Source organism: Pseudomonas sp. 43(2021) (assembly GCF_017490805.1).
Lineage (GTDB): Bacteria > Pseudomonadota > Gammaproteobacteria > Pseudomonadales > Pseudomonadaceae > Aquipseudomonas.
Genome location: NZ_JAFGYJ010000002.1, coordinates 103,165 through 158,657, shown reverse-complemented (window position 1 = coordinate 158,657; position 55,493 = coordinate 103,165). Strand labels below are relative to the sequence as shown.

The 55,493-nt window shown below is 64.2% G+C and carries 53 protein-coding genes, 1 tRNA gene and 1 riboswitch (1 of these 55 running past the window's edge); of the genes, 34 read left to right on the top strand and 20 right to left on the bottom strand.

The window, feature by feature from the left end; all coding sequences use genetic code 11:
- Nucleotides 1-316, top strand: the 3' portion of a protein-coding gene (locus J5M71_RS02275) for a TlpA disulfide reductase family protein (RefSeq protein WP_063911535.1). It extends 149 nt beyond the left edge of the window; only the last 316 of its 465 coding nucleotides appear in the window; its start codon lies beyond the left edge, outside the window; it ends in the stop codon at nt 314-316.
- A gap of 35 nt (nt 317-351) precedes the next feature.
- Here the strand turns inward: J5M71_RS02275 and J5M71_RS02270 are convergent, their stop codons facing one another.
- The 4 genes from J5M71_RS02270 to J5M71_RS02255 form a co-directional block, all read right to left on the bottom strand.
- Nucleotides 352-756: an META domain-containing protein gene (locus J5M71_RS02270; RefSeq protein ID WP_207829367.1), complete on the bottom strand. Its 405-nt coding sequence runs from the start codon at nt 754-756 to the stop codon at nt 352-354.
- On the bottom strand, nt 753-1,190 hold the full coding sequence (locus J5M71_RS02265; protein ID WP_004375491.1) for a hypothetical protein: 438 nt from the start codon (nt 1,188-1,190) through the stop codon (nt 753-755). The genes J5M71_RS02270 and J5M71_RS02265 overlap by 4 nt, the downstream gene beginning before the upstream one ends.
- Before the next feature lie 31 nt (nt 1,191-1,221).
- Nucleotides 1,222-2,211: a 2-hydroxyacid dehydrogenase gene (locus tag J5M71_RS02260; protein ID WP_207829364.1), complete on the bottom strand. Its 990-nt coding sequence runs from the start codon at nt 2,209-2,211 to the stop codon at nt 1,222-1,224.
- A 154-nt stretch (nt 2,212-2,365) separates the two neighbouring features.
- Complete coding sequence (locus tag J5M71_RS02255; protein WP_207829362.1) at nt 2,366-5,122, bottom strand: response regulator; 2,757 nt, start codon at nt 5,120-5,122, stop codon at nt 2,366-2,368.
- Nucleotides 5,123-5,315: 193 nt separating this feature from the next.
- Here J5M71_RS02255 and J5M71_RS02250 point away from each other — a divergent pair, with 193 nt between their 5' ends.
- From J5M71_RS02250 to J5M71_RS02220, 7 genes are all read left to right on the top strand, one after another.
- A complete protein-coding gene (locus J5M71_RS02250) occupies nt 5,316-6,035 on the top strand; it encodes a response regulator transcription factor (RefSeq protein ID WP_137163180.1) in 720 nt (239 codons plus the stop codon).
- A gap of 3 nt (nt 6,036-6,038) precedes the next feature.
- Nucleotides 6,039-7,430, top strand: coding sequence for a sensor histidine kinase (locus J5M71_RS02245; protein ID WP_207829360.1), 1,392 nt, complete (start codon nt 6,039-6,041; stop codon nt 7,428-7,430).
- Nucleotides 7,431-7,589: 159 nt separating this feature from the next.
- On the top strand, nt 7,590-8,489 hold the full coding sequence (gene cysM, locus J5M71_RS02240) for a cysteine synthase CysM (RefSeq protein ID WP_043936067.1): 900 nt from the start codon (nt 7,590-7,592) through the stop codon (nt 8,487-8,489).
- Nucleotides 8,490-9,848 (top strand): 23S rRNA (uracil(1939)-C(5))-methyltransferase RlmD, encoded by a 1,359-nt coding sequence (rlmD, locus tag J5M71_RS02235; protein WP_207829358.1) that lies wholly within the window; start codon nt 8,490-8,492, stop codon nt 9,846-9,848.
- A gap of 96 nt (nt 9,849-9,944) precedes the next feature.
- Nucleotides 9,945-12,185, top strand: a complete 2,241-nt coding sequence (relA, locus tag J5M71_RS02230) for a GTP diphosphokinase (protein WP_207829349.1) — start codon at nt 9,945-9,947, stop codon at nt 12,183-12,185.
- A gap of 124 nt (nt 12,186-12,309) precedes the next feature.
- Nucleotides 12,310-13,143: a nucleoside triphosphate pyrophosphohydrolase gene (gene mazG, locus J5M71_RS02225; RefSeq protein WP_207829339.1), complete on the top strand. Its 834-nt coding sequence runs from the start codon at nt 12,310-12,312 to the stop codon at nt 13,141-13,143.
- A 26-nt stretch (nt 13,144-13,169) separates the two neighbouring features.
- Nucleotides 13,170-13,709, top strand: a complete 540-nt coding sequence (locus J5M71_RS02220; protein WP_063911543.1) for a DUF2058 domain-containing protein — start codon at nt 13,170-13,172, stop codon at nt 13,707-13,709.
- Between the two features lie 46 nt (nt 13,710-13,755).
- Here J5M71_RS02220 and J5M71_RS02215 read toward each other — a convergent pair whose 3' ends face one another.
- The 4 genes from J5M71_RS02215 to purM all read right to left on the bottom strand — a co-directional run bounded on the left by J5M71_RS02215 (nt 13,756) and on the right by purM (nt 16,573).
- Nucleotides 13,756-13,938: a hypothetical protein gene (locus J5M71_RS02215; RefSeq protein ID WP_063911544.1), complete on the bottom strand. Its 183-nt coding sequence runs from the start codon at nt 13,936-13,938 to the stop codon at nt 13,756-13,758.
- A gap of 204 nt (nt 13,939-14,142) precedes the next feature.
- On the bottom strand, nt 14,143-14,853 hold the full coding sequence (locus J5M71_RS02210) for a DUF3108 domain-containing protein (protein ID WP_063911545.1): 711 nt from the start codon (nt 14,851-14,853) through the stop codon (nt 14,143-14,145).
- An 8-nt stretch (nt 14,854-14,861) separates the two neighbouring features.
- Entirely contained in the window at nt 14,862-15,515 is a 654-nt protein-coding gene (purN, locus tag J5M71_RS02205; protein ID WP_063911546.1) for a phosphoribosylglycinamide formyltransferase, read from the bottom strand.
- Nucleotides 15,515-16,573, bottom strand: a complete 1,059-nt coding sequence (gene purM, locus J5M71_RS02200; protein ID WP_013971366.1) for a phosphoribosylformylglycinamidine cyclo-ligase — start codon at nt 16,571-16,573, stop codon at nt 15,515-15,517. Before purM ends, purN begins: the two co-directional genes overlap by 1 nt.
- Before the next feature lie 340 nt (nt 16,574-16,913).
- Between purM and J5M71_RS02195 the strand changes: the two genes are divergently transcribed.
- From J5M71_RS02195 to J5M71_RS02175, 5 genes are all read left to right on the top strand, one after another.
- Complete coding sequence (locus J5M71_RS02195) at nt 16,914-17,981, top strand: DUF2066 domain-containing protein (protein WP_207829329.1); 1,068 nt, start codon at nt 16,914-16,916, stop codon at nt 17,979-17,981.
- Between the two features lie 12 nt (nt 17,982-17,993).
- On the top strand, nt 17,994-19,067 hold the full coding sequence (locus J5M71_RS02190; RefSeq protein ID WP_207829327.1) for an AI-2E family transporter: 1,074 nt from the start codon (nt 17,994-17,996) through the stop codon (nt 19,065-19,067).
- 162 nt (nt 19,068-19,229) lie between these two features.
- Nucleotides 19,230-19,937: a DnaA regulatory inactivator Hda gene (gene hda / locus J5M71_RS02185; protein ID WP_003252443.1), complete on the top strand. Its 708-nt coding sequence runs from the start codon at nt 19,230-19,232 to the stop codon at nt 19,935-19,937.
- A 125-nt stretch (nt 19,938-20,062) separates the two neighbouring features.
- Entirely contained in the window at nt 20,063-20,716 is a 654-nt protein-coding gene (locus J5M71_RS02180) for a C40 family peptidase (protein WP_063911548.1), read from the top strand.
- Between the two features lie 139 nt (nt 20,717-20,855).
- On the top strand, nt 20,856-21,389 hold the full coding sequence (locus J5M71_RS02175) for a C40 family peptidase (RefSeq protein ID WP_207829325.1): 534 nt from the start codon (nt 20,856-20,858) through the stop codon (nt 21,387-21,389).
- 114 nt (nt 21,390-21,503) lie between these two features.
- Here the strand turns inward: J5M71_RS02175 and J5M71_RS02170 are convergent, their stop codons facing one another.
- Both J5M71_RS02170 and J5M71_RS02165 read right to left on the bottom strand, forming a co-directional pair.
- On the bottom strand, nt 21,504-22,811 hold the full coding sequence (locus J5M71_RS02170) for a sorbosone dehydrogenase family protein (protein ID WP_207829316.1): 1,308 nt from the start codon (nt 22,809-22,811) through the stop codon (nt 21,504-21,506).
- A 1,023-nt stretch (nt 22,812-23,834) separates the two neighbouring features.
- Nucleotides 23,835-24,413 carry a hypothetical protein gene (locus J5M71_RS02165; RefSeq protein ID WP_063911550.1) on the bottom strand — a complete coding sequence of 193 codons (579 nt, stop codon included), beginning with the start codon at nt 24,411-24,413 and terminating at the stop codon, nt 23,835-23,837.
- Between the two features lie 167 nt (nt 24,414-24,580).
- A riboswitch (cobalamin riboswitch) is annotated at nt 24,581-24,801 on the top strand.
- 119 nt (nt 24,802-24,920) lie between these two features.
- Between J5M71_RS02165 and cobO the strand changes: the two genes are divergently transcribed.
- From cobO to cobU, 7 genes are read left to right on the top strand one after another with little or no spacing between them, the layout of a single operon-like run.
- On the top strand, nt 24,921-25,532 hold the full coding sequence (gene cobO, locus J5M71_RS02160; protein WP_013971375.1) for a cob(I)yrinic acid a,c-diamide adenosyltransferase: 612 nt from the start codon (nt 24,921-24,923) through the stop codon (nt 25,530-25,532).
- Nucleotides 25,529-26,824 carry a cobyrinate a,c-diamide synthase gene (locus J5M71_RS02155; protein WP_063911552.1) on the top strand — a complete coding sequence of 432 codons (1,296 nt, stop codon included), beginning with the start codon at nt 25,529-25,531 and terminating at the stop codon, nt 26,822-26,824. The genes cobO and J5M71_RS02155 overlap by 4 nt, the downstream gene beginning before the upstream one ends.
- Nucleotides 26,821-27,471 (top strand): 5,6-dimethylbenzimidazole synthase, encoded by a 651-nt coding sequence (gene bluB / locus J5M71_RS02150; protein WP_085593449.1) that lies wholly within the window; start codon nt 26,821-26,823, stop codon nt 27,469-27,471. Before J5M71_RS02155 ends, bluB begins: the two co-directional genes overlap by 4 nt.
- Nucleotides 27,468-28,376, top strand: coding sequence for an adenosylcobinamide-phosphate synthase CbiB (cbiB, locus tag J5M71_RS02145; protein WP_207829314.1), 909 nt, complete (start codon nt 27,468-27,470; stop codon nt 28,374-28,376). Before bluB ends, cbiB begins: the two co-directional genes overlap by 4 nt.
- A complete protein-coding gene (cobD, locus tag J5M71_RS02140; protein WP_207829312.1) occupies nt 28,369-29,361 on the top strand; it encodes a threonine-phosphate decarboxylase CobD in 993 nt (330 codons plus the stop codon). The genes cbiB and cobD overlap by 8 nt, the downstream gene beginning before the upstream one ends.
- A complete protein-coding gene (locus tag J5M71_RS02135; protein WP_207829303.1) occupies nt 29,358-30,812 on the top strand; it encodes a cobyric acid synthase in 1,455 nt (484 codons plus the stop codon). Before cobD ends, J5M71_RS02135 begins: the two co-directional genes overlap by 4 nt.
- Before the next feature lies 1 nt (nt 30,813).
- Nucleotides 30,814-31,335, top strand: a complete 522-nt coding sequence (gene cobU / locus J5M71_RS02130; protein ID WP_207829301.1) for a bifunctional adenosylcobinamide kinase/adenosylcobinamide-phosphate guanylyltransferase — start codon at nt 30,814-30,816, stop codon at nt 31,333-31,335.
- Nucleotides 31,336-31,482: 147 nt separating this feature from the next.
- On the opposite strand, the gene J5M71_RS02125 is transcribed toward cobU, so the two are convergent.
- Nucleotides 31,483-31,749 carry a hypothetical protein gene (locus J5M71_RS02125; RefSeq protein ID WP_207829293.1) on the bottom strand — a complete coding sequence of 89 codons (267 nt, stop codon included), beginning with the start codon at nt 31,747-31,749 and terminating at the stop codon, nt 31,483-31,485.
- Here J5M71_RS02125 and cobT point away from each other — a divergent pair.
- From cobT to J5M71_RS29525, 9 genes are all read left to right on the top strand, one after another.
- Nucleotides 31,748-32,803: a nicotinate-nucleotide--dimethylbenzimidazole phosphoribosyltransferase gene (gene cobT / locus J5M71_RS02120; protein WP_207829292.1), complete on the top strand. Its 1,056-nt coding sequence runs from the start codon at nt 31,748-31,750 to the stop codon at nt 32,801-32,803. The two genes, J5M71_RS02125 and cobT, sit on opposite strands and share 2 nt — an antisense overlap.
- The gene (cobC, locus tag J5M71_RS02115) at nt 32,800-33,366 is read left to right on the top strand and encodes an alpha-ribazole phosphatase family protein (protein WP_207829281.1); all 567 of its coding nucleotides are present in this window, start codon (nt 32,800-32,802) and stop codon (nt 33,364-33,366) included. The genes cobT and cobC overlap by 4 nt, the downstream gene beginning before the upstream one ends.
- A 1-nt stretch (nt 33,367) precedes the next feature.
- Nucleotides 33,368-34,090 (top strand): adenosylcobinamide-GDP ribazoletransferase, encoded by a 723-nt coding sequence (locus tag J5M71_RS02110; RefSeq protein WP_207829279.1) that lies wholly within the window; start codon nt 33,368-33,370, stop codon nt 34,088-34,090.
- A gap of 166 nt (nt 34,091-34,256) precedes the next feature.
- On the top strand, nt 34,257-35,444 hold the full coding sequence (locus tag J5M71_RS02105) for a cellulase family glycosylhydrolase (RefSeq protein ID WP_243434037.1): 1,188 nt from the start codon (nt 34,257-34,259) through the stop codon (nt 35,442-35,444).
- A gap of 162 nt (nt 35,445-35,606) precedes the next feature.
- Nucleotides 35,607-36,011 carry a MarR family winged helix-turn-helix transcriptional regulator gene (locus J5M71_RS02100; RefSeq protein WP_207829276.1) on the top strand — a complete coding sequence of 135 codons (405 nt, stop codon included), beginning with the start codon at nt 35,607-35,609 and terminating at the stop codon, nt 36,009-36,011.
- Between the two features lie 70 nt (nt 36,012-36,081).
- Nucleotides 36,082-37,275 (top strand): MFS transporter, encoded by a 1,194-nt coding sequence (locus tag J5M71_RS02095; protein WP_207829545.1) that lies wholly within the window; start codon nt 36,082-36,084, stop codon nt 37,273-37,275.
- Complete coding sequence (locus J5M71_RS29530; protein ID WP_267933606.1) at nt 37,272-37,394, top strand: hypothetical protein; 123 nt, start codon at nt 37,272-37,274, stop codon at nt 37,392-37,394. Before J5M71_RS02095 ends, J5M71_RS29530 begins: the two co-directional genes overlap by 4 nt.
- Nucleotides 37,395-37,440: 46 nt before the next feature.
- Nucleotides 37,441-37,992, top strand: coding sequence for a glutathione peroxidase (locus tag J5M71_RS02090; RefSeq protein ID WP_207829274.1), 552 nt, complete (start codon nt 37,441-37,443; stop codon nt 37,990-37,992).
- 645 nt (nt 37,993-38,637) lie between these two features.
- On the top strand, nt 38,638-38,772 hold the full coding sequence (locus J5M71_RS29525; protein WP_279382363.1) for a hypothetical protein: 135 nt from the start codon (nt 38,638-38,640) through the stop codon (nt 38,770-38,772).
- A gap of 22 nt (nt 38,773-38,794) precedes the next feature.
- On the opposite strand, the gene J5M71_RS02085 is transcribed toward J5M71_RS29525, so the two are convergent.
- Nucleotides 38,795-39,055 (bottom strand): DUF2798 domain-containing protein, encoded by a 261-nt coding sequence (locus tag J5M71_RS02085; protein WP_207829272.1) that lies wholly within the window; start codon nt 39,053-39,055, stop codon nt 38,795-38,797.
- Nucleotides 39,056-39,169: 114 nt separating this feature from the next.
- Between J5M71_RS02085 and J5M71_RS02080 the strand changes: the two genes are divergently transcribed.
- Entirely contained in the window at nt 39,170-40,099 is a 930-nt protein-coding gene (locus J5M71_RS02080; RefSeq protein WP_207829269.1) for a LysR family transcriptional regulator, read from the top strand.
- Nucleotides 40,100-40,141: 42 nt separating this feature from the next.
- On the opposite strand, the gene J5M71_RS02075 is transcribed toward J5M71_RS02080, so the two are convergent.
- The 3 genes from J5M71_RS02075 to J5M71_RS02065 form a co-directional block, all read right to left on the bottom strand.
- Nucleotides 40,142-41,422, bottom strand: a complete 1,281-nt coding sequence (locus J5M71_RS02075; protein ID WP_207829260.1) for an outer membrane protein transport protein — start codon at nt 41,420-41,422, stop codon at nt 40,142-40,144.
- A gap of 145 nt (nt 41,423-41,567) precedes the next feature.
- Nucleotides 41,568-42,050 (bottom strand): hypothetical protein, encoded by a 483-nt coding sequence (locus J5M71_RS02070; protein WP_025338041.1) that lies wholly within the window; start codon nt 42,048-42,050, stop codon nt 41,568-41,570.
- Between the two features lie 249 nt (nt 42,051-42,299).
- Nucleotides 42,300-42,524 carry a hypothetical protein gene (locus J5M71_RS02065; protein ID WP_003257337.1) on the bottom strand — a complete coding sequence of 75 codons (225 nt, stop codon included), beginning with the start codon at nt 42,522-42,524 and terminating at the stop codon, nt 42,300-42,302.
- Nucleotides 42,525-43,474: 950 nt separating this feature from the next.
- On the opposite strand from J5M71_RS02065, the gene J5M71_RS02060 reads away from it, so the two are divergent.
- Nucleotides 43,475-43,894 (top strand): sel1 repeat family protein, encoded by a 420-nt coding sequence (locus J5M71_RS02060; RefSeq protein ID WP_063911568.1) that lies wholly within the window; start codon nt 43,475-43,477, stop codon nt 43,892-43,894.
- Nucleotides 43,895-44,186: 292 nt separating this feature from the next.
- Nucleotides 44,187-45,560 carry a DNA recombination protein RmuC gene (gene rmuC / locus J5M71_RS02055; RefSeq protein WP_207829543.1) on the top strand — a complete coding sequence of 458 codons (1,374 nt, stop codon included), beginning with the start codon at nt 44,187-44,189 and terminating at the stop codon, nt 45,558-45,560.
- Here the strand turns inward: rmuC and J5M71_RS02050 are convergent.
- Complete coding sequence (locus tag J5M71_RS02050) at nt 45,532-49,008, bottom strand: hybrid sensor histidine kinase/response regulator (protein WP_207829251.1); 3,477 nt, start codon at nt 49,006-49,008, stop codon at nt 45,532-45,534. The genes rmuC and J5M71_RS02050 overlap by 29 nt on opposite strands.
- Before the next feature lie 231 nt (nt 49,009-49,239).
- Nucleotides 49,240-50,418: an MFS transporter gene (locus tag J5M71_RS02045; RefSeq protein WP_207829244.1), complete on the bottom strand. Its 1,179-nt coding sequence runs from the start codon at nt 50,416-50,418 to the stop codon at nt 49,240-49,242.
- A 272-nt stretch (nt 50,419-50,690) separates the two neighbouring features.
- On the opposite strand from J5M71_RS02045, the gene J5M71_RS02040 reads away from it, so the two are divergent.
- A complete protein-coding gene (locus tag J5M71_RS02040; RefSeq protein WP_207829242.1) occupies nt 50,691-52,568 on the top strand; it encodes a 1-acyl-sn-glycerol-3-phosphate acyltransferase in 1,878 nt (625 codons plus the stop codon).
- A 7-nt stretch (nt 52,569-52,575) separates the two neighbouring features.
- On the opposite strand, the gene sugE is transcribed toward J5M71_RS02040, so the two are convergent.
- The 3 genes from sugE to rdgC all read right to left on the bottom strand — a co-directional run bounded on the left by sugE (nt 52,576) and on the right by rdgC (nt 55,196).
- The gene (gene sugE, locus J5M71_RS02035; protein ID WP_023379200.1) at nt 52,576-52,893 is read right to left on the bottom strand and encodes a quaternary ammonium compound efflux SMR transporter SugE; all 318 of its coding nucleotides are present in this window, start codon (nt 52,891-52,893) and stop codon (nt 52,576-52,578) included.
- Nucleotides 52,894-53,123: 230 nt separating this feature from the next.
- A complete protein-coding gene (locus tag J5M71_RS02030) occupies nt 53,124-54,089 on the bottom strand; it encodes a bile acid:sodium symporter family protein (protein WP_207829239.1) in 966 nt (321 codons plus the stop codon).
- A 186-nt stretch (nt 54,090-54,275) separates the two neighbouring features.
- Nucleotides 54,276-55,196, bottom strand: coding sequence for a recombination-associated protein RdgC (rdgC, locus tag J5M71_RS02025; protein ID WP_207829237.1), 921 nt, complete (start codon nt 55,194-55,196; stop codon nt 54,276-54,278).
- Between the two features lie 217 nt (nt 55,197-55,413).
- Here rdgC and J5M71_RS02020 point away from each other — a divergent pair.
- Nucleotides 55,414-55,489 (top strand) — tRNA-Val (locus J5M71_RS02020).
- Nucleotides 55,490-55,493: the final 4 nt, after the last annotated feature.

Here is a 55,493-nt window from a genome sequence, read left to right as displayed (position 1 = left end):
ATGGTGCGGGCCGTGCCGTACCGAAATCCCTGAACTGAACGCGGCAGCCAAGCAGTGGGCGGCCGACGGTATCAAGGTGGTGGGGGTGAACTTCGATGGCTTGCAGGGGCAGGAGCTGAAACAGGCTGCCGAAACCCTGGGTATCGCTTTCACCGTATTGGCGCAGGACCCGGCCGAGCGCTATGACCTGCCGCGCAGCGAGGCGCTACCGGTGACCTACATCATCGATGACAAGGGCAAGGTGCGGGAACAGCTGATGGGCGAGCAGACCCGGGAAGGGCTGCAGGCGAGGATCAAGGCCCTGAAGGGCGCCTGATGCATTTTGGGGCCGCAAAGCGGCCCCGGCAATATTCAGCCTTCCTCAGGCCAGAAGCGCAGCGGCTTGCCTTCGGCCGGCCAGAAACGCATCTGCTCGATAGGCGACACATCCCAGCGCTGTACCGTTTCCAGCGTCTGCAGGAAGCGCTTCTCCTGCTCCATCAGCGCCGGTGCGCACAGCTTGCGGGTCTTGCCGACCTTGCCGAAGCTCAGGTGCTCGCCGTCCAGTGTGTACGGCGCAAACCAGTGGTTGCAGCCGCCATTGCCATAGGCACGGCCATCGCTGGCAAGGGTAAGGGTCAGGTGGCTGTAGTCGATCAGCGGCCGTTCGCCGATCCACTCCAGCACGTAGCTGCGCTCCTGCTGCAGTTTGGGAGGTTCCGCGGCGCAGCCGAGCAGGCCGGTGGCAATCAGCACGCCGGTCAGCAGATTCTTCACTCGGCGCTCTCCTGGCAACGCGGGCACAGGTGCTTCTCGCCACGGCTGGCCCAGCCCAGCTCGGCAACGCGCGCGCTGGCGGCCGGCTGGCGGGCTTTCTTGCCCAGCTTGGCGTCTACCGCGAACTCGAAGTCCAGCACGGCGTCGCAGCTGTCGCAGGCGACCTGCCAGGTGAGGATTTCCAGTTCGTTGAACACCGGGCCGCTGGCCACGGCAACCCACTGGCCGCGCGGGTTGATCAGGTGACGCACGCTCTCCACCGTCAGGCGCATGGACAAGTCCTTGCTGCCCTTGAGGGTGACCAGCAGGGTGTCGCCTTTGTGCATCGAACCGCCATTGCCGGTGACCTGGTAACGGCCCGGCACCAGTGCACGGCACTCGATCAGGGTGTGTTGCGGGTTGAAAAGGGTGTAGCGGAAATCGTGCTCGACCATGGGTCCTCCAGAAATGCCGCGTATCCTAGCACTAACCCGTCACCAGATTCTGTGGATTGCCTGCCGCCCAGCAGTTGATGTTGTCCAGCGTGGTCGCGGCGATGGCATCCAGTGCCTCGCGGGTAAGGAAAGCCTGGTGGGCGGTGATGATCACGTTGGGGAAGGTCAGCAGGCGGGCCAGTACGTCGTCCTGCAGCGGCAGGTCGGAGCGGTCCTCGAAGAACAGCTGGGCTTCTTCTTCGTAGACGTCCAGGCCCAGGTAGCCGAGCTGGCCGCTCTTCAGCGCGTCGATCAGCGCCGGGGTGTCGACCAGCGCGCCGCGGCCAGTGTTGATCAGCATGGCGCCGGGCTGCAGCTGGGCCAGGCTTTGCGCATTGATCAGGTGCCGGGTGTGCTCGGTCAGCGGGCAGTGCAGGCTGATGACGCGGGCTTCGCGCAGCAACTCGGGCAATGGCAGGTAGCGCGCGCCCAGGGCCAGCAGCTCGGGGTTGGGGTAGGGGTCATAGGCCAGCAACTGGCAGCCGAAACCGGCCATGATGCGGGCGAAGGCGGTACCGATCTGGCCGGTACCGACCACGCCGACGGTCTTGCCGTGCAGGTCGAAGCCGGTCAGCCCGTGCAGGGTGAAGTCACCCTCGCGGGTGCGGTTGTAGGCCCGGTGCAGGCGCCGGTTGAGGGCCAGGATCAGCGCCACGGCGTGCTCGGCCACGGCGTGTGGCGAGTAGGCCGGCACCCGCACTACGGTCAGGCCCAGGCGCCGGGCGGCGGCCAGGTCGACATGGTTGTAGCCTGCCGAGCGCAGGGCGACCAGGCGCGTACCGCCTGCGGCCAGGCGTTGCAGCACCTGGGCGTCGAGTTCGTCATTGATGAAGGCGCAGACCACCTCGTAGCCATCGGCCAGGGCAGCGGTATCGAGGGTCAGGCGGGCGGGCTGGAAGTGCAGGTCCAGGCTGGTGCCGCTGGCGGCTCGGGTGAAGCTTTCCTGGTCGTAGTGCTGGCTGCTGAACAACAGGGCGCGCATGGTGGGTTCCTTTTTCCACTGCAGGAGGTACAGCATACCTTGAATATGGCGCGGGCCACTGTGGGAGCGGGCGTGCCCGCGAAGAAGACTTCGCGGTGGATGGCACGGGCTTCGCCCGTGTTCGCGGGCACGCCCGCTCCCACAGGAACCTGTGTCAGGCGCTCAATCTGGCCTGCGCCGCCAAGCGATTGATTGCCGCATCCAGTTCATCCAGCGCCTGCTGTGCCTGCGGGTTCTCCTGCTTGAGCAAGGTTTCGCTGCGTTGGCAGGCGGCCCGCAACTGCGGTACGCCGCAATAACGCGAGGCGCCGTTCAGGCGGTGCACCTGCTCGATCAGGCTGCTGCGGTCGTCAGCCTCGCGGGCGGCGCGTATGGCTTGGCGGTCGGCCTCCAGCGAGGTCAGCAGCATGCTCAGCATGTCGGCCGCCAGGTCCGCCTTGCCAGCGGCCAGGCGCAGCCCTTCCTCAGGGTCAAGCACCTTCAGTTCTTCGCCGTTGGCCAGTTGTTCGCCCAGCCGCTCCTGCTGCGGTGCTCCCAGGCTCAGGCCGGTCCATTTCATCACCACCTGGGCCAACTGCCGCTCGCTGATCGGCTTGGTCAGGTAGTCGTCCATGCCACCGTGCAGCAATGCGCGTTTCTCGTTGGCCATGGCGTGGGCGGTGAGGGCGACGATCGGCAGCGGGTTGCCGCTTTGGGTGTTTTCCCACAGGCGGATCTGCTCGGTGCAGGCGCGGCCGTCCATGCCGGGCATCTGCACATCCATCAGCACCAGGTCGAACGGCTCGCTCTGCACCGCCTGCACCGCCGCATAGCCGTTATCGACCGCCAGCACCTCGGCGCCCAGGTCTTCGAGCAGGGTCTGCACCAGCAGCAGGTTGGCGGCGTTGTCGTCGACGCAGAGGATTTTCGGCTGGCGCTGGCCGTTGACGCTGTTCGCCTCGCCATGCGGGCGGCGCGGTTGCACCAGTTCCAGCAACAGGCGGCGCAGTTTGCGTGTGCAGGTCGGCTTGGACAGCAATTGGCCATGGCCGTTGGGCAGGTAAGGGTGGTACAGCGCCTGCTCGGTGGTCGGGCACAGCACCACACACTGGCAATGGTAGCGTTCGAGCTGCTGGTGGTAATGGCCCAGTTGCTCGGGTGACAGGTTGCCCAGGTTGGCCCCGAGCACGGCGAACTCGAACGGCTGGCCGGCCTGGCTGGCGGCCTGCACGCCCTGCAGCAACTGGTCGTAGGAGGCGAACAGGCTGACGCTGAGGCCGCAGTCTTCCAGTTGGTGTTCCAGTGCCTGGCGCGCCAGTTCGTGGCCATCGACGATGGCCGCGCGTCGGCCCAGCAGCGGTTGCAGCGGCATCTCCTCGACACCGTCGTGGGCTTTGGGCAGGTTGAGGCTGATCCAGAACTGCGAACCCTCGCCCGGGGTGCTGTCGACGCCGATTTCGCCGCCCATCTGCTCGATCAGGCGCTTGGAAATCACCAGCCCCAGGCCAGTGCCGCCAGGTTGGCGGGCCAGCGAGTTGTCGGCCTGGCTGAAGGCCTGGAACAGCGTACGCACATCTTGCGGCGACAGGCCGATGCCGGTGTCCTGCACGCTGATGCGCAGCTGCGCGCTGTCTTCGTGCTCGTCGTCGAGCATGGCGCGCACGACGATGGTGCCTTCGCGGGTGAACTTGATGGCGTTGCTGACCAGGTTGGTAAGGATCTGCTTGAGCCGCAACGGGTCGCCGATCAGCGACGACGGGGTATCGCGGTAGATCAGGCTGAGCAGCTCCAGCTGCTTGGCGTGGGCGGCCGGGGCGAGGATGGTCAGGGTGTCCTGGATCAGGTCGCGCAGGTTGAACGGGATGCTGTCGAGCACCAGCTTGCCGGCCTCGATCTTGGAGAAGTCGAGGATCTCGTTGATGATCCCCAGCAGGTTGTCGGCGGACTTCTCGATGGTGCTCAGGTAGTCCAGCTGGCGCGGGGTCAGCTCGCTTTTCTGCAGCAGGTGGGTAAAACCGAGGATGCCGTTGAGCGGGGTGCGGATTTCGTGGCTCATGTTGGCCAGGAATTCCGACTTGATGCGGCTGGCCTCCAGGGCCTCCTTGCGCGCCATATCCAGCTCGATGTTCTGGATCTCGATGGTTTCCAGGTTCTGGCGCACATCCTCGGTGGCCTGGTCGATGCTGTGCTGCAGCTCTTCGTGGGCGTTGTGCAGGGTTTCGGCCATGCGGTTGATACCGCGCGCCAGTTCGTCCAGCTCATGGCTGCCCATGGCCGGTAAGCGTTCTTCGAGGTGGCCGTCCTTCAGCTGGTTGACCGCGTGCTTGATGCGCTTGATAGGGTCGTTGATGGTGCGGCTCATGCGCAGTGCCAGCAGGCCGCTGAGCACCAGGCAGGCAAGGATCAGCAGCAGGCTGGTGAACAGGTTGCGGTAGCCGCGCAGCAGTGTGCCGTCGTGGGACAGCTCGATCTCGACCCAGCCCAGCAGGCGTTCGGCTTCGGCCGGCACGGCATCGGTGGCCAGGTCGCGGTGGTGGCCGAATACCGGCATCAGGTAGCGGGTGGCGTCATTGCCGCTGCGTTGCAACAGCTGGGTGCCGGTGCCGCCGCTGGGCGGCTCGTTGAGCATGCTCGGGCCAGCGTGGGCCAGGCGCGTGCGGTCCGGGCCCAGGAAGGCGACGGCGCGCACATCGGCCTGCTCCAGGGTTTGCGCGGCAATGCGCTCCAGCTGCGCCGGTGCCAGTTTGGCCATGGCGGGCGCGGCCAGCGGCGCCAGTTGCTCGGCGATCATCTTGCCGCGTTGTAGCAGCTGGGTGCGCAGGTCGTTCTGTTGCAGCCAGGTGAAGTAACTACCCAGCACCACGGCCATCAGGCCGGCCGGCAGCAGGGCCAGCAGCAGGACCCGGCTGCGAATTCCCAAGCGATCGAGCACACTCGCCTCCTGTCATGTGCCTGGACGCCGTCAAGCGATGACGGCCAAGCCGGGAAGTTACTCCGCCTGCCGTGCTATTGCACCTTTTAAGTACGTGTTTTGCGCCCTTGCAGGGGCATTGGTCGCAGGGCGGTTGCCTGGCAGGCGCTGCATGCTCAATAATTGCGTAATTGAGAATGTATGGCAGTTGCCAATGAATCCTGTATCTATTCACAGCTCCAATATTCTTGCCATCGAGGATGACCCGGTCCTGGGTGCCTACCTGCACGAAGAGTTGCAGCGCGGCGGTTTCCGGGTGACCTGGTGCCGCAATGGCCTGGAGGGCCTGGAAACGGCAGGGCGCCAGGCTTTCGATGTAGTGCTCCTGGACATCCTGCTGCCCGGGCTCAACGGTCTGGATGCCTTGGCACAGTTGCGCAAGCGCAGCGCCACGCCGGTGATCCTGATGTCGGCGCTGGGCGCCGAGGCCGACCGCATCAGCGGTTTCCAGCGCGGTGCCGACGACTACCTGCCCAAGCCGTTCAGCATGGCCGAGCTGCAGGTGCGCATCGAGGCTATCCTGCGCCGCGTGGCCCTCGAGCGGCGCCATCAAGCCCCGCAGGTGCAGGCCGCCAATGGTGAGTTGCAATATGACGAGGCGCTGTGCGACGTGCGCCTGGATGGCCGCCTGGCCGGCCTGACCCCCAGCGAATACCGCCTGCTCGATATCCTCAACCGCAACCTCGACGAAGTGCTGAGCAAGCCGTTCCTTTACCAGCAAGTGCTGCAGCGAGGCTATTCGCGGCATGACCGCAGCCTGGACATGCACGTCAGCCAGATACGCCGCAAGCTCAAGGGTATCGGCTATCACGAGCGGCAGATTCGTACCGTGTGGGGCAAGGGTTACGTGCTCAGCGCCAGCGAGGCGGAGTAACCCATGCTCGACCGCCACTCGCTGTTCTGGAAGCTGGCGATCCTGCTGGTGGGCTTTTGCCTGCTGATGATCGGCCTCAGTTACACCTGGGGCCGGCACATGGAGACCCAGAATGCCTTCCTCTCGGAGCCTGCGCGGCAGGCCTTGCGTGGCTATGCCGCCGAGGCCGAGCAGGCCTGGCGCAGTGGTGGGCGGGCAGGGCTGGACCGCTGGGTGGCGGCGATGCACCAGCGCGAACGCGGCTGGATTGGTGTGTTCGACCTCAACCTGCGGCCGCTCGACAGCGCCAGCGTCGGCCCACAGACCATGCAGCGGCTGACCCGCCTGCGCGGTGTCGACTGGCCGATGAGCCGGCGCAGCGTCGAGCAGCCGTGGCTGCGCATACCGTTCCCGGGGGCACCGGAGCAGGGCATGCTGGTGATCGAGCTGCCGCAGCGCTTCAACCCCGGCCAGTACCGGGTGCTGTGGCGTATCGTCACCAACGGCATCATCCCCGGTCTGTTCACCCTGCTGTTGTGCGTGGGGCTGTACCGCATGCTGATCGTGCCGTTGAACCAGTTGCGCGAGCAGGCCAATGCCTGGCGCGCCGACCAGTTGTCCGCTCGCCTCGACCCACGCACCATCGCCCGGCATGACGAGCTGGGCGAACTGGCCCGTGCCTTCGACCAGATGGCCGAGCGGCTGCAGGGCACGGTAGCCATGCAGCAGCAGTTGCTGCGTGACCTGTCTCACGAAATGCGGACGCCACTCAGTCGGCTGCGGGTGGCCTGCGATGGCGAAACCGACCTGCAGCGCCTGCGCGAACGCCTGACACGGGAGGTGGACTGCATGCAGCAACTGGTCGAGGATACCCTGCAACTGGCCTGGCAGGATGCCGAACGTGCGCCGATGAACCTGGAGCCGATCGAGGTGCAGGCGCTGTGGGAGCTGCTGGCCGAGAATGCCAGCTACGAAAGCGGCTGGGCACCGGCGCGGCTGCGCTGCGAAGTGCCGGCCGACTGCTGGGTGCAGGGCAACCTCAACCACCTGGCCCAGGCGCTGGAGAACATGTTGCGCAATGCCATTCGTCACTCGCCGGCCGAGGGTGTGGTGCGCCTTGGTGGGCAGCGTGAGGGCAGTTATTGGTGGCTGTGGCTGGAGGATGAGGGCGGAGGTGTGGCCGAAGAAGACCTGGAGCGGATTTTTGCACCGTTCTCGCGGCTGGACGGTTCGCGCCCAGGGGATGGCGGTTTCGGTCTGGGGCTGAGCATCGCCCGCAGTGCCATCCAGCGCCAGGGTGGCACCTTGTGGGCGCAGAATGGCAAGCGCGGGCTGCGACTGTGGATGCGCTTGCCATTACATGTGCCGGCCCCTTCGCGGGTGAACCCGCTCCCACAGGTTCATCACTACTCTTGAGGCCAGTGGAGTCCCTGTGGGAGCGGGTTCACCCGCGAAAGGGCCGGTACAAGCTATCGATATAGCTTGTAGCTATATCCACCACAGATTGCGTGATATGGCGACGAAGGGTTTGCCGGTATGATAGGCACCCCTGCCGTCCGGATTGTGAAATACGCCATGACCTTGCAGTACCCAACCATCGCCGATTGCGTCGGCAATACGCCCCTGGTTCGCCTGCAGCGTATCGCTGGCGAAACCAGCAACACCCTTCTGCTCAAGCTCGAAGGTAACAATCCCGCCGGCTCGGTGAAGGATCGCCCGGCATTGTCGATGATCACCCGCGCCGAACTGCGCGGCCAGATCAAGCCCGGCGACACCTTGATCGAAGCCACTTCCGGCAACACCGGCATCGCCCTGGCGATGGCGGCGGCGATCAAGGGCTACAAGATGATCCTGATCATGCCCGACAACTCCACCGCCGAGCGCAAGGCCGCCATGACCGCCTACGGCGCCGAGCTGATCCTGGTGACCAAGGAAGAGGGCATGGAAGGCGCCCGTGACCTGGCCGAGAAGCTGCAAGCCGAAGGCCGTGGCCTGGTACTGGACCAGTTCGCCAACGGCGATAATCCGATCGCCCACTACAACAGCACCGGCCCCGAGATCTGGCAGCAGACCCAGGGCACCATCACCCATTTCATCAGTTCCATGGGTACCACCGGTACCATCATGGGCTGCTCGCAGTACCTCAAGGAACAGAACCCGGCGGTGCAGATCATTGGCCTGCAACCAATGGAAGGTTCTGCCATTCCAGGCATCCGCCGCTGGCCCGAGGAATACCTGCCGAAAATCTTCGACGCCAGCCGCGTCGACCGCGTGGTCGACATGTCGCAGCAGGAAGCCGAGGAAACCACCCGCCGCCTTGCCCGTGAAGAGGGCATTTTCTGCGGCGTGTCTTCCGGTGGTGCAGTCGCGGCCATGCTGCGCCTGTCTCGCGAGGTGGAAAATGCCACGATGGTCGCGATCATCTGCGACCGCGGCGACCGTTACCTGTCCACCGGCCTGTTCGACCCGAGCTAAATGTCCAAGAAGAAAAGCAACAGCGGCCTGCGCTTTCAGCCGGCCGGCGGCAACCGCAGCCCCCAGGTCCCCGTGGGCAAGAAGCAGCGCCTGGAAATCGAGCGCCTGGCCGGTGATGGCCGGGGTATAGCCTTCCACGAGGGGCGCACCTGGTTCGTCAGTGGCGCCCTGGCCGGCGAGGCCGTGGAGGCGCGGGTGCTCAATGCCCGTGGCAAAGTGGTCGAGGCCCGCCTGGAGCGCCTGTTGCAGGCCAGCCCCGAGCGCCGTCAGGCACCGTGCCGTTATTACGAGCGCTGCGGTGGCTGCAACCTGCAGCACCTGCCGCACCAGGCGCAGCTGGCGCTCAAGCAGCGCACCCTGGCCGAACAGCTGCAGCGGGTGGCCGGTGTGCAGCCCGACGAGTGGGCTGCACCGCTGAGCGGGCCGGAATTCGGTTACCGGCGCCGCGCCCGCGTGGCCGTGCGCTGGGACGTCAAGGCGCGCCAGCTGGAGGTCGGCTTCCGCGCCGAAGCCAGTCAGGACATCATTGCCATCGACGATTGCGCGGTGCTGGTACAGCCCTTGCAGTCGATTCTGCGCCACCTGCCGACTGTGCTGCGCTCGCTGAGCAAGCCGCAGGCGCTGGGCCATGTAGAACTGTTCAGCGGCACCGCCGAGGCGCTGTTGGTGCGCCATGTCGCACCGCTGCCGGCCGAAGACCTGGCCAGGCTGCAGGCGTTCTGCGAGCAGGCCAATGCCCAGTTGTGGCTGCAGGGCGAAGGTGAGCCGGCGCCAGTGGACCCGGCTGCGCAACTGGGCTTTGCCCTGGCACCGTGGCAGCTGGAACTGGCCTGGCGCCCAGGTGATTTCGTGCAGGTGAATGCCCAGGTCAACACGGCGATGATCGAGCAGGCCCTGGCCTGGCTCGCACCGCAGGCCGACGAGCGCGTGCTGGACCTGTTCTGCGGCCTGGGCAACTTTGCCCTGCCACTGGCTCGCCAGGCGCGTGAAGTGGTTGCAGTGGAAGGTGTGCAGGCCATGGTCGATCGGGCTGCGGCCAATGCCCGGAACAACAATGTGCATAACGCACGGTTTTTTCAGGCCGATTTATCGCAGCCTTTGGCAGGCGCCGGATGGGCCGCCGAGGGCTTTTCTGCGGTACTCTTGGATCCACCGCGCGACGGTGCTTTCGAGGTGGTGCAAGGCATCGCCCGCCTCAAGGCCAGAAGGCTGGTCTATGTATCGTGCAACCCGGCCACGCTGGCGCGAGACGCCCAAGTGCTGGTCGGCCAGGGGTACCGGTTAAAAAGGGCCGGGATTCTCGACATGTTTCCTCAGACGGCGCATGTCGAGGCCATGGCGTTATTCGAAGCGGGCTAGCTGACTGGCCCCTTGGTGCGGCTTGCACGGAATGGTGGCCGCACGGTGATTGCCAGCGCACCCGCGTGGTGTGCTGTATGGAAAGGTAAAACAAAGATGGTACAGGTGAGAGTGCACCAGCCGGTCAACACCGACGGCAGTATCAATCTCGAAGCATGGTTGGACCATGTGGTAAGCGTCGATTCGGCACTGGATCGCGCAGCGCTGAAAGAGGCCTGCGAGTTTGCCCATGAGGTCGAGAAAAAGGGCAACCCGGCCAAGCATTCCTGGGCGGACGGTACATCCAGTTTCCAGGCGGGCCTGGAGATCGCCGAAATCCTCGCCGACCTCAAGCTCGACCAGGACTCCCTGGTGGCGGCGGTCATCTACCGCTCGGTGCGCGAGGGCAAGGTCACCCTGGCCGAGGTCAGCCAGCACTTTGGTCCGGTGGTGTCCAAGCTGATCGACGGCGTGCTGCGCATGGCCGCCATCAGTGCCAGCCTCAGTCCACGGCAGTCGCTGGTGCTGGGCTCGCAGGCGCAGGTCGAGAACCTGCGCAAGATGCTCGTGGCCATGGTCGACGACGTGCGCGTGGCGCTGATCAAGCTGGCCGAACGCACCTGTGCGATCCGTGCGGTCAAGGCCGCCGACGACGAAAAACGCCTGCGTGTTGCGCGCGAGGTGTTCGACATCTATGCGCCGCTGGCGCACCGCCTGGGTATCGGCCACATCAAGTGGGAGCTGGAGGACCTGTCCTTCCGCTACCTGGAGCCTGACCAGTACAAACAGATCGCCAAGCTGCTGCACGAGCGCCGGCTGGACCGCGAGCGCTTCATCAGCGAGGTGATGAACCAGCTGCAGAATGAGCTGCTGGCCACTGGCGTCAAGGCCGACATCAGCGGCCGGGCGAAACACATCTATTCGATCTGGCGCAAGATGCAGCGCAAAGGCCTGGAATTCAGCCAGATCTACGACGTGCGTGCGGTACGCGTGCTGGTGCCGGAAATCCGCGACTGCTACACCGCACTGGGCATCGTGCACACCCTTTGGCGGCACATCCCCAAGGAGTTCGACGACTACATCGCCAACCCCAAGGAGAACGGCTATCGCTCGCTGCACACCGCGGTGATCGGCCCCGAGGGCAAGGTGCTGGAGGTGCAGATCCGTACCCACGGCATGCACGAGGAAGCCGAGCTTGGGGTTTGCGCCCACTGGCGCTACAAGGGCACCGACGTCAAGTCCAGCTCCAACCATTACGAAGAGAAGATCTCCTGGCTGCGCCAGGTGCTGGAATGGCACGAAGAGCTGGGCGACATTGGTGGCCTGGCCGAGCAGCTGCGGGTCGACATCGAGCCGGATCGGGTCTACGTATTCACCCCGGACGGCCACGCCATCGACTTGCCCAAGGGGGCCACGCCGCTGGACTTCGCCTACCGCGTGCATACCGAAATCGGCCACAACTGCCGCGGCGCCAAGATCAACGGGCGCATCGTGCCGCTCAACTACAGCCTGCAGACCGGCGAGCAGGTCGAGATCATCACCAGCAAGCACGGTAACCCCAGCCGTGACTGGTTGAACTCCAACCTGGGCTACGTCACCACCTCGCGGGCGCGGGCCAAGATCGTGCACTGGTTCAAGCTGCAGGCACGCGACCAGAACGTCGCCGCCGGCAAGACCTTGCTCGAACGCGAGCTCAGCCGCCTGGGCTTGCCGCAGGTGGATTTCGAGCGCCTGGCCGAGAAGACCAATGTCAAGACCGCCGAGGACATGTTCGCCTCGCTCGGTGCCGGCGACCTGCGCCTGGCGCATCTGGTCAACGCCGCCCAGCAGTTGCTGGAGCCCGAGCGCATCGAGCAGATCGAACTGGTACCGCGCAAACCTACCGGGCCGCGTACCGGCAAGCGTGGTGACATCCAGATCCAGGGGGTCGGTAACCTGCTGACGCAGATGGCCGGCTGCTGCCAGCCGCTGCCGGGCGACGCCATCGTCGGCTACATCACCCAGGGCCGCGGCGTGAGCATCCACCGCCAGGACTGCGCCTCGGTGCTGCAGTTGGCGGGCAAGGAGCCGGAGCGCATGATCCAGGTGAGCTGGGGGCCGATCCCGGTGCAGACCTACCCGGTCGACATCGTCATCCGTGCCTACGACCGCCCGGGGCTGCTGCGCGACGTGTCGCAGGTATTGCTGAACGAGAAGATCAACGTGCTGGCGGTGAACACCCGCTCGAACAAGGAAGACAACACCGCGCTGATGTCGCTGACCATCGAGATTCCGGGCCTGGACGCGCTGGGGCGCCTACTGGGGCGGATCTCGCAGTTGCCGAACATCATCGAGACGCGGCGTAATCGTACCCCTTGAGATCGCGGTGCCTGCTTCGCGGGTAAACCCGCTCCCACAGGGATGGTGCAAATCTTCATATGTGCACTTTATCTGTGGGAGCGGGTTCACCCGCGAAGAAGCAACCGCCGAAGGACCTGCTTACATGATCTACACCCTCGAAGACCTGCTGCACCTCATGGCCCGCCTGCGCGACCCGCAGTATGGATGCCCGTGGGACCTGAAGCAGAACTACGCGAGCATCGTCCCGCACACCATCGAAGAGGCCTACGAGGTTGCCGACACCATCGAGCGCGGCGATTTCGAGCACTTGCAAGGTGAACTGGGCGACCTGCTGTTCCAGGTGGTCTACTACAGCCAGCTGGCCCGCGAGGAGGGGCGTTTCGAGTTCGATGGCGTGGTCGACAGCATCACCCGCAAGCTCATTCGCCGTCACCCGCACGTGTTCCCCACCGGCGAGCTGTACGCGCCGGTAGACACCCCCAGCCTGAGCGAGGCCCAGGTCAAGTCACGCTGGGAAGAGATCAAGGCCGAAGAGCGCGCGGAAAAGAGCCAGCCCGAACAGCTGTCGCTGCTCGACGACGTGCCGGCAGCATTGCCGGCGTTGTCGCGGGCAGCCAAACTGCAAAAGCGCGCGGCCACGGTCGGTTTCGACTGGCCTGCGGCATTGCCGGTGCTGGACAAGGTCCGCGAAGAGCTGGATGAAGTGCTGCAGGCCATGGCCGACGGCGATGCCGATGCGCTCGAGGATGAAATCGGCGACCTGTTGTTCGCCACCGTCAACCTGGCCCGCCACCTCAAGCATGATCCGGAACATGCCCTGCGCCGTGCCAATCGCAAGTTCGAGCGGCGTTTCCGCTTCATCGAACAGGCATTGCGCGACAGTGGCCGACCCATCGAAGATTGTAACCTTGACGAACTGGATGCCCTTTGGGGGGAAGCCAAACGTCAGGAAAAGAACCTGCCCAGCTGCGGCTGAGCTGTTGCATAAGTGAGTGAACATTCATGAGCCTTTCCCTTCGCGACCAATTGCTCAAAGCCGGTCTGGTCAACCAGAAACAGGTTTCCCAGGCCAACAAGGCCGAGAAGAAACAGAAACGCCTGGAACACAAAGGCCAGGTCGAGGTGGACGACAGCCAGCAGCGCATGGCCAAGGAAGCCATGGCCGAGAAAGCCAAGCGTGACCAGGAACTGAACCGCCAACAGCAGGAAAAAGCCGAACAGAAGGCGCGGGCCGCGCAGATCAAGCAACTGATCGAAGCGACTCGCCTGCCGAAGCTGAGCACCGAGGACTACTACAACTTCGTCGACGACAAGAAGGTCAAGCGCATTGCCGTCAATGCCCTGATGCGCACCAAGCTGAGCAATGGCGCGCTGGCCGTGGTGTCGTTTGCCGGTGGCTACGAGGTGATCCCTCGTGAGGCGGCGCTGAAGATCCAGGAGCGCGACCCCAACCGTATCCTGCTGCTGAATACCCATGTCGAGGAAGCGGACGAGGACGACCCGTACGCGGCCTACAAGATCCCTGATGATCTGATGTGGTAAACATGAAAAACCCCGCTTTGGCGGGGTTTTTCATTTGAAGATCGAGTCATTGCGTGGCGCGCTGGTTTTCCAGGTTTTCCAGCTCTATACGGTACTGGTGCGCTTCGTGTTCGTTGTGGAACATCCCTACCAGCTGGCCTTGTTGATGCACATCCCAGATCCGCACGCCAGCGGCCAGGCCTTCGTGGGACATTTTCGATTCGTCGCGTTCGGTTACTTGGACTGTCATCGCTAAACTCCACTGCTTCAGTTGGCTGCGACACTGTGTCGCACAACCTCTTTATAGAGTTTGTTAGCAGGCTAAGTAAATAAAACGGGCATGAAACAAGTTTCATGGAAGCCGGAGCGCAGTCAAATGTGGGAGTGCGCCTTCTCCAGTGCAGAAAAAAGCCCCGCACCAGGCGGGGCTTCGGGTACTGCTGGCAGCGCTGGCTCAGTTGCCCTTCACCGGCTTGCCATCGACCGTGCCATCCTGCAGCACGATCACGTACTCCTTGCCATCGGTCTCGACCTGGCGCAGTTGCACCAGCAGGTAGTCCCAGTTCTTGGCGAACCACAGCTCGGTAATGCGCTTGCTCTGGCTTGGGTCACGCACGCGCTCGACCTTCACCGCATCGACCTGGCCGGTCTTGGTGGTGACTTTCTCCGTGCCCAGCACGCGGAAGTCGTAGGTGTCGATCTCGTCACCGTCGACCACCTGGTAGGTCATGCTCTTCTTGCCGGCGGCCACGTCATGCTGCAGGGCCAGCTGGTAGGACGACTTGTCCAGCACGCCGCGGTTCAGCGGCAGGCTGACGGCGTCGCCACGGTCGCTGCCGGTGACCTTCTTGCTGTTCCAGTCGAAGGTCAGATCGACCTTCTTGGCCTTGCCCAGGCCGCCACGCTCGAAGTGGTACTTCTGCGGCAGCAGGGTGTCGTTGTCCATGCGCAGGGAGCTTTGCTCGGTCAGGCTGGCGATCATCATGGAGGCCTTGAAGTTAAGGTCCCAGGTACCGTTGGCATTCTTGACCAGGCTGCGTTCGGCGGTGCCGCTCATGGGCAGCTGCTTCCAGTCGGCGGTATAGCTGGCCGAGAAAGGCTTCAGATCAGCTGCCTGGAGGGGCAGGGCGAGCACGGCGAGAGCCAAGAGCAGGGCGCGACGCATAAATTCTCCTAGGATCGAATCAAGTGACCGCTGGCCGCCAGGGGTTGGCCATCCAGTAATGCACCCTGTTCGCCAAGACGCAAGCGCCCTTCAGCGAACCAGCGCACCGCCAGCGGGTAAATCAGGTGCTCCTGGCGGTGTACCCGCTGTGCCAGGCTTTCGATGGTGTCGTCAGACGCCACCGGTACCACAGCCTGTACGACCAGTGGGCCGCCATCGAGTTCCTCAGTCACGAAGTGTACGCTGCAGCCATGCTCGGCGTCGCCTGCCTCCAGTGCCCGGCGGTGGGTATGCAGGCCCTTGTATTTGGGCAGCAGCGACGGGTGGATGTTGAGCAGGCGGCCCTGGTAGTGGCGCACGAAGTCGCCACTGAGGATGCGCATGAAACCGGCCAGCACCACCAGGTCCGGGGCAAAACCGTCGATGCGCGCCATCAGCGCGGCATCGAAGGCTTCACGGCCGTCGAACTGGGTGTGCTCGAGCACGACGCTGTCGATGCCGGCCGCTGCGGCGCGTTGCAGGCCGTAGGCATCGGCACGGTTGGAAACCACCGCACGGATGCGCACCTGGCTGTCCTGGCCTTGGCAGCTGTCGATCAGCGCTTGCAGGTTGCTGCCGGAGCCCGACAGCAGTACCACTACATTGCAGGTCTTGCTTGGCATCAGTGTGCCTTGAGGTTCTGCAGCTCGACCTGGGCAGCGCCCTCGGCGGCTTCGGCGATGTGGCCGATCACCCATGGCTGCTCGCCAGCGGCGCGCAGTTCGTTCAGGGCGGCTTCTACCTGATCCTGGGCCACGCAGATGACCATGCCGACGCCGCAGTTCAGCACGCGGTGCATTTCATGCTCGTCGACGTTGCCTTTTTCCTGCAGGAAGTCGAACACCGCCGGGCGCTGCCAGCTGGCCACGTCGATGACCGCCTGGGCGTTGGCCGGCAGTACGCGCGGGATGTTGTCCAGCAGGCCGCCACCGGTGATGTGGGCCATGGCCTTGACCGCGCCGGTGTTCTTGATCAGCTGCAGCAGCGGCTTGACGTAGATGCGGGTCGGCGCCATCAGCAGGTCGGTCAGTGGCTTGCCGTCCAGCTGGGTGTTCTCGATGTCGGTGGCGGACACTTCGAGGATCTTGCGGATCAACGAGTAGCCGTTGGAGTGCGGGCCCGAGGACGGCAGGGCGATCAGTGCGTCACCGGTGGCAACCTTGGAGCCATCGATGATCTCGGCCTTTTCCACCACGCCGACGCAGAAGCCGGCCAGGTCGTAGTCTTCGCCTTCGTACATGCCTGGCATTTCGGCGGTTTCACCACCGACCAGCGAGCAGCCGGCCAGTTCGCAACCGGCACCGATACCGGTGACCACGGTGGCGGCCACGTCGACGTTCAGTTTGCCGGTGGCATAGTAGTCGAGGAAGAACAGCGGCTCGGCGCCGCACACGACCAGGTCGTTGACGCACATGGCGACCAGGTCCTGGCCGATGCTGTCGTGCTTGTTCAGGTTCAGTGCCAGGCGCAGCTTGGTGCCGACGCCGTCGGTGCCGGAGACCAGCACCGGCTGCTTGTAGCCGGCCGGGATCTCGCAGAGGGCGCCGAAGCCGCCCAGGCCACCCATGACTTCAGGGCGTGCGGTGCGTTTTGCCACGCCCTTGATGCGTTCGACCAGTGCTTCGCCGGCGTCGATGTCTACACCGGCGTCCTTGTAGCTCAGGGAGGGTTGCTTGCTCATTGATCCAGGCCTTTAGGAGGGAGGGATTCTTAAAAAACGACCATGACGGCCAAGGCCGGCTGGTAAGCGGCGGCTGCCTGAAACGTCAGTGGTCTGTGAAGGCGCGCGATTTTATCAGGGTTGCCGGGCAGCGGCCATCCTCAGGCCGACGGGCAGGGCATGAAAATGGGTAAAAAGTTGGGAGTGCTCGCTACAAGGGCTGCGTCATGCAGGCGACACCTGCCAGATCCATCACAACTTCCCGGCAATCTCCGCAACCAATCTTTCATCCTCGCGACTGGTTACCTTGCGCCCCCGTGTATAAGGTATAGGCATTGCGGTAAGTGGACAGGAATCCTCCATGCGTCTCTTCAATATTCTGGCGGTCGGTTGCCTGGCCCTGATCTCGGCCACTGCCCAGGCTGAAAGTGTCTCCGGCCTTTACCAGGTGCGCGAGCCGGTCACCGGGCAGGGCGCCGAAGCCCGTGCCGAGGCCACCGCCAAGGCCCTCGATACCCTGGTAACGCGCCTGACCGGCGACCCCAGGGCGGCGCAAAGCCCGGCATTGGCCGGGTTGCGCAAGGACCCGCAGCAAATCATCAACCAGGTTGGCAGCGAAGCCGGGCCACCCGAGTCGGTGCTGGTCGAGTTCGACCCTGGCAGTACCGAGCGGGCCTTGCGCAAGGCCGGCCTGGCCTTGTGGGGCAGCAACCGCCCCTCGATCCTCGGCTGGTGGCTGAACGACAGTGCCGAGGGCAGTAACCTTGTCGGTGACGGCCAGGCCAGCGCCCAACCCCTGCGCCGTGCCGCCCAGCACCGTGGCCTGCCGTTGCGCCTGCCGCTGGCCGACCTGCAGGAGCAACTGGTGGCCAATGCCGAGCACATCGACGGCAGCGACCCGGCCCCGTTACGGGAAGCCTCCGAACGCTACGGGGCCGATGCCTTGCTGGCGGTGCATGCCCGGGAAGCCGATGGCAAGTGGCAGGGCAATTGGCAGCTGTGGCTGGGCGACCAGCGTGAGCAAGGCACTGCCGAAGGCGCCGATCCGGCAGCGCTGGCTGACGCCGTGATGCTGGCGCTCAGCAGCCGCTTGGCGCCGCGCTACGTCACCCGCCCGGGTGCCAGCAGCCAGTTGCAGGTGCAAGTGCAGGGGATGAACCTGCAGCGCTACGCCGAGCTTGCCCGCGTGCTCGAACCCTTTGGCCCGCGCCTGCAAATGGCTGAAGGCGGCACCCTGACCTACGGTGTCACCGCCAACCGCGATCAGCTGCGCGCCCAGCTCGGCCTGGCCAAGCTGCAGGAAGTACCGGTAGAGCAGGTGGCTGCGGTGCCGGCCACGCCAGCTCCGGCAGACGCTGCCGGGGGCGGGCAACCAGTGCCGGCCCAGCCTGCACCCAAGCCGTTCGACGGCTTGCGTTTTCGCTGGTAAGGGGAGCACACCGTGACCGACGTACGTCGCTGGATCTGGCTGGGTGTTGCCCTGCTGGTCGCTGTGCTTCTTTATAGCCTGCACAACATTCTTACCCCGTTCCTGGTCGGCATCCTGCTGGCCTACCTGGCCGACCCGCTGGTGGATCGCCTGGAACGCCTGGGGCTTTCGCGCACCTGGGGCGTGGTGGTGGTGTTCGGCCTGTTCACCTTGCTGTTGCTGGCCTTGCTGCTGGTGCTCGTTCCGCTGCTGGCCAAGCAGCTGGTGCGCCTGTACGAGCTGGCGCCGCAGATGCTCGACTGGCTCGAACACGTGGCTTTGCCCTGGGTGCAGAGCCGCCTGGGCCTGGCTGACGGCTTCTGGAAATTCGACAAGATCAAGGCCGCCATCGGCACGCACATGGGGCAGACCACCGATATCGTCGGTGTGCTGCTGTCCCATGCCACCGCTTCGGGCCTGGCGCTGATGGCCTGGCTGGCCAACATGGTGCTGATCCCGGTGGTGGGTTTCTATCTGCTGCGTGACTGGGACCTGATGATGGCCAAGCTGCGCGGCCTGCTGCCGCGCCAGCGTGAGCCGCAGGTGATGGGCCTGGCGGGCGAATGCCATGAAGTGCTGGGGGCGTTCGTGCGCGGGCAACTGATGGTGATGGTGGCCCTGGGCATCATCTATTCGGCCGGGCTTATGCTGGTGGGGCTGGAACTGGGGCTGCTGATCGGCATGCTCGCCGGGCTGGCTGCCATCGTGCCGTACATGGGCTTCATCATCGGCATTGGCGCAGCCTTGGTGGCTGGCCTGTTCCAGTTTGGCGGCGACCTGTACCCGATGCTGGGCATCATCGCGGTGTTCATGGTCGGGCAGGCACTGGAGGGCATGGTACTGACCCCTCTGCTGGTGGGAGACCGCATCGGTCTGCACCCGGTGGCGGTGATTTTCGCCATCCTGGCCGGCGGTGAGCTGTTCGGCTTTACCGGGGTGCTGCTGGCGCTGCCGGTGGCGGCTGTGATCATGGTGCTGCTGCGGCATGTGCATGACCTGTACAAGGAATCGGACATGTATGCCGGGGATATCGACCCGGAGTTGTGATGGAAGGGCTGCAAAGCAGCCCCAAAACAGCGCAAAAAAAGCGCAACTCGTTGATTTTACTTGTGCTATCCGCTGCCGTGATTGTGCACCCCGCGTTGCGGGTATAGACTTTGCAGATTGTTCACCAAAGGCCCCCTGCGGTCCTGTCGACCGCCCGCGAGCATGAAACCACCGATCCAGTTGCCCCTGGGTGTGCGCCTGCGCGATGACGCCACCTTCATCAACTACTATCCGGGCGCCAATGCTGCGGCATTGGGCTACGTCGAGCGGCTATGCGAAGCCGACGCCGGCTGGACCGAGAGCCTTATCTACCTGTGGGGCAAGCAAGGTGTTGGCCGTAGCCATCTGCTGCAGGCCGCCACCCACCGCTTCCAGCAACGCGGCGAGCCAGCCGTCTACCTGCCACTGGCGCAGTTGCTCGATCGTGGCGTAGAGCTGCTCGACTACCTGGCCCAGTACGAACTGGTGTGCATTGACGACCTGCATGTGATCGCCGGCAAGGCGGACTGGGAAGAGGCCATGTTCCACCTGTTCAACCGCCTGCGTGACAGCGGCCGGCGCCTGCTGCTGGCTGCCTCGGCATCGCCGCGCGAGCTGCCAATCAAGCTGCCGGACCTGAAGTCGCGGCTGACCCTCGCCCTGGTGTTCCAGATGCGCGGCCTGTCCGACGAAGACAAGCTGCGTGCCTTGCAACTGCGTGCTTCGCGTCGTGGCCTGCACCTCACCGACGAAGTTGGCCACTTCATTCTTACCCGCGGTGCACGCAGCATGAGTGCGTTGTTCGACCTGCTCGAACGCCTCGACCAGGCCTCGCTGCAGGCACAACGCAAGCTCACCATTCCTTTCCTCAAGGAAACCCTGGGCTGGTAACCCCGAAAACGCGGGGCCAGAGCGGCAAAACAAAAAAGTCACATCTTTTTCGATAAAATTTGCAAATGGCCATGATAGAGGGCATAGTTTCACCCTTCTAAAGGATTACAGACACGGTCGTGCCCATGCTGAAGCGCTTCGCACCCCTCGTGCCACTCGCACTCGTGACCCTGCTTTTTGGCTGCGCGGCCCAAGGCCCGGCTTCTCATTCAGAGCAGCAGCCTCAGGATCACAACCCCATCGCCGCACAATCGGCGTTCAAGGCCAAAGCCTCGTCCTCGTCGGTATTCGGCGAGCCGGAAGAACTGGCCACCGAAGATGACCTGGAGGCCTTCTCCAGCAGCAAGCCTTACCAGCTGCCAGCTCTGGCTGACAGCGTTCTCGAGCGCGGCATGTCGCTGATCGGCACCCGCTACCGCTTCGGTGGTACCTCGGAGCAGTCCGGCTTTGACTGCAGTGGCTTCATCGGCTACCTGTTCCGCGAAGAGGCGGGTGTGACCCTGCCGCGCTCCACGCGTGAAATGATCAACGTCGATGCCCCGAAAGTGGCCCGCAACAAGCTCAAGCCAGGTGACCTGCTGTTCTTCAGCACCAACGGCCGCGGCCGCGTCAGCCATGCCGGCATCTACCTGGGTGACAACCAGTTCATCCACTCCAGCAGCCGCCGCAGCGGTGGCGTGCGCATCGACAGCCTCGGTGACCGTTACTGGAGCAAGACCTTCATCGAAGCCAAGCGCGCCTTGGCCATGGCGCCGACCACCAATATCGCGCGCAACTGATAGCAAAATGATATATCCTGCCGCGGCGGCGATGCTTTGAAAAAAGCTCGCCGCCGTGCGCATTTATAGAAAGCGTCTAATCTAATTTCTCAACTCTTTTCGGCTGCGGCCCAGCGGTCTCAGACAGGATGTTCTGGCCATGGTAAAGATGGCGCGCTTCGCATTTATCTCCTTGGCAGCCTTGCTGGCTGCCTGTTCCAGCCGTGCTCCTGCGCCGGCCCCTGTGGTACAGCCGCAGGTTACCTATAGCCAGCCCAGCCCTTCACCGATTGCCGATGACGTGTTGATGCGAGCCATCGGCCTGGTGGGCACGCCTTATCGCTGGGGCGGCAACACCCCGGACTCCGGTTTCGATTGCAGTGGCCTGATCAAGTACGTCTACCGTGATGCTGCCGGCATAAGCCTGCCGCGTTCGACGCGGGAGATGATCGTCATGCGCGCGCCGACCGTGGATGCCAAGTCGCTGCAGTCCGGTGACCTGGTGTTCTTCGCCACCAGTGGCGGCTCGCAGGTCAGCCACGCCGGCATTTATGTCGGGGAAGGGCGCTTCGTGCATGCCCCTTCCAGCGGTGGCACGGTGCGCCTGGACTACCTGTCCAACAGCTACTGGGCCAAGGCTTACCTGCAGGCCAAGCGCGTGATTCCGCAAGGGCATCTGGCGCAGAACCCCTGACGGATATTCCTGTGGGAGCGGCTTCAGCCGCGAACATCGGCAATGCCGGTGCCATGCACCGCGGTGTCCGCTTCGCGGGTAAACCCGCTCCCACAGGGCGCGCGCTGGCCGGGCTCATGGCGCCTTGCTCACTCGCCAGACCACATTACCGACATCATCGGCCACCAGCACGCCACCACGTCCATCGTTGATTACGCCGACCGGGCGACCCTTGGCCTTGCCATGCTCATCCAGAAACCCGGTAAGCAGGTCCACAGGCTTGCCCGAGGGTTTTCCTGACGGGTCGAACGGCACGAAAATAACCTTGTAGCCACTGTGTGGCTTGCGGTTCCACGACCCGTGCTGGCCCACGAATGCCCCTTGGTCGAAGGGCGCTGGTAGTCCATTCGGTTCGGCGAATGCCAACCCCAGCGATGCCGTGTGTGGGCCCACGGCATAGTCGGGCACCAGCGCCTGGGCCACTTTTTCAGGCGCTGGTGGTTGCACGCGCTCATCCACGTGACTGCCATAGTAGCTGTAGGGCCAGCCATAGAAACCGCCGTCCTTCACGGAGGTGATGTAGTCGGGTACCAGATCGCTGCCGATCTCGTCACGCTCGTTGACTGCGGTCCACAACGCACCGCTGTTTGGCTCCCAGGCCAGGCCGTTAGGGTTGCGCAGGCCTGTGGCGAACAGGCGGTGCTGGCCGCTGGTGGGGTCCACTTCCCAGATCGCGGCGCGCCCCTGTTCCTTGTCCAGGCCGTTTTCGCCGACGTTGCTGTTGGAGCCGACCGTCACGAAAAGCTTCTTGCCATCGGGGCTGGCGATCACGTTCTTGGTCCAGTGGTGGTTGAGCGGTCCGCCGGGCAACTCGACCACCGGCTGGCCTTCATTGCGAATTTGCAAGGCTCCGGGCTCGTAGTGAAAGCGCAGCAGCCTGTCTGTGTTGGCGACAAAGAGGTCCTTGCCGACGAGGGCCATGCCGAACGGTGAGTTGAGCTCTTCGATGAAGGTCGTGCGGATTTCAGCCACGCCGTCGTGGTCGGCGTCACGCAGCAGGGTGATCCGGTTGGCGCTGGGCACGCCTGCACCTGCCCGCTTCATCACCTTCTTCATCACCCAACCGCGCAGGCCCTTGCCATCTTCGGGCTTGGGCGGGGCATTGGTTTCGGCTACCAGCACGTCGCCGTTGGGCAGCAGGTATAGCCAGCGAGGGTGGTCGAGCCCGCTGGCGAACGCTTTCACCTGGGTGCCTGGTGCTGCTTCGGGCTTGACGTCCTTGGGCCAGCCCACTGCTGGAGCGATATTCACGGTGGGGAGGGTAGTCTTGACCGGAGCAGGCAACTGGGGGGTTGGGCCACTGCCATCGAGTACATCCAGCCGCGCGGTTTCGCCGCAGGCAGTCAGGCTGGCGGCCAATAACCAAGGCATCAGGTGTTTCATGGGCGGTGTCCTCCTAACAGGGCCTATGGAACTGAGAGGTCGGCAATATTCGCCAGGTTCCCGGCAGCCATCCAACTGTCGTAGCTTTTGCTTTTGCTTTTGTTTCTAAGCGCGCGATAGTTCTGGCGCCGCCGATTGCGACTTCAGGAGGCCGAGCGAAGGGCTTGCGGAGGGAGGTGACGGGCATGGATGCCCGTCAAGCGCTGAGGCCCCATGGATGGGGCCTGCGGCGCGTACTCCCGGGAGCGAGCCCGTAGCGAGGGGACCCCGTAGCGCAGCGGAGGGGCCGGATGATAGGAGCCAGCGTTTTTTGGTTACTTTTTGTCGCGTTTGACAAAAAGTGACCCGCCGTAAGGGCGGAAAGGTGAATAAGCGCCACCTTCGAAAATGAATGTTGACCCTGTTGTTGATGCCCACGCTTGAAAGCGAAGAGCGAAGAGCGAAGAGCGAAGAGCGAAGAGCGAAGAGCGAAGAGCGGAAAAGTGCTGGTTTTGATCTCGCGCATAGTCCATTTACGATGGCGACGCTTACTCACCTTTTCGCCCTTACGGCGAGTCACTTTTTGTCAAACGCGACAAAAAGTAACCAAAAAACGCTGCGCTCCCATCATCCGGCCCCTACGCTGCGCTCCGGGGTTCCCTCGCGCCGGTCTTGCTCCCGGGAGTACGCGCTGCAGGCCCCATCCATGGGGCCTCAGCGCTTGACGGGCATCCATGCCCGTCACCTCCCTCCGCAAGACCTCTGCTCGGCCTCCTGAAGTCGCGAAGATCAAGATCAAGAGCAAGATCAAGAGCAAGATTTAGCAGGCGTTCTGTGGGAGATGGCCCAACCCTTGGGGCTGCGCTGTTGCGTAGATAACTGAAATTGCAAGCAATCCGCGTACCCTGTGGGAGCGGCTTTAGCCGCGAAGAATCCAACGCGGTGCCAGCCACCGCGTTGGATTCTTCGCGGGCATGCCCGCTCCCACAGAGGCCACGTCGCCCTTGCTAACGCGTTCCGGCCCCGGCCCGAGCCGAAGTTGCTTCAAGCCTGCTTGAGCAACAACGCCACCCCCGGGAAATACTGCCCCAGCTCGTTGTGCAACTTGCGGTAGGCATACGGGAAGTACCAGGCGATGGCACAGGCGGTATGTTTCTGCAGATCGTCGACCAGGTCCTGCAGTTCCTCGGGACTGGCGTGCTGGCCGGCCTTCCACGGGCTGATGAACAGCGCTCCGGCCTTCAACTGGCTGGGGTAGGCCACCTGGCGGGCGAGGGCAGCAGTCTGCTGCAGGGCGTCGGCCATGTCCAGCCGGGCGATTTTCGGCCAGCGCTGGCTGGCACTGAGGTATAGCGCTTCACCGGCACTGCTGAGCAACAGGTCGCAGCGCCCTTCGTATTCACCTTCATCGCGCTGCTTCTTGCCGGCAAACTGCTGCAGTGCCGCCAGCTCGGCCTGCCAGGCCGCCGCGGCAAGCAACCCGGTATTGGCGGCTGCCCCATGCCAGTACGGTGCTTCGGCATCGCCGGCAAACTGGTTGAAGCGGTCGATGCAGTCGCCCCAGCGCTCCAGCACCGGGGCAAGAAACTCCAGGCGCGGGTTGTTGATGATCTGGCCTCGCATGCTGCGCTCTCCTGTTGTCGTTGTGATCGCGTTCAGCTGAAAGTGATGGCTATGTGATATCACTGTATCCAGTGTGGCACAACCGGGTGAATTGGCCATTACCCGGGCGGTGACTGTTCGGCTGCAAAGCGGCCCGCTTCGATTGACGCTCCCGGTGCAACCCTCTAACCTTCGCGCGTGTTTCAGGTGTCCTGCCAGCCCCGTCTGGGCAGGGTGAAACTGGGAAGCCGGTGGGTGCCAGCATGGCGCGATTCCGGCGCTGCCCCCGCAACGGTAGGTGAGTCGCGGCCGCGCAGGGCCACTGGGTGCCAGCACCCGGGAAGGCGCGCAGGCCTGGGCCCAGGCCCGCTCACAAGCCCGGAGACCGGCCTGATACTGCCAACGGCATCACGGAGGGTGATGCGCGGTGCACCGTGGCCTACGGCCACGGCCCCTGCGCGTTCTCCGTCTGCCCGCCTATTACCTGTCGCCTCGCGTTGCCGTGGCGCCAGCCAGCGGAGAACCCTGATGAGCGAATCCACCGAACGCGACGAACGCCACCTGGCGCGCATGCAGCGCAAGAAGGCGATCATCGACGAACGCATCGCCAATTCCCCCAACGAGTGCGGCCTGCTGCTGGTGCTGACCGGCAATGGCAAGGGCAAGAGCAGCTCGGCCTTCGGTATGCTCGCGCGCGCACTGGGCCATGGCATGCAGTGCGGTGTGGTGCAGTTCATCAAAGGCCGCAACAGCACCGGCGAAGAGCTGTTCTTCCGCCGCTTCCCCGAGCAGGTGCGCTACCACGTGATGGGCGAGGGCTTTACCTGGGAAACCCAGGACCGCCAGCGTGACATCGCCGCCGCCGAAGCGGCCTGGGCTGTGTCGCGCCAGTTGCTGCAAGACCCGAGCGTGCAGTTCGTGGTGCTCGACGAACTGAACATCGCCCTCAAGCATGGCTACCTCGACCTTGACCAGGTGCTCTCCGACATCCAGGCCCGCCCACCGATGCAGCATGTGATCGTCACTGGCCGTGCCGCGAAACCCGAGATGATCGAACTGGCCGACACCGTGACCGAGATGGGCATGCTCAAGCACGCCTTCCAGGCCGGCATCCGTGCCCAGAAGGGCGTCGAACTGTGAGCCAGCCGCGCCACTGCCCCGCCGTGCTGATTGCGGCACCGGCCTCTGGCCAGGGCAAGACCACCGTCACCGCCGCCCTGGCCCGGCTGCATCGCAACCTCGGGCGCAAGGTGCGAGTGTTCAAGTGCGGGCCAGACTTTCTCGACCCGATGATTCTTGAGCGGGCCAGCGGCGCGCCGGTGTACCAGCTCGACCTGTGGATGATCGGCGCCGAGGAAAGCCGCCGCCTGCTGTGGGAAGCAGCCGGTGAGGCCGACCTGATCCTGATCGAAGGGGTGATGGGGCTGTTCGACGGCACGCCGTCCAGCGCCGACCTGGCGCGTCACTTCGGCGTGCCGGTGCTGGCGGTAATCGACGGCACGGCCATGGCTCAGACTTTCGGCGCCCTGGCCTTGGGCCTGGCACGCTACCAGGCGGACCTGCCGTTTGCCGGTGTGCTGGCCAACCGGGTAGGCAGCCTGCGCCACGCACAACTGCTGGAAGGCAGCCTGACCGAAGGCCTGCGCTGGTATGGCGGTTTGTCCCGTGAGCGCGGTATCGAGTTGCCCAGCCGCCACCTGGGGCTGGTCCAGGCCAGCGAGCTGAACGACCTGGACGCCCGTCTGGACGCCGCTGCCGAGGCGCTGGGTGCCAGTTGCGATGCTGCCTTGCCGCCGCCAGTGACCTTTGCCGAACCCGATCCGCAAGCCAGTGCTGCGTCGTTGACCGGTGTGCGCATCGGCGTGGCGCGGGACGAGGCGTTTGCCTTCACCTATGGCGCCAACCTCGACCTGCTGCGCAACCTGGGCGCACAGCTTGAGTTCTTCTCGCCGCTGCATGACCACGAATTGCCGGCAGTGGACAGCCTGTACCTGCCGGGCGGTTATCCCGAGCTGCACCACCACGCCCTGGCCGCCAACGCGCCGATGAGCGAAGCGATCCGCGCCCATCACGCCCAAGGCAAACCGTTGCTGGCCGAATGCGGCGGCATGCTGTACCTGCTCGATGCCCTGACTGACGTAGCCGGCGAGCGTGCCGAGCTGCTCGGCCTGCTGCCGGGTGAAGCGACCATGCAGAAGCGCCTGGCGGCCCTGGCGCTGCAGGCGGTGGAAATGCCGGAAGGCATCCTGCGCGGTCACACCTATCACCATTCTCTGACCAGTACCGCACTGGAACCGATCGCCCGTGGCCTGAGCCCCAACGGTGGTCGCGGCAACGAAGCGGTGTACCGCCTGGGGCGGTTGACGGCTTCCTACGTGCACTTCTACTTCCCCTCCAACCCGGATGCGGCGGCGGCGCTGTTGCGACCATGAGTGAACACGCCTACAGCGACGCCGAGCGCGCCGCGATCTACCGGGCCATCGGCGAACGCCGTGACATGCGCCATTTCGCCGGTGGCGAGGTGGCCCCGGAACTGCTGGGCCGCCTGCTGGCCGCCGCGCACCAGGCGCCAAGTGTCGGGCTGATGCAGCCCTGGCGCTTCATCCGCATCACCCAACGCGACCTGCGCGCCCGTATCCAGGCCCTGGTGGAAGCAGAACGGGTGCGTACCGCCGAAGCCTTGGGCGAGCGCTCCGACGCCTTCATGAAACTGAAGGTGGAGGGTATCAACGACTGCGCCGAACTGCTGGTGGCCGCCCTGATGGACAACCGCGAGCCGCATATCTTCGGCCGCCGCACCCTGCCGGAAATGGACCTGGCCTCGCTGGCCTGCGCCATCCAGAACCTGTGGCTGGCAGCCCGTGGCGAAGGCCTAGGCATGGGCTGGGTGTCGCTGTTCGACCCGCAGGCGCTGGCGGCTCTGCTGGGCATGCCGGCCGGGGCCAAGCCGGTCGCGGTGCTGTGCCTGGGGCCGGTGACCGAGTTCTACCCGGCACCGATGCTGGTGCTGGAAAACTGGGCCGAGGAACGGCCCTTGAGTGAAATGCTCTTTGAGAACCAATGGGGAGAACGCCAATGAGCGTGGCCTTGCTGACCGTGGCCGGCGTGGCCCTGGATGCCTTGCTGGGCGAACCGCAGCGGCGCCACCCGCTGGTGGCCTTCGGCAACATGGCCAGTAACCTCGAGCGCCGCCTGAATGCCGGTGGGCGCGGCTGGCGCAGCCACGGGGTGAGCGCGTGGTTCCTGGCCGTGGTGCCGCTTACTTTGGTGGTGCTGATCCTGTCCTGGCTGCCGTACATCGGCTGGCTGGTCGACGTGCTGGCACTGTACTGCGCCGTCGGGCTGCGCAGCCTGGGCGAACACGTGTTACCGGTGGCCAGTGCCTTGCGCCAGGGCGACCTGCAGGAAGCGCGGCGCCGTGTGGGCTACCTGGTCAGCCGCGAAACCCGCGAACTGGACGAGCCCGCCGTGGCCCGGGCGGCCACCGAATCGGTGCTGGAGAACGGCAGCGACGCGGTGTTCGCCGCGCTGTTCTGGTTCGTGCTGGCCGGTGCGCCGGGCGTGGTGCTGTACCGCCTGAGCAATACCCTGGATGCCATGTGGGGCTACCGCAACGAACGCTTCGAACGCTTCGGCTGGTGCGCGGCGCGCGTCGACGATGTGCTCAACTATATTCCCGCCAGGCTGGTGGCATTGACCTACGCGCTGCTGGGCAAGACCCGCCTGGCCCTGGCCTGCTGGCGCAAGCAGGGCCCACTGTGGGACAGCCCCAATGCCGGGCCGGTGATGGCCGCCGGTGCTGGCGCGTTGGGGGTGGAGCTCGGTGGCCCGGCGGTGTACCACGGCGAACTGCATGAGCGGCCACGCCTGGGTGACGGGCCCATGGCCGACGCCGACGCCATCGAGCGTGGCTGGAGCCTGGTGCAGCGCGGCGTGTGGCTGTGGCTGCTGGTGATCTGCCTGGGGGCCTATATCAATGCTTGAACACGGAGGCCGCCTGCTGCGGGCGGTACGGCAATACGGCATCGCCCGTGAGCAGTGGCTCGATCTGTCCAGCGGCATTGCGCCATGGCCTTTCCCGATCCCACCGATTCCCATGGAGGCCTGGGCTCGCCTGCCGGAGACGGAGGATGGCCTGGAGGACGCCGCGCGCGCGTATTACGGCGCCCGCCAATTGCTGCCGGTGGCCGGTTCCCAGGCTGCGATCCAGGCTTTGCCGCTGTTGCGCGCAGCCGGCCGGGTTGGGGTGCTGACGCCGTGCTATGCCGAGCACCCATACGCCTGGCAACGGGCGGGGCACCAGTTGCTGGAGCTGGACGAAGCGCAGGTCGAGGCGACGCTCGACAGCCTCGACGTGCTGGTGCTGGTCAACCCCAACAACCCCACCGGCCGCCGGGTGCCGCGAGAACGCCTGCTGGATTGGCACGCACGCCTGGCCGCCCGTGGTGGCTGGCTGCTGGTCGACGAAGCGTTCATGGACAACACCCCGGCGGATGGCGTGGTTGATTGTGCCGAGCGCCCGGGGCTGATCGTGCTGCGCTCGTTCGGCAAGTTCTTCGGCCTGGCCGGCGTGCGTCTGGGGTTCGTTGCCGCCGAACGCAGCCTGCTGCTGCGCCTGGCCGAGTTGCTTGGCCCTTGGACCGTCAATGGCCCGACCCGGGTGCTGGCCCAGGCCAGCCTGGCCGACCACGTCGCCCAGCGTGTGCAGGTCGAACGCTGTGCTGCCGCCAGCCAGCGGCTGGCTATGCTGTTGCGCGGCGCCGGCCTGGCGCCCAGCGGCGGTTGCGACCTGTTCCAGTACGTGCGCAGCGAGCATGCTGCGCAACTGCATGACTTTCTCGCTCGCCGCGGCATCCTGGTGCGCCTGTTCGAGCAGCCGCCGGCGCTACGCCTTGGGCTGCCGGCCTGTGCGGCGGACGAACAGCGCCTGGCCCAGGCTCTGGCGGCCTATCAAAAGGAAACGGCATGACCACCCTCATGGTGCAAGGCACCACCTCCGATGCGGGCAAGAGCACACTGGTGACCGCGCTGTGCCGCTGGCTGTTGCGCCAGGGTGTCGGCGTGGTCCCGTTCAAGCCGCAGAACATGGCGCTGAACAGCGCGGTGACCGCTGACGGCGGTGAAATCGGCCGGGCCCAGGCGGTGCAGGCCCAGGCCTGCCGGCTGGAGCCACACACCGACATGAACCCGGTGCTGCTCAAGCCCAACAGCGACACCGGCGCCCAGGTGATCATCCATGGCCGTGCTGTCACCAGCATGAACGCAGTGGCCTACCACGACTACAAGGCTATCGCCATGCAGGCGGTGCTGGCTTCGCATCAGCGCCTGAGCGCTGCCTGGCCGGTGGTCATGGTCGAAGGCGCGGGGTCTCCGGCGGAGATCAACCTGCGTGCCGGTGACATCGCCAACATGGGCTTTGCCGAAGCGGTGGACTGCCCGGTGATTCTGGTCGCCGACATCAATCGCGGTGGCGTGTTCGCCCACCTCGTGGGCACGCTGGAGCTGCTGTCACCCAGTGAGCAGGCGCGGGTAAAGGGCTTTGTCATCAACCGCTTTCGCGGCGACATCGCCTTGCTGCAGCCGGGGCTGGACTGGCTGGAGCAGCGCACCGGCAAGCCGGTGCTGGGCGTGCTGCCATATGTCACCGATCTGCATCTGGAAGCCGAAGACGGCATCGACGCGCGCCAAGGGGCAAAGGCCGAGCGCGTGCTCAAGGTGATCGTCCCGGTGCTGCCGCGCATCAGCAACCACACCGACTTCGACCCACTGCGCCTGCACCCGCAGGTGGACCTGCAGTTCATCGGCCCGGGCCAGGCGATTCCGGCTGCCGACCTGATCATCCTGCCGGGCTCCAAGAGTGTGCGCGGCGACCTGGCACAACTGCGTGAGCGCGGTTGGGACCAGGCCATTGACCGGCACCTGCGTTATGGCGGCAAGCTGATCGGCATCTGCGGTGGCCTGCAGATGCTGGGCCGCGAAGTGCATGACCCGCTTGGTCTTGAAGGGGCCGCAGGCTCCAGCCCGGGGCTTGGCCTGTTCGATTACGCCACGGTGCTCGAAGCCGAGAAGCAACTGCGCAACGTTGCCGGCACCCTGAACCTCGAAGCAGTACCGATTGCCGGTTACGAAATTCATGCCGGCGTCACCACGGGGCCAGCCCTGGAGCAGCCTGCCGTGCAACTTGCCGATGGCCGTTGCGATGGTGCTGTCAGTGCCGATGGCCAGATACTTGCCACCTACCTGCACGGCCTGTTCGAAGGCAGCCAGTCGTGCGCGGCGTTGCTGCGCTGGGCTGGCCTGGAGGAGGTGCAGGTCATTGATTACGAGGCCCTGCGCGAACGCGACATCGAGCGCCTGGCCGACCTGGTGGAAAAGCACCTGGACACCGCGCGCCTGCGCCAGCTCTGTGGGGTGGCCTGACATGCGCAACCTGATCCTCGGCGGCGCCCGCTCGGGCAAGAGCCGGCTGGCCGAACAGCTGGCCAGCGCCAGTGGCCTGCCGGTGACCTACATCGCCACCAGCCAGCCGCTGGATGGTGAAATGAACGAACGGGTGCTGCTGCACCGCCAGCGTCGCCCCGATGACTGGGGATTGATCGAAGAACCCCTGGCACTGGCCGCGGTATTGCGCGCCGAAGCGGCCGAAGGGCGCTGCCTGCTGGTGGATTGCCTGACCCTGTGGCTGACCAACCTGCTGATGCTCGAAGACGACCAGCGCCTGGCCGAGGAGCGTGATGCGCTGCTGGCCTGCCTGGAACAGTTGCCGGGCACGGTCATCCTGGTCAGTAACGAAACCGGCCTGGGCGTCGTGCCCATGGGCGAGTTGACCCGGCGCTATGTCGACCTGGCCGGCTGGCTGCACCAGGCCGTGGCCGAGCGCTGTCAGCGTGTGGTGCTGACCGTGGCAGGGTTGCCCTTGATGTTGAAAGGGCCTGCGTTGTGAGGGTGGGGGCTAGTTCAAGATTGTATTGGGGCGTGCAGGTGTCTGCCTTGGGTTATGTGGTGCCTGGAAGATCGAGCGCCGCCCGCGCGGCGCTTCGCGGGGCAAGCCCGCTCCCACATCTGTTTCGGGCCAGTCTCTCCTGTGAAGCTACCTCTGTCTGCCTTGTTTGTTCCATTCGATATCGAGGGCGAGGCGCGACTGCTCTTCATCAATCCTTAGCCATGCACCAAGGCTGCAATCCATCTGGTACAGGAGTAATTGGCCCGAAACAGATGTGGGAGCGGGCTTGCCCCGCGAAGCGCCGCGCGGGCGGCGCTCGGTCTCAAGCGCGCAGAAGGTCTCCTGCCAAGCAACTGCCAGCCCCAACACGCCCTGATAACTCCCATTACCCAACCCAGACAGGCCCATGACCATGACCCAACCCTGGTGGCAAAGCCCCTGCCAACCTCTCGACAACGCCGCCATGGACCAGGCCCGCGCCCGTCAGCAGCAGCTGACCAAACCTGCCGGTTCGCTCGGCCAGCTGGAAGGCCTGGCCATTCAGCTGGCCGGCCTGCAGGGGCGTGAGCGGCCAACGCTGGATCACGCTGCAATCAGCATTTTTGCCGGTGACCACGGTGTGGTCGAGGAAGGCATCTCGGCCTACCCGCAAGCGGTGACCGGGCAGATGCTGCGCAACTTCGTCGGCGGTGGCGCGGCGATCAGCGTGCTGGCGCGCCAGCTGCAGGCCAGCCTGGAGGTCGTCGACCTGGGCACCATCGACCCGCACCTGGAGCTGCCTGGCGTGCGTCATCTGCGCCTGGGCGCCGGTACCGCCAACTTTGCCCGCCAGCCTGCGATGACCGAAGGCCAGCTGCAGGCCGCCCTGCAGGCCGGTCGCGATAGTGCCCTGCGCGCCGCCGAACAGGGCGCGCAGCTGTTCATCGGTGGCGAGATGGGGATTGGCAACACCACGGCAGCCGCCGCCCTGGCCAGTGTCCTGCTGGGCTGCCCGCCGGCTGAATCGAGTGGCCCGGGTACCGGCCTGGACCACGCCGGGGTGCGGCACAAGGCCGAGGTTATCGAGCGCGCGCTGAGCCTGCATGGCCTCAGCGCCAACGATCCCTTGCAGGCGCTGGGCTGTGTCGGTGGTTTCGAGATCGCGGCCTTGGCCGGTGCCTACATGGGCTGCGCGCAGGCGGGTATCGCAGTGCTGGTGGACGGCTTCATCTGCAGCGTCGCCGCGCTGCTGGCGGTGCGCCTCAACCCGCAGTGCCGGGCCTGGCTGCTGTTCGCCCACCAAGGCGCAGAGCCTGGGCACAAAGCCGTGCTCGACACGTTGCAGGCCGAGCCGTTGCTGGCCCTGGGCCTGCGCCTGGGCGAGGGCAGTGGGGCTGCCCTGGCCGTGCCGCTGTTGCGCCTGGCCTGTGCGCTGCACGGGCAGATGGCGACCTTCGCCGAGGCGGCGGTGGCGGACCGCCCGGCATGATCCTCGACCTGCTGCGCCATGGTGAAACGGAGCAGGGCGGCCTGCGTGGCAGCCTTGATGATGCCCTGACCGACAAAGGCTGGGCGCAGATGCGTGACGCCGTGGCCGAGGCCGGCCCGTGGGAGGTGCTGGTCAGTTCGCCGTTGCAGCGCTGTGCACGTTTTGCCGAGGAACTGGGCGAGCGCCTTAACCTGCCCGTACAGCGCGAAGCGGCGTTGCAGGAGCTGCATTTTGGCGACTGGGAGGGCCGTAGTGCGGCGCAGATCATGGAAGACCAGGCGGACGCGCTGGGGCGCTTCTGGGCGGACCCTTATGCGTTTACGCCGCCCAATGGCGAGCCGGTCGAGGCGTTCGCCGAACGTGTGCTGGCGGCTGTCGAGCGCCTGAGCCGTCAGCATGCTGGCAAGCGTGTGCTGCTGGTCACCCATGGCGGCGTGATGCGGCTGTTGCTGGCCCGTGCTCGTGGCCTGCCGAGGGCGCAGTTGCTGCAGGTCGAAGTTGGCCACGCTGCGCTGATGCGACTGGTGCCGGGTGATGACGGCCAGTGGGTGGAGGGGCGCTGAGATGTTGCCGTTGTGGATTGCCTTGCAGTTTCTCAGCAGCCTGCCGGTGAGCCTGCCGGGCATGCCGGCGCCACGTGAGGTGGGGCGTTCGCTGCTCTGGTACCCGTTGGTCGGGTTGTTGTTCGGCTTGCTGCTGTGGCTGGCCAGCCATTTCCTGCAGGGCACGTCGGCGCCGCTGCACGCGGCCCTGCTGCTGACGTTGTGGGTGTTGCTCAGTGGCGCCTTGCACCTGGATGGCCTGGCGGACAGTGCTGACGCCTGGCTGGGCGGTTTTGGTGACCGCGAACGCACTTTGCAGATCATGAAAGACCCGCGTAGCGGGCCGATTGCCGTGGTCACCCTGGTGCTGGTGCTGTTGCTGAAGTTCTGCGCCTTGTGGGTGCTGGTCGAGCAGGGCATTGGCATGCAGTTGCTGCTGGCACCGCTGATCGGGCGGGCGGCGATGCTCGGGCTGTTCCTGAGCACGCCTTATGTGCGACAGGGCGGTTTGGGGCAGGCGCTGGCCGAGCACCTGCCTCGGCCTGCGGCCGGGTGGGTGCTGCTGGGCTGTGCGCTCTTCTGCCTGGTCCTGGGTGGATGGATCGTGGTGCTGGCATTGGCGGTGTTTGCCTGGTTGCGACAATTGATGTGCCGGCGCCTGGGCGGGACTACCGGCGATACCGCTGGTGCAATGCTGGAGTTGCTCGAACTGACCGTGATGCTGGGGTTGGCGTTGGGCCTCTGAGCCCTTGCTCAGGACGCTGGCCCTGTAGGAACGCAAGCAGGATGTTCCTGTAGGGGGTTTCTGAGCCTAACGTGCTGGCAAATTCCTGAAAAAACTCAGCAAGAGCCGGCATTTTGTCACTGGCGTATGCTTGCCCCTTCGCTAACTGTCGAGGAGTGTTCGCACCATGCGTCATGTCATTCTCGCCGCGTTGTTGGTGGCCATGGGGCCTGCAGCCCTGGCAGCCGATCTCATGGATTTCTGGAACACCCCACGCCACGGCGGCAACAGCTTCAACCGGCTGCCACCCGAGCAAGCCTATTTCGACGCCCTGAGCGGCTATGGCGCGACCTGGGTGCGGCTGTCCTACGACAAATGGCAGCCGGCAGAACGCGACTTCCTCCTCGGCGATGCCGATGCCTACCAAGGCCTGCCTGCCGCCGACCTGGCCACGCTGCGAGCCACCCTCGACCGTGCCCATCAGGCCGGCCTCAAGGTGGTCATAGCACCGCTTTCGCTACCCGGCATGCGCTGGTCGCAAAACAACCAGGGCCAGTTCGACGACCGCCTCTGGCAAGACAAACGCTACTGGTTGCAGGCTGCGGCCTTCTGGCGGGATCTGGCCCGTGAGCTGAAAGGTCACCCGGCCATCGCCGCCTACAACCTGGTCAACGAGCCCGCGCCGGAGAAGCAAGGTGGCCTGGCCGAGCATGCCGACCCCGGGCAAATGCAGCAGTGGTATGCACGGCAGCAGGGCACTGCGCGTGACCTGCCCGCCCTGTATCGGCAGTTGATAGTGGCCATTCGCGAGGAGGATGCGGACACGCCGGTCATGCTCGATGCCGGCTGGTTCGCCGCCGCCGACGCCTTCGGTTACTGGCCGGCACCGGTGGAGGACCAGCGGGTGCTGTACAGCGTGCACATGTACGAGCCCTATCTGGTGACCAGTGCACCGAACATGACGCGCAAGCAACCCATCGCCTATCCCGGCCCGGCACCGTTCGCGGGGCAAACGCAGCAGTGGGATGGCCAGCGTGTGGCGCAGTACCTGCACCAACCGCTGGACTGGGCCGAGGCCATGAAGGTGCCCCGCTCGCGCCTGGTGGTGGGTGAGTTCGGTTGCATGCGCAGGTTGCCGGGCTGCCGGCAATACCTGGAAGACGTGCTCAGCGTGCTGGATCGCCACCGGTTGCATTGGGCCTTTTACAGCTTCCGTGAAGATAACTGGGACGGTATGGACTACGAGCTGGGCTCGGCCAAGGTGCCGTGGCGCTATTGGCAGGCCATCGAGCAGGGCGCTCCAGACCCGCTGGCGCGCAAGGCTACGGTGGAGTTCGAGCCGATTCTCAGGCGCTTGAACCCAGGCAGAGGGTAGTGCCTGCCAGCTAAGTCATTGGGGGCCGCTTTGCGGCACATCGCCGGCAAGCCAGCTCCCACAGAGTCCCGTCAACGCAATCTGACAGACTTTAGGGCTGAGGGGCGTCGGTAATCATGAAATCTCTTGCAACACACATGATGCGGGTATATACACGTATCCATGCTGACCAGTGAATGCATCTGTACCCATCTGCGTCGTGCCGCCCGTGGGGTGAGCCGGCATTACGACGAAGCCCTTGCCGGCTTTGGGGTCAATGTCGCCCAGTTTTCCCTGTTGCGTCATCTGCAGCGGCTCGACCGCCCCAGTATCACCACCTTGGCAGAGGCCATGGGCCTGGAGCGCAGTACCCTGGGCCGCAACCTGCGGGTGCTGGAGGCTGAAGGGCTGGTGGCCTTGGCCGATGGCGACGACCAGCGCAACCGCGTGGTGCTGCTGACCGAGGCCGGTACGCAACTGCTGCGCGCTGCCCATCCGGCCTGGGAACAGGCCCAGGCCGATCTGGTGGAACGGCTGGGGGCAGGGCAGCGGGATGAACTGGTGCGCTTGCTGGATCAACTGGCTTGAATTGATACGACTATAAGCGGGTATGTACCCGTAAAAACCTTGCGATGTGCTGGAGATAACAATGACTTCGGTGTGGCGAACCAGCGGGTGGGTATTGGTGGGAGCAGCGTTGATCCTGGCGCTATCCTTGGGTGTGCGGCACGGCTTCGGCCTGTTCCTGGCGCCAATGAGCGCCGATTTTGGCTGGGGGCGTGAGGTGTTCGCCTTCGCCATTGCCTTGCAGAACCTGATCTGGGGGCTGGCGCAACCGTTCGCTGGCGCCCTGGCCGACCGCCTGGGCGCGGCGCGGGTGGTGATCATTGGGGGTATTCTCTATGCGGCCGGGTTGGTGCTGATGGGCATGGCCGACTCGGCCTGGTCGTTGTCGCTGAGCGCCGGCTTGCTGATCGGCATCGGCCTGTCCGGTACCTCGTTCTCGGTCATCCTTGGCGTGGTCGGGCGCGCCGTACCGGCGGAGAAGCGCAGCATGGCCATGGGCATTGCCAGCGCTGCCGGTTCTTTCGGCCAGTTCGCCATGTTGCCGGGCACCCTCGGCCTGATCCAGTGGCTGGGCTGGTCCGCTGCGTTGCTGGTGCTGGGCCTGTTGGTGGCGCTGATCGTGCCTTTCGTCGGCCTGTTGCGCGATCGCCCGTTGCCCAGTCATGGCGCCGAACAGACCTTGGGCCAGGCCCTGCGCGAGGCGTGCTCGCACTCCGGCTTCTGGTTGCTGGCGCTGGGCTTCTTCGTTTGTGGCTTCCAGGTGGTGTTCATTGGCGTGCACCTGCCGGCCTACCTGGTCGACCAGCACCTGGCCGCGACCACCGGTACCACGGTGCTGGCGCTGGTGGGCCTGTTCAATATCGTCGGTACTTTCACCGCCGGCTGGCTGGGTGGGCGCATGTCCAAGCCGCGCCTGCTGACCGGGCTGTACCTGCTGCGTGCGGTAGTGATCGTGCTGTTCCTCTGGGCGCCGGTGACTGAATTCAGTGCTTACCTGTTCGGCATTGCCATGGGTCTGCTGTGGCTGTCCACGGTGCCGCTGACCAACGGCACCGTGGCCACTGTGTTCGGCGTGCGCAACCTGTCCATGCTTGGCGGCATCGTCTTCCTGTTCCACCAACTGGGCGCCTTCCTGGGTGGCTGGTTGGGTGGGGTGGTGTACGACCGCACCGGCAGCTACGACCTGGTCTGGCAGATTTCCATCTTGCTCAGCCTGCTGGCCGCCGCCCTTAGCTGGCCCGTGCGCGAACGCCCGGTCGCCCGCCTGCAGGCCCAGGCCGCATGAACCGCTACCTGGCTAGGGGGCTACTGGCCGGCGCCGCCTTGTTACTGCTGGCGCTGGTGTGGTGGGGCTGGCACAAGGGCGGGATGGCGTTGATGCAGCTGGGCATGAGTGTTTGTTAGGCGCTACCCTGCAAGTTCGAGGATTGTCTTGCGGGAGAAACGAGTCATGCGTGCACATTGGTTGACGGTGCCGGTGCTGGCCCTGCTTGCCAGCGCATCGAGCTGGGCAGCTGATTGCCCGGCGTTGTTGCAGGGCAGCCTGCCGGAGCTGCGTGGCAAGGGGCAGGTTGACCTGTGCGAGCGCTTTGCCGGCAAGCCGCTGGTGGTGGTGAACACGGCCAGCTATTGCGGTTTTGCGCCGCAGTTCGAGGGGTTGGAGGCGACGTACAAGGAATATCACCAACAAGGCCTGGAAATGCTTGGCGTGCCATCCAACGACTTCAAGCAGGAAGATGCGGACAGCGAGAAGACCGCCAAGGTCTGCTATGCCAACTACGGTGTCACGTTCACCATGACCAAGACGCAGCCGGTGCGGGGCACGGATGCGATACCGCTGTTCGCTGAACTGGCCAGCCAGAGCAGTGCACCGAAATGGAACTTCTACAAGTACGTGGTGGACCGCAAGGGCAAGGTGATCGGCAACTTCTCCAGCCTGACCAAGCCGGATGATCCTGCGTTCCGGGCTGCTATCGAAAAGGCTATTGCCTCGCAGCCATAACTGGCTGCACTTGCTCTTGCTCTTGCTCTTGCTCTTGCTCTTGCTCTTGCTTCTAAGCGCGCGATAGTTCAGGCGCCGCCGATTGCGACTTCAGGAGGCCGAGCGAAGGGCTTGCGGAGGGAGGTGACGGGCATGGATGCCCGTCAAGCGCTGAGGCCCCATGGATGGGGCCTGCAGCGCGTACTCCCGGGAGCAAGCCCGTAGCGAGGGGACCCCGTAGCGCAGCGGAGGGGCCGGATGATAGGAGCCAGCGTTTTTTGGTTACTTTTTGTCGCGTTTGACAAAAAGTGACCCGCCGTAAGGGCGGAAAGGTGAATAAGCGCCACCTTCGAAAATGAATGTTGACCCCGTTGTTGATGCCCACGCTTGAAAGCGAAGAGCGAAGAGCGAAGAGCGAAGAGCGAAGAGCGGAAAAGTGCTGGTTTTGATCTCGCGCATAGTCCATTTACGATGGCGACGCTTACTCACCTTTTCGCCCTTACGGCGAGTCACTTTTTGTCAAACGCGACAAAAAGTAACCAAAAAACGCTGCGCTCCCATCATCCGGCCCCTGCGCTGCGCTCCGGGGTTCCCTCACTCCGGCCTTGCTCCCGGGAGGACCGCGCTGCAGGCCCCATCCTGGGGCCCAGCGCTTGACGGGCATCCATGCCCGTCACCTCCCTCCGCAAGGCCTGCGTTCGGCCTCCTGAAGTCGCGAAGATCAAGATCAAGATCAAGATCAAGATCAAGATCAAGATCAAGATCAAGATCAAGATCAAGATCAAAGTCAAAAGCAGGTAACGTGGCCGGGTTTCGGGTTATTTCACTTTGCATGCACCGTAATCGCCACCAACCGCACCACCACCGGCCTGACCATCAACACACAAACGAACGCCACAGGCATTGCCAACTGGTACGCCTTCAGCACGTTGCCGAGGTATTCGGGGTTGACCCCCGCATTCGCTGCAGTGATCACGAAACACATCAACAGTGCCATGATCGACGACATGTAGAAGGCAAAAACGTAGGGCGTGGCGCCCGGGTGCAATTTGCGTCGGCTGCGTGCCTGGGGCAGGTTGCTCATGCGAACTCCTGAAAGATAAGTAGAGGCGCAGGTTAGCAACGCACCGGGCAGCACCTGTAGACCAGTCGTATTGAGTTCTTTATAAAGAGATTCTTACGAATCCAGGGGCTCAGCATGGACCTGCTCAATGCCATTCGCTGCTTCATCAAGGTGGTCGAAGCCGGCAGTATCGCCGCCGGCGCCCGCAACCTGGGCCTGAGCCCGGCCGCGGTCAGCCAGAACCTGGCACGCCTGGAAGGCCACTTGCAGGTTCGCCTCCTCAGCCGCACCACACGCAGTATGGCGCTGACGCCCGCCGGTACCCAGTACTACCAACGCGTCAGGCACATCGAGCGCGACCTGGCCCTGGCCGAACAGGCCGTCACCACCCCCGACAGCGAACCCCAGGGGCGGCTGTGCATTGCCTCGACGTCCGCCTTCGGTCGTCACGTCCTGGCACCCTTGATACCCGCATTCAGTGCCCGCTACCCCCTGCTTTCGATAGAGTTGGTAACGACTGATCGCCGAGTCAACCATGCGCGGGAAGATGTGGATGTGAGCCTGCGCATTGCCCCACAACTGGAAGACCAGTTGCTGGCCCGGCACATCGCCCGTATCCCGTTCATTTGCTGTGCCTCGCCCGGTTACCTGCAAGACGCCGGCGTGCCGGCCACGCCCGAGGCCTTGCGTGACCACCGCTGCCTGGTGTTCCGCTACCCGGTGGATGGGCGCTTCCTGCGTTGGGGGTTCATGCGCGACGGGCTGCGGTTCGAGGCAGAGTTCGGCAGTGTCCTGATCAGCGACGACATCGATGCCCTGACCCAGATGGCACTGCACGATGGCGGCATCACCCGCTTGGCCGAGTTCATCGTGCGGCCGTATCTGGCCGCTGGGGCGCTGGTACCGTTGTTCGAATACAGCGATAGCGGCCAGGCCTATGCCCAGACCGAACCGATGGATATCTACCTGTGCCTGGCCGACCGCTTCGCCATGACCACTAAAGTGCGTGTGTTCATGGACTACCTGCGCGAATGCCTGGGCGACAGTTGGCAGATGCAGGCATGAAAAAACCGCCACGAGGGCGGTTTTTCATGTAACGCGTACGAATCAGAAGCGGTAGGTAAGGGATGCACCGATACCGTGAGCACTGTTCTCATACTTGGCCTGATAGGTGCCTTTCAACGCCTGTTGTGTCGGCGAACCGGACACATTGTTGACCTTGGTATCCTCTTCCCACAGGTACGAGTAGGCAACATCGATGGTCATGTCATCGTTCGGGCTCCAACCGGCACCAAAGCTGACTGCCTTACGATCGCCGGTAGGAATGCGCGGCGAACGATCGTGGTTGTTGGTCGGCGATTGGTCGACGGAGAAGCCTGCACGCAGGGTCCATTCCTTGTTCACCTTGTAGGCCGCACCAATGGCGTGTGCCCAGGTGTCATGCCAGTTCTGCTCTTCGGTGATGGTCTGCAGTGGGTAACCCGCTGGTGCTTCGTTCTTGACAACGATGCTCTCCAGGCGGCTCCAGCGTGTCCAGGTGCTACCGGCATAGAGCGTCCAGTGGTCATCCAGTTCATGGGTGACCGAGAAGTCCACCGACTCCGGCGTCTTGATTTTCAGGCTGGCGTCGAACTTGCCGTTCAGACCAAGCTGGGGAATCGGGTAGGAAACACGGGTATCGCCTTCAAGCTTGTAGTCGACCATCGAGTGATAGGTCAGACCCAGACGGGTACGGTCTGTAGCTTGTACGAGAACGCCGATGTTGTAACCGATCGCGGTGTCGTCGCCCTTGATCTTGATTTCGCCATCAGGGCCGGTGGGGCCCAGCAGCGCCTTGCTGGCCAGGTTCGAGCCCAGCTCACCCTTGATGCGGTTGATGGTCGGGCCAAAACCGATCGACACCTTGTCATTGAAGGCGTAGCTGATGGTTGGTTGGAAGGTGACAACCTCGACCTTGCTCTTCTTGCCCCAGTAGCGGGCTGCGTCACCGCTACCGTAGTCGGTGATCAGGCCGTATGGCACGTAAACACCGAAACCAACGCTCCAATGATCATCGATCGGCTTGACGTAGTAACCCATGGGCACGCCCACGACCGGGACCATGTCGCCATCGGTTTCCCCCCCGAAATTGCTACCACGACCCGAAATATCAGACTTGGCAATGACGGCTGCGCCACCCACGGTGACCTGTTCGCGCTTCAGGCGCGACATGCCTGCAGGGTTGCCATACACCGTACTGGCATCTTCGGCAGAAGACGAACGTCCCGCAAAACCGGTTCCCATGCCGCTGATGCTTTGTTCGTTCAGCGCGAAGCCTGCGGCGAGCAGTTGGCTGGAAGCAAGTGCAACGGCAACGCCGAGGGAGGCTTTGAGCATTACTTTTTTCATTATTAGAACTCCTTGGGATCTCCGGGGCGAAAAGCTACCAACAATTCACGCGCCGCGCTATAGCCTCAATCGCAGGAGATAGAGCGGTTTTGTAGGACAATCCGACCAAAATTCCCTTTTTTCCGGGTACTTTGTAGGACACGTCTTAAGATGCCTGCGGCAATCTCTGGTCTATGCAGGTATGCCAGGCGTGGGTGAAGTCGCGCAGGCGACCTTGGGGGTTGAAAATCTGTCGCCAGATCCGTGCCAGCGCGAGAAGGTCGTCGGCGGCAGGCAGTGGCGTGGCCTGCTCTTCGACGAGCATCCAGGCAATGGCTGTGGAATAGCGCAGGTTGACGGTGAGTTCCAGGTGCGGGCCGCCGAGGAAGGCGTGCTGGCTGGCCAGGCCGCGGACCAGGCTGGCCAGGTCGGGGTCACGGGCAAGGTAGTCGTCCCAGATTGCCTGGTGGCGGTGTTCGCCGATGCGGTACAGGCCATGCCCACGTCGGTCGTGCAAGGCCGACCCCAGGGCCGACTGGCTGGCGGCGATGCCCAGCAACAAGGCTTCGGCGCTGGCGCAGTGACGGTTCAGGTAGACCAGAGTGGGTCGTATCACATACTGACACAATTCATTCGCCGCGATACCCATGATGCCCTCGAGCAGGTAAGGGCCGGACGGGCGCTGGAGCTTGGCAGCTGGTGAGTGATCAGGCCCGCCGGAAGCGGTAAGCACCGCTCGAGTTGAAGTCTAGTGTGATAATCGTGGTGTAAAGGGCTGTTTTTAAATCAATTGCTGCCTGACGTACCGGGCTATATGCCTTAAGGCAATTATGCCTGGAACATTCAGGCAGGCTTGCGATGGAATGATTCAGCGCTTGAATACCGCAGTATTCGCCGCTCACGCGGTGAGCGACTGGCGGGTTCGGGCGATGACCGCCTGCAGCGGTTCACTGCGGCTGTACTGTTCGGGGTACAGGCGCTCGGTGTGGCAGGCGACGCCGTGTTCGTCTACCAGGGTGAAGCTGAAGCTGCCTTTGCGAGGGGCAACGATAAGGCACTTCAACGGCGAGAAGGCCTGGGAGAGGGTGCCAATGGCAGCCTGAATCTGATGATGAGTTTGCATATTGTTGGAGGTTCCTGCTTTAAACACGGGGTTATGATCCGTGCATGATAGAAACGTTCCAGTGACGCCTTTATTAAGGGACGAACGAACCTGACTGGAACAGGGCAGCCAGAGGGAGCGCAATCAAAAGTGGGCGCATGGGCTGACTGGTAGGTACTTCAGAGGGCAGGCAGCACGCCGTGGCCAAGGTTCTAGGCCGTCGGTGTGGGATCCTGATCAATTGTCACGTGATTCGTGCTTGAACAGCGCAGGGCTGGCGAGTGAATCATCGAAAAGGCCGGTCCTGGTTTCAGCAGCGTCACTCTTGGGGGGAGCGGGTCTGCAAGGACACTTGAGGCCAGAATTGACTTTCAGCTTGGTACTAACGAGGGGCACCTTACCGAAAATACAGGCGCTTGGCAAGCCTTTCATGTTTGTTCAGGTGAGCCGAGCAGTATGGCGTGTATTTGCACTGCTGGGAAGAGGGGGTAAAAGGCCCGCAACCGGCCTGATGTACCGATTTTGTGCACTCAAGTGAAGGTTTATGGTGCACTTGTTCACATTCCGGGCAGCGCTTGTAACTGCCCGGCAACACGCCGCGACAGCCTCGCCAATGCCTTGACTGGGCGGTTAAGTCAATGAAAAAAAACACTATTTTTAGCTGGTGAAAAAATCGTCAGTTTGACCGAAAGCCCCAATTTACGGGGGTTTGCGGGGTATGGGAGGGGGTTGTCCACCGAGTTATCCACAGGAACTGTGGATTGTCCCACGCGCTTGCTCTAGGACGGGCGTGCCAGCAATACAGCGAACTGTCCGACAATCGACATGCTCGGAGAGACCAGTTGGTCATCCACTTGAAAACGTCAAGAAAAGATCGTTGAAATTTTTTTCAATTCTCCGGAAATCGAAAGGCCAGGGCGCAGAAAAAAGGGTAGAGTGGCGCGCCTTTCGAGTTGCCAAACCTGTTGCTCATGAAGTTTCGCGGTAAACACCTCGCCAGCCCTGCTGCATCGACGCCTGCGCCTCCCCCCAAACGTTTCTCCCTCAAAGTGGCCTTGTGGCTGCTCGACAACCCGCGCCTGGGTGACAAGCCGCAGGTCAAGCACCTGGCCGGGCGCCTGTTGAAGCAGCCGGCGCGCCAGGGTGTGGTAGTGGCGCAAAGCCGCCTGGGGCAGATGTTGTGTCGTGATTGCGGCAATGCCCGTGACCGGCGTATTGGCCATGAACTGCTGCGTCAGGCCGCCCGCGCCGGTGATCGGCGGGCGCAACTGGAGTATGCGCGGCTGTGCCAGCACAGCGAGCCGGAGCAGGCGCGGTACTGGCTGGAGCTGGCGGCGGGGCAGGGGTCGCAGGAAGCGCGGCGGCTTTTGAGGCAGTGGTTCCATGCCTGAGGTGGGTTGCCTGTTCTGGCCTCTTCGCGAGTAAACCCGCTCCCACCGGAATAGCTATACCTCGGATACTGTGCAATCCCTGTGGGAGCTGGTTTACCCGCGAAGAGGCCGGAACAGGCAACACATCGCTCAGGCTGATAAGCTGCGCTGCATTCATCCAGGATCATTCGGGGTAAGCATGACAGTGGATCTGGCCAGCATTCTGCTGGGCTTGGTGGCAGGTGCATTGCCCTGCCTGGGTTGGGTCATGCAGGTGCAGCGCCGACAGGGCGCGCGACAAGGCGAGCAGGCCTTGCTCGAAGAGCGCCTCAATGCTGCCCAGCTGGCCCAGGCCGGCCTGCAGGCGCAACTGGACGCTTGCCGCGACGAGGTCAGCGACCTCAGCGAAGCCAACACCGTCAAGCAGACCCAGCTGGCCGCCCAGGGCCGTGAGCTGGAACTGCTGCAGATCGAACGCGACAATGCCCGGGACGCCGCCCACGCCTGGAACCTCGAGCGCGCCAACCGCGAAGCCGAACTGCGCCGCCTGGAGGCCCAGACTGCACGCCTGGACGCCGAACTGCGCGAGCAGCAGGAAAGCCACCAGCAGCGTCTGGAGGACCTGCAGGAAGCCCGCGATACCCTGCGCGCCCAGTTCGCCGACATGGCCACCAAAATCTTCGACGAGCGCGAGCAGCGCTTTGCCCAGACCAGCCAGCAGCATCTCGGCCAGTTGCTCGACCCGCTCAAGGAGCGTATCCAGGCCTTCGAAAAACGCGTGGAGGAAAGCTACCAGCAGGAAGCCCGCGAACGCTTCTCGCTGGGCAAGGAGCTGGAGCGTCTGCAGCAACTCAACCTGCGCCTGTCCGATGAAGCCACCAACCTGACCCAGGCCCTGAAAGGGCAGAAAACCCAGGGTAATTGGGGGGAACTGATCCTCGAACGGGTGTTGGAGCATGCCGGCCTGGAAAAGGGCCGCGAATACCAGACCCAGGTCAGCCTGAAGAGCGCAGACGGCGAGCGCTTCCAGCCCGATGTGCTGATCATGCTGCCCGGTGACAAGCAGGTGGTGGTGGATGCCAAGGTCAGCCTCACCGCCTACCAGCAGTTCGTCGCCGGCAACGACGAGGCTGCGCTCAAGCAGCACGTGCAGTCGCTGCGCAGCCACGTCAAAGGCCTGTCGAGCAAGGACTACAATCGCCTCGAAGGCCTGCATAGCCTGGATTTCGTGCTGCTGTTCGTGCCGATCGAGGCAGCTTTCTCGGCGGCCCTGCAAGCCGAGCCGAACCTGTTCCAGGAAGCCTTCGACCGGCAGATCGTGATCGTCAGCCCGACCACCTTGCTCGCTACCCTGCGGGTGATCGACAGCCTGTGGAAGCAGGAACGCCAGGGCCAGAACGCCCGCGAGATCGCCGAGCGTGCCGGCTGGCTGTACGACAAGTTCGTACTGTTCATCCAGGACCTGGACGAACTGGGCAACCGCTTGCAGCAGGTGGACAAGGCCTATGCCGCCGCGCGCAACAAGCTGTGCGAAGGGCGCGGCAACCTGGTCAGCCGCAGCGAACAGCTGAAGCTGCTGGGCGCCCGTGCCAGCAAGAGCCTGCCGGCCGACCTGCTGGAGCGGGCGCTGTCCGACGAGGCGTTGCCGGACGAAGCGCTTACTGAACCAGGCTCAGATGGCGATTGAGCAGGGCGCGCAGGGCCGCCGGCTTGACCGGCTTGGCCAGGTAGTCCAGGCCCGAGGCATGCACCATGGCGATGGTTTCCTTGCTGCCGTCGGCGCTGATCACCACGCCCGGCACCGGTTCACCCAGGCGCGCGCGTAGCCAGCCCATCAGCCCGGTACCGGTCTCGCCGTCGTCCAGGTGGTAGTCCACCAGCGCCAGGTGCGGGCGCATGCCCTTGGCCAGCAGGGCTTCGCATTCGGCGCGGTTGCGCGCGGTCCACACCTGGCACCCCCAGCGGCTGAGCAGGCTGTTCATGCCGATCAGGATGCTGTCTTCGTTGTCCACGCACAGTACCTGCAGCCCGGCCAGCGGCTGGCCGCCCTGTTCCACTGGGGCGCTGGGCACCGGCGCGGCCTGGCGGGCAATCGGTACGCTGACGCGGAACACCGTGCCCTTGCCCGGCCACGAGCGCACTTCCAGCTTGTGTCCAAGTACCCGGCACAGGCCATCAGCGATCGCCAGTCCCAGGCCCAGGCCCTTCTCGGCGCGGGTCTGGTGGCTGTCCAGGCGCTTGAACTCCTGGAAGATCACCTGCAGTTTGTCGTCGGCGATGCCCGGGCCGCGGTCCCACACCTCAAGCCACAACTGTTCACCCTGGCGCCGTGCGCCCAGCAGGATCGGGCTCTTGCCATAACGCAGGGCGTTGGTCAGGAAGTTCTGCAGTACCCGGCGCAGCAGCTTCATGTCGCTGTCCACCCGCAGGCGGCTGCCGCGCAGGCGGAATTCCAGGCCCTTCTCGGCGGCCAGCACCTTGAATTCGGCGCCCAGGGTGTCGAACAGTTCGTTGAGGGCGAAGGGCTTGGCATCCGGGGTGATCTTGCCGTTTTCCAGGCGCGAGATGTCCAGCAGGTCGCTGATCAGCTCTTCGGCCGAGCGCAGCGAGCTGTCCATGTGCTGTACCAGTTGCCGGGCTTCTTCATTCATGCCCTCGGCCTGCTGCGACAAGGCGGCGGAGAACAGCCGGGCAGCGTTCAGCGGCTGCATCAGGTCGTGGCTGACCGCGGCCAGGAAGCGGGTCTTGGACTGGCTCACCGCTTCGGCACGGCTCTTGGCTTCGGACAACGCCTGGTTCAGTTGCGACAGCTCGTGGGTACGCTCCGCCACCCGTTGCTCCAGGCCTTCGTTGGCGTCGCGCAGGGCCTGCTCGGCCTCGCGGAACGGGGTGATGTCGGTGAAGCTCATGACGAAGCCACCGCCCGGCATCGGGTTGCCGATCAGTTCGATCACCCGGCCATTGGGGAACAAGCGCTCGGAGGAGTGCGCACGGCCCTGGCGCATCCAGTGCAGGCGCCGCGCCACATGCACCTGCGCCTCGCCGGGGCCGCACAGGCCACGCTCGGCGTTGTAGCGAATGATGTCGGCAATCGGCCGGCCCACGCTGATCAGCCCGTCGGGATAGTTGAACAGTTCCAGGTAGCGGCGGTTCCAGGCCACCAGGTGCAGGTTCTGGTCGACCACGCTGATACCCTGGTTGATGTTTTCGATGGCGCCTTGCAGCAGGGCGCGGTTGAACTGCAGCACCTCGCTGGCCTCGTCGGCGATACGCACCACGTCTTCCAGCTGCATGTCGCGGCCTTCGATGGCGGCCTTGACCACGGCGCGGGTCGATGAGGTGCCGAGTACACCGGCCAGCAGGCGTTCGGTGTGTTCGATCCAGTCGCCATCGGCGTTCTGGTTGGGGTTGAAGCCCTTGCCCTGGCGGTAGGCGAAGCGGATGAAGCTCTGCCGGGCGCGCTCCTCGCCGACAAAGCGTGAGGCCAGGGTCAGCAGGTCGTCGATCTGCACCGCCAGCAGCGGCTTGCTGCTGGGTCTGGCGCTGGTCTGCTGGCCGATGAAGCGGCCGGCCTGCCAATGCTCGGAAACCCGTGTGCGCGACAGCACCGAGACCCAGGCGAACAGGGTGAAGTTGCCCGCCAGTGACAGCACCACGCCCTGGGTCAGCGGGCTGATCGGCAGATTCAGCGGGTTGCCGTGCAGCCACGCCAACCCTGGGAACAGCTGCAGCGACCAGCCCACGCTGTGCGCGGCAATTGGCAGCACCAGGGTGTAGAACCACAGGAAAATACCTGCGGCCAGGCCGGCGAACACGCCACGGCGGTTGGCCTGCTTCCAGTACAGCGCACCGAGCATGGCCGGGGTCAGCTGGGTCACGGCGGCAAAGGCGATCTGGCCGATAGTCGCCAGGCTGGCGGTGGAGCCCAGCAGGCGGTAGCTGACATAGGCCAGCAGCAGGATCACCACGATGGTCACCCGGCGAACCGAGAGCATCCAGTGGCGGAACGCCTCGAATGGCCGCTCGGCGTTGGTACGGCGCAGCAACCAGGGCAGCAGCATGTCGTTGGAGACCATGGTCGACAGCGCCACGGCCTCGACGATGACCATGCCGGTTGCCGCCGAGGCGCCACCGATGAATGCCAGCAGGGCCAGGCTCGGGTGTGCTTCGGCCAGCGGCAGGCTGATGACGAACGAATCCGAGATCACCGTGCCCGGCAGCAACATCTGCCCGGCCAGGGCGATAGGCACCACGAACAAAGCGGCCAGCGCCAGGTACATCGGGAACACCCAGCGCGCCAGGCGCATGTCCTGGGGTTCGATGTTTTCCACCACGGTGACGTGGAACTGCCGTGGCAGGCAAATGATCGCCATCATCGCCACGGCGGTCTGCACCACCATCGACGGCCAGTTGATGGTCTCCTGCCAATAGTCCTGCAGGTGGATCGACTGGCGGGCCTGGTTGAACAGGTCGTCGAAGCCGTCATACAGGTTGAAGACGACGAAGATGCCGACGGCGAGGAAGGCCAGCAGCTTGATCAGCGATTCGAAGGCAATTGCCAGGACCATGCCACGGTGGTGTTCGGTCACGTCCAGGCTGCGGGTACCGAAGACGATGGCGAACAGTGCCAGTACCAGCGATACCACCAGCGCGGTGTCCTGCACGCGGGTGCCTGTGGCGTCGGCATTGGCGCCGATCAGCAAGTTGACGCCGAGCACGATGCCCTTGAGCTGCAAGGCGATGTACGGCAGCACGCCGACCAGGCAGATCAGCGCCACGACTACCGCCAGGGACTGCGACTTGCCGTAGCGCGCGGCGATGAAGTCGGCGATCGAGGTGATGTTCTGTTGCTTGCTGATCAGCACCATCTTCTGCAGCACCCAGGGCGCGAAGATCAGCAGCAGCACCGGGCCCAGGTAGATCGGCAGGAATGCCCAGAGCTGTTCGGCGGCCTGGCCGACCGCGCCGAAGAAGGTCCAGCTGGTGCAGTACACGGCCAGCGACAGGCTGTACACCCAGGCACGCAGCTTCGGCGGCAACGGCGTGCTGCGGCGGTCGCCGTAGAAGGCGATGGCGAACATGATGGCCATATAGGCCAGGGCGACCACGGCGATCAGCCCGCTGGACAACGACATGAAGACTCCGAAGCAAAAAGATAACGCGGTCCCGATCAATCAGTCTGGCACGCAGGTGCCGCTTCGTCAGCGCAGACGATGGTCGCAGTGGCAGGTGGTCGCAGGGTTCTCTTTAACCTGTGCCGGCCCTTTCGCGGGTGAACCCGCTCCCACAGGTACGGCACAGGCTTCGAAAGCGGCGCTGTCCCTGTGGGAGCGGGTTCACCCGCGAAGAGGCCAGCAGAGCAAACATCATCCTTTACGGGTACCCAGCCAATAAAACACCCCTGCCAGTATCACCGACAACACCAGCAGGTAGAAGATCGCCCCCGGCCACAGGTGCACCAGGGCAAACCCCACCATCACCGGCCCCAGCGCCGCGCCGAGGTTGGACAGGTTCTGCGCACCGTAATACACCCCACGCAGGTGCTCCGGCGCGATCAGGTCGATGAACATGTACTCGGCCGGGATCACGATGATCTCGCCCAGGGTGAACACCAGCATCGCCAGGCACCACGCCAGCGCCGAGCCGGCCAGGGCAAAGCCCAGCAGCCCGGCGATGAACAGGCCCATGCCGGCCAGCAGCCAGGGCATCAGGCGCTGACGGCTGATGCGTCGGCCAATCAGGTACTGCAGGGCAATCACCGTCACCGCGTTGGTGGTCACCAGGTAACCGACCAGGCGCGCTGCCTCGGCCGGGCTGCTGGTCACCACCAGGTACTGCGACAGGTAGGCGGTGAACTGGCCGAACACCACTGCGCTAAGCACCCCGCCCAGGGTGAAGCATACCAGCCGCCGGTCACGGGCCAGCCCCAGCGCCACCTGGGCAAAGCCGACCCCGGGCTTGTCCGGCGCACTGGCCTGCAGGCTGCGATCACCCAGGCGCCAGTAGGCCAGGCACATACTCAGGCCTAGCAGGGCAGAGGCGATGAACGGCATATGGTCGTTCAACTCCAGCATGGCCACGCCCAGCAGCGGGCCGGCCGCGTAGCCGACGTTGCTGAGGGTGTACTTGATGGCGAACACTTCGGCCCGTTCCTCCACCGGCAGCAACGCGCAGAAGCCCGCCTTGGCGGCGATGTCGACCACTGCCAGGGCCAGGTTGATCAGGACCAGGCAGAGAAAGAACAGCAGCGCCGAGTTGCTGACGACCGCGCCGACGAAGGCCAGGGCAAACAGCAGGGTGCTGGCGCTGACCAGTGTGTGGTTGCGCAAGGTATCCACCAGGTGACCGCCATACAGGCTCAGCAGCGAGGCGATGATCAGCGCGCCACCGATCAGCAGGCCGATCTGGCTGATCGGCAGCTGGAAGTTGTCGGCCAGGTACACCACCAGGTAGGGCAGGGTAAGGGCGCGGGCGACAGTGAGGGTGAAGGTGGTGGTAAGCAGCAGGCGAACGGTGTGCGGGTAGCGTTTTATGGCGGCGAGCATGACCACATCCTTGTTGTTCTGTTTTGCCGGAGGGGCAGCATATGCCAACAGAGGCCTGCTGCGCAGGCCTTTCGCGGGCACGCCCGCTCCCACAGGTACGGCGCTGCCCTCAAGGCATGTGATATTCCTGTGGGAGCGGGCGTGCCCGCGAAAGGGCCGGTACAGTCCTCCAAAATCCTCGAGCGCTTGCCAGCCAGCGTATTTCCCATGCAGATTTGTGGCTTGTCGCGCCCGGCGCGCCTCCAATTGAAAAGCCCTCAGGACCAAGGACGATGAGTCACTCCTCGCAATTCACCTTGCTCGGCAAGCGGCGTTTCCTGCCGTTTTTCATCACTCAGTCGCTGGGTGCCTTCAACGACAACCTGTTCAAGCAGTCGCTGATCCTGGCGATCCTGTTCAAGCTCAGCCTGGGCGACGGTGACCGTTCGATCTGGGTCAACCTGTGCGCCCTGCTGTTCATCCTGCCGTTCTTCCTGTTTTCGGCGCTGGGCGGGCAGTTTGGCGAGAAGTTCGCCAAGGACGCGCTGATCCGGGCGATCAAGCTGGCCGAGATCGCGATCATGTCGGTCGGCGCACTCGGTTTCATCACCAATCACCTGGGGCTGATGCTGGTGGCATTGTTCGGCATGGGGACCCACTCGGCACTGTTCGGGCCGGTGAAGTACTCCATCTTGCCGCAGGCCCTGCGCGAGGAAGAACTGGTCGGCGGCAACGGCCTGGTCGAAACCGGTACCTTCCTGGCCATCCTCGCCGGCACCATCGGCGCCGGGGTGATGATGTCGGCCGACAGCTATGCCACCGTGGTGGCCGGTGGCGTGGTCGGCACCGCCGTGCTCGGCTACCTGGCCAGCCGCTGGATCCCGCGGGCCGCTGCCGCCTCACCGCAAATGCCGCTGGACTGGAACATCTTCAAGCAGTCGTGGGCGATCCTGCGCATGGGCCTGGGGCAGCCGCCGGCGGTGTCGCGTTCGATCGTCGGCAACTCGTGGTTCTGGTTCGTCGGTGCCATCTACCTCACGCAGATCCCGGCCTACGCCAAGGACTGGCTGCACGGTGACGGCACGGTGGTGACCCTGGTGCTGACCTTGTTCTCGGTGGGGATCGCCCTGGGTTCGCTGCTGTGCGAGCGGCTGAGCGGGCGCAAGGTGGAAATCGGCCTGGTACCGTTCGGCTCGTTCGGCCTGAGCCTGTTTGGCCTGCTGTGGTGGTGGCACTCCGGCGATGTACCTGCTGCGGCAGTACCGCACGACTGGCTGACGCTGTTGGGCATGGGCCAGGCCTGGTGGATCCTGCTGTCGATCGTTGGCCTCGGGGTGTTCGGCGGCTTCTACATCGTGCCGCTGTATGCACTGATCCAGGCCCGCACCGCCGAAGACCAGCGCGCTCGGGTGATTGCAGCCAACAACATCCTCAATGCCCTGTTCATGGTGGTCTCGGCAGTACTCACCATCATCCTGCTGGGCCTGGCCGAGTTGACCATCCCGCAGCTGTTCCTGGTGGTGTCGCTGCTCAACATCGCGGTCAACGCCTATATCTTCAGGATCGTGCCCGAGTTCACCATGCGCTTCCTGATCTGGCTGCTCAGCCATTCGATGTACCGCGTGCAGCACCGCGACCTTGAGCGCATCCCTGACGAAGGTGCGGCGTTGCTGGTGTGCAACCATGTGTCGTTCGTCGATGCACTGCTGCTGGGCGGGGCGATCCGCCGCCCGATACGCTTTGTCATGTACTACAAGATCTACAGCCTGCCAGTGCTCAACTTCGTGTTCCGCACCGCAGGCGCCATCCCGATTGCCGGGCGCAACGAAGACCAGGCTATCTACGAGCGTGCTTTCGCGCGCATTGCCGAGTATCTGGCCGATGGCGAGCTGGTGTGCATCTTCCCGGAGGGCAAGCTGACCGGGGACGGCGAAATCGATGTGTTCAAGGGCGGCGTCAACCGCATCCTCGAAGAAACTCCGGTGCCGGTCATTCCGTTGGCGTTGCAGGGGCTGTGGGGCAGCTTCTTCAGCCGGGACCCGGCCAAAGGTTTTTTCAAGCGCCTGTGGTCGCGGGTGACCATCGTGGCAGGCGCCGCCATCCCGGTGGAAGCGGCGCAGCCAGAAGCGTTGCGTGAGCAGGTCAGCCGCCTGCGCGGCGACCTCCGCTAGGGGGGCGTTAGCTGGCGCTGACTTTCAGGCCGACCAGGCCGGTAACGATCAGCGCCACGCTGGCCAGGCGTACCAGGGCCATGGACTCGCCGAACAGGATGATGCCGGCGATCACCGTGCCAACGGCGCCGACGCCGGTCCAGATGGCATAGGCGGTGCCCAGCGGCAGCTCTTTCATGGCCAGGCCCAGCAGGCCCAGGCTGATGGCCATGGCGGCGACGGTGAGGACGGTGGGCAGTGGTTTGCTGAAGCCGTCGGTGTATTTCAGGCCGACGGCCCAGCCGACCTCGAACAGGCCGGCGAAGAACAGGATGATCCAGGACATGGAGCGTCTCCATCGTTGTAAATGATGGGGCCGTCCCCGGAGTGGTCACGCGGTGCGTCGCGAGGTCGTCCTCGCAGTGGGTACCATGGTGCACATATGCAGCCCTCTGGGCAAGCCTGTGCGGGCCTCTTCGCGGGTAAACCCGCTCCCACAGGAATCTCCACAATTTTCATACCTGCGCAGTACCTGTGGGAGCGGGTTTACCCGCGAAAGGGCCAGTGCAGACACCATCAATGCCTGGCCGGCTCCCCACCTTCAGCTTCGGCCACAGGCTCCCCCATGCGCCGGAACCAGGTCGACAGCAGCGCCCCGGAAATATTGTGCCAAACGCTGAACAACGCACTCGGCACCGCAGCCAGCGGCGAAAAATGCGCCGCCGCCAGTGCTGCGCCCAGCCCGGAGTTCTGCATGCCCACCTCCAGTGCCAGCGACTTGCGCTGGGCCAGTGGCAGCTTGCACAGCCTGCCGGTCAAGTACCCCAGCAAGTAGCCGAAGCTGTTGTGCAATACCACCACCGCCATGATCAGCAGCCCCGACTCGGCGATCTTGGCCTGGCTGGCCGCCACCACCGCGCACACGATCATCACGATGCTCACCACCGACACCAGCGGCAGCACCTGCACCGCCGCCTGCACCCGGGCGCCAAGCAGCCGTTGGGCCAGCACGCCGAGCACGATCGGCAGCATCACCAACTGCAGGATCGACCAGAACATGTCCATGAAGGACACCGGCAGCCAGGCGGAGGCGAGGAACCAGATCAGTGCCGGGGTCAACAGCGGGGCGAGCAGGGTGGTCACCGCAGCGATCGCCACCGCCAGCGCCAGGTCGCCCTTGGACAGCCAGACCATCACGTTCGACGCCGTGCCGCTCGGGCAGCAACCGACCAGAATCACGCCTACTGCGATTTCCGCCGGCAGGTGGAATAGCTGGCACAGCAGCCAGGCCACGCCCGGCATGATCACGAAGTGCGCGACCACCCCCAGCATCACCCGCCAGGGCTGGCGGGCGAGGGCGGCAAAGTCATCGAGCTTGAGGGTGAGGCCCATGCCGAACATCACCAGCCCCAGCAGCGGCACGATGGCCACCTTCAGGGCGATGAACCATTGCGGTTGCAGGAAGGCCAGCACGGCGAACACCAGCACCCACAGGGCGAAGGTGTTGCCGACGAAGCGGCTGAGGGCGGCGAGGGCACGCATGGGGCAAGTCCTTTTCCATTTTACAGCTTCAAGAATTTCACTGGCCTCTTCGCGGGCTTGCCCGCTCCCACAGGTACGCCACAGTCTTCAGAAACGGTGGTGTACCTGTGGGAGCGGGCAAGCCCGCGAAGAGGCCAGTACTGTCTGAGGATATCTCCCAGGCCAGCACCGGCATTTCAAAACACATCAGACCCCTTGCGGAATCTCTTCCCCACCCAGCGCCTCGAACAGCACCGGCAGGAATTCGGCAAAGGTCATCATCATCAACTGGAAGCTGGCATCGAACTGCTGGGCAGCTTCGTCGCCACCATCCTGCTCGGCCTGTTCCTGCAGCAGCTCTTCGAACTTCAGGCGCTTGATCACCATCTTGTCATCCAGGATGAACGACAGCTTGTCCTGCCAGGCCAGGGCCAACTGGGTGACCACCTTGCCAGTGCTCAGGTGCAGCTGGATTTCCTCGCCGGTCAGGTCCTGGCGCTTGCAGCGCACGATGCCGCCGTCTTCGGCGGTGTCGCGCAGTTCGCATTCGTCCAGCACATAGAAGCCTTCGGCAGCTTCCTGCGACTTGACCCAATCGGTCATGGTGGCAACCGGTGCGATTTTCACGGTGGCCGGGCGCACCGGCAGCGAACCCATCACTTCACGCAGGGTCGACAGCAGGTCTTCGGCACGCTTGGCGCTGGCCGAGTTGACCAGGACCATGCCCAGGCGCGGGGCGATGGCGGCGAAGATCATCGAGCGGCGAATGAACGCGCGCGGCAGGAAGGCCTGGATGATCTCGTCCTTGATCTGGTCGCGTTCCTTTTTATAGACCTTGCGCATCTGCTCGGTCTCGATCTCTTCGACCTTCTCCTTCACCGCGTCGTTGACCACGCTGCTGGGCAGGATGCGCTCTTCCTTGCGTGCGGCAATCAGCAGGTACTCGCCGCTGACATGCACCAGGGGAGCGTCTTCGCCTTTGCCGAACGGCGCGACGAAACCATAGGTGGTCAGCTCCTGGCTGGCGCAGGGGCGGGCTGGCTTGCTGGCCAGGGCCGCTTCCAGCGCTTCAGGCTCGAATGGGACATCCTGGGTCAGGCGGTAGGTCAGCAGGTTCTTGAACCACATGAGGGGCAATCTCTCCTTAATGCATAAGGCGGGCATTATTCTCCGAGCGGTGCTCTCAGGCCAACCCTGTCGGAGTGCCAGTAGCGGTTGCTGGAGGTAAAGATGCGCGTAGCAACGCTAGGTCTTTGAAAGGCCTGAGGTTTTTTTTGAAAAAAGTTAAAAAAGTGCTTGCCAGGGTACAGGGCCGTCCGTAGAATGCGCGCCACACCGAGACGAAGGGTGATTAGCTCAGCCGGGAGAGCATCTGCCTTACAAGCAGAGGGTCGGCGGTTCGATCCCGTCATCACCCACCACTCG

Coding starts and splice junctions, on each gene's coding strand:
- J5M71_RS02265 (WP_004375491.1), bottom strand. CDS start 1,190: ATGGTCGAGCACGATTTCCGCTACACCCTTTTCAACCCGCAACACACC.
- J5M71_RS02110 (WP_207829279.1), top strand. CDS start 33,368: ATGTTGCCGTTGTGGATTGCCTTGCAGTTTCTCAGCAGCCTGCCGGTG.
- J5M71_RS02135 (WP_207829303.1), top strand. CDS start 29,358: ATGACCACCCTCATGGTGCAAGGCACCACCTCCGATGCGGGCAAGAGC.
- rdgC (WP_207829237.1), bottom strand. CDS start 55,196: ATGTGGTTCAAGAACCTGCTGACCTACCGCCTGACCCAGGATGTCCCA.
- J5M71_RS02215 (WP_063911544.1), bottom strand. CDS start 13,938: ATGACAGTCCAAGTAACCGAACGCGACGAATCGAAAATGTCCCACGAA.
- relA (WP_207829349.1), top strand. CDS start 9,945: ATGGTACAGGTGAGAGTGCACCAGCCGGTCAACACCGACGGCAGTATC.
- J5M71_RS02070 (WP_025338041.1), bottom strand. CDS start 42,050: ATGGGTATCGCGGCGAATGAATTGTGTCAGTATGTGATACGACCCACT.
- J5M71_RS02170 (WP_207829316.1), bottom strand. CDS start 22,811: ATGAAACACCTGATGCCTTGGTTATTGGCCGCCAGCCTGACTGCCTGC.
- J5M71_RS02250 (WP_137163180.1), top strand. CDS start 5,316: ATGAATCCTGTATCTATTCACAGCTCCAATATTCTTGCCATCGAGGAT.
- J5M71_RS02220 (WP_063911543.1), top strand. CDS start 13,170: ATGAGCCTTTCCCTTCGCGACCAATTGCTCAAAGCCGGTCTGGTCAAC.
- cysM (WP_043936067.1), top strand. CDS start 7,590: ATGACCTTGCAGTACCCAACCATCGCCGATTGCGTCGGCAATACGCCC.
- J5M71_RS29525 (WP_279382363.1), top strand. CDS start 38,638: ATGCCCGTCACCTCCCTCCGCAAGGCCTGCGTTCGGCCTCCTGAAGTC.
- J5M71_RS02260 (WP_207829364.1), bottom strand. CDS start 2,211: ATGCGCGCCCTGTTGTTCAGCAGCCAGCACTACGACCAGGAAAGCTTC.
- J5M71_RS02180 (WP_063911548.1), top strand. CDS start 20,063: ATGCTGAAGCGCTTCGCACCCCTCGTGCCACTCGCACTCGTGACCCTG.
- J5M71_RS02105 (WP_243434037.1), top strand. CDS start 34,257: ATGCGTCATGTCATTCTCGCCGCGTTGTTGGTGGCCATGGGGCCTGCA.
- mazG (WP_207829339.1), top strand. CDS start 12,310: ATGATCTACACCCTCGAAGACCTGCTGCACCTCATGGCCCGCCTGCGC.
- J5M71_RS02245 (WP_207829360.1), top strand. CDS start 6,039: ATGCTCGACCGCCACTCGCTGTTCTGGAAGCTGGCGATCCTGCTGGTG.
- rlmD (WP_207829358.1), top strand. CDS start 8,490: ATGTCCAAGAAGAAAAGCAACAGCGGCCTGCGCTTTCAGCCGGCCGGC.
- J5M71_RS29530 (WP_267933606.1), top strand. CDS start 37,272: ATGAACCGCTACCTGGCTAGGGGGCTACTGGCCGGCGCCGCCTTGTTA.
- hda (WP_003252443.1), top strand. CDS start 19,230: ATGAAACCACCGATCCAGTTGCCCCTGGGTGTGCGCCTGCGCGATGAC.
- J5M71_RS02045 (WP_207829244.1), bottom strand. CDS start 50,418: ATGCTCGCCGCCATAAAACGCTACCCGCACACCGTTCGCCTGCTGCTT.
- J5M71_RS02075 (WP_207829260.1), bottom strand. CDS start 41,422: ATGAAAAAAGTAATGCTCAAAGCCTCCCTCGGCGTTGCCGTTGCACTT.
- J5M71_RS02060 (WP_063911568.1), top strand. CDS start 43,475: ATGAAGTTTCGCGGTAAACACCTCGCCAGCCCTGCTGCATCGACGCCT.
- J5M71_RS02050 (WP_207829251.1), bottom strand. CDS start 49,008: ATGTCGTTGTCCAGCGGGCTGATCGCCGTGGTCGCCCTGGCCTATATG.
- J5M71_RS02125 (WP_207829293.1), bottom strand. CDS start 31,749: ATGGTCATGGGCCTGTCTGGGTTGGGTAATGGGAGTTATCAGGGCGTG.
- cobU (WP_207829301.1), top strand. CDS start 30,814: ATGCGCAACCTGATCCTCGGCGGCGCCCGCTCGGGCAAGAGCCGGCTG.
- bluB (WP_085593449.1), top strand. CDS start 26,821: ATGAGTGAACACGCCTACAGCGACGCCGAGCGCGCCGCGATCTACCGG.
- J5M71_RS02100 (WP_207829276.1), top strand. CDS start 35,607: ATGCTGACCAGTGAATGCATCTGTACCCATCTGCGTCGTGCCGCCCGT.
- J5M71_RS02080 (WP_207829269.1), top strand. CDS start 39,170: ATGGACCTGCTCAATGCCATTCGCTGCTTCATCAAGGTGGTCGAAGCC.
- J5M71_RS02210 (WP_063911545.1), bottom strand. CDS start 14,853: ATGCGTCGCGCCCTGCTCTTGGCTCTCGCCGTGCTCGCCCTGCCCCTC.
- J5M71_RS02085 (WP_207829272.1), bottom strand. CDS start 39,055: ATGAGCAACCTGCCCCAGGCACGCAGCCGACGCAAATTGCACCCGGGC.
- J5M71_RS02030 (WP_207829239.1), bottom strand. CDS start 54,089: ATGCGTGCCCTCGCCGCCCTCAGCCGCTTCGTCGGCAACACCTTCGCC.
- J5M71_RS02165 (WP_063911550.1), bottom strand. CDS start 24,413: ATGCGAGGCCAGATCATCAACAACCCGCGCCTGGAGTTTCTTGCCCCG.
- purM (WP_013971366.1), bottom strand. CDS start 16,573: ATGAGCAAGCAACCCTCCCTGAGCTACAAGGACGCCGGTGTAGACATC.
- cbiB (WP_207829314.1), top strand. CDS start 27,468: ATGAGCGTGGCCTTGCTGACCGTGGCCGGCGTGGCCCTGGATGCCTTG.
- cobD (WP_207829312.1), top strand. CDS start 28,369: ATGCTTGAACACGGAGGCCGCCTGCTGCGGGCGGTACGGCAATACGGC.
- cobC (WP_207829281.1), top strand. CDS start 32,800: ATGATCCTCGACCTGCTGCGCCATGGTGAAACGGAGCAGGGCGGCCTG.
- cobO (WP_013971375.1), top strand. CDS start 24,921: ATGAGCGAATCCACCGAACGCGACGAACGCCACCTGGCGCGCATGCAG.
- J5M71_RS02195 (WP_207829329.1), top strand. CDS start 16,914: ATGCGTCTCTTCAATATTCTGGCGGTCGGTTGCCTGGCCCTGATCTCG.
- J5M71_RS02065 (WP_003257337.1), bottom strand. CDS start 42,524: ATGCAAACTCATCATCAGATTCAGGCTGCCATTGGCACCCTCTCCCAG.
- sugE (WP_023379200.1), bottom strand. CDS start 52,893: ATGTCCTGGATCATCCTGTTCTTCGCCGGCCTGTTCGAGGTCGGCTGG.
- J5M71_RS02090 (WP_207829274.1), top strand. CDS start 37,441: ATGCGTGCACATTGGTTGACGGTGCCGGTGCTGGCCCTGCTTGCCAGC.
- J5M71_RS02040 (WP_207829242.1), top strand. CDS start 50,691: ATGAGTCACTCCTCGCAATTCACCTTGCTCGGCAAGCGGCGTTTCCTG.
- cobT (WP_207829292.1), top strand. CDS start 31,748: ATGACCCAACCCTGGTGGCAAAGCCCCTGCCAACCTCTCGACAACGCC.
- purN (WP_063911546.1), bottom strand. CDS start 15,515: ATGCCAAGCAAGACCTGCAATGTAGTGGTACTGCTGTCGGGCTCCGGC.
- J5M71_RS02175 (WP_207829325.1), top strand. CDS start 20,856: ATGGTAAAGATGGCGCGCTTCGCATTTATCTCCTTGGCAGCCTTGCTG.